The organism is Streptococcus hongkongensis (assembly GCF_053206145.1).
This window is the reverse complement of the sequence record NZ_JBRUGD010000002.1, coordinates 1-57,671: the sequence shown is the minus strand read 5'-3', so window position 1 is coordinate 57,671 and position 57,671 is coordinate 1. Positions and strand designations below refer to the sequence as shown.

The 57,671-nt window shown below is 36.0% G+C and carries 53 protein-coding genes, 1 tRNA gene, 2 pseudogenes and 1 riboswitch (1 of these 57 running past the window's edge); of the genes and pseudogenes, 51 read left to right on the top strand and 5 right to left on the bottom strand.

The genetic code is table 11. The features are described 5' to 3' along the window. A protein-coding gene (locus ACVRZD_RS01480; protein WP_037627450.1) for a GNAT family N-acetyltransferase crosses the window boundary here: on the bottom strand, window positions 1-245 show its 5' portion. The gene continues 196 nt to the left of window position 1, outside the view; only the first 245 of its 441 coding nucleotides appear in the window; it begins with the start codon at window positions 243-245; its stop codon lies off the left edge, out of view. Window positions 246-476: 231 nt separating this feature from the next. Next, complete coding sequence (yghU, locus tag ACVRZD_RS01475; protein ID WP_037627452.1) at window positions 477-1,256, bottom strand: glutathione-dependent disulfide-bond oxidoreductase; 780 nt, start codon at window positions 1,254-1,256, stop codon at window positions 477-479. Between the two features lie 255 nt (window positions 1,257-1,511). Between yghU and add the strand changes: the two are divergent. The 14 genes and pseudogenes from add to ACVRZD_RS01405 all read left to right on the top strand — a co-directional run bounded on the left by add (window position 1,512) and on the right by ACVRZD_RS01405 (window position 13,876). After that, window positions 1,512-2,469, top strand: a pseudogene (add, locus tag ACVRZD_RS01470) (adenosine deaminase). Window positions 2,470-2,536: 67 nt separating this feature from the next. Further along, window positions 2,537-2,992: a flavodoxin gene (locus tag ACVRZD_RS01465; RefSeq protein WP_037627454.1), complete on the top strand. Its 456-nt coding sequence runs from the start codon at window positions 2,537-2,539 to the stop codon at window positions 2,990-2,992. A gap of 111 nt (window positions 2,993-3,103) precedes the next feature. Beyond that, window positions 3,104-3,385 (top strand): chorismate mutase, encoded by a 282-nt coding sequence (locus ACVRZD_RS01460; RefSeq protein ID WP_037627457.1) that lies wholly within the window; start codon window positions 3,104-3,106, stop codon window positions 3,383-3,385. Further along, a complete protein-coding gene (locus tag ACVRZD_RS01455; RefSeq protein WP_447450192.1) occupies window positions 3,378-4,598 on the top strand; it encodes a chloride channel protein in 1,221 nt (406 codons plus the stop codon). Before ACVRZD_RS01460 ends, ACVRZD_RS01455 begins: the two co-directional genes overlap by 8 nt. A 148-nt stretch (window positions 4,599-4,746) precedes the next feature. Then, on the top strand, window positions 4,747-5,094 hold the full coding sequence (gene rplS, locus ACVRZD_RS01450) for a 50S ribosomal protein L19 (protein ID WP_037627459.1): 348 nt from the start codon (window positions 4,747-4,749) through the stop codon (window positions 5,092-5,094). A gap of 484 nt (window positions 5,095-5,578) precedes the next feature. Then, window positions 5,579-6,259: a beta/alpha barrel domain-containing protein gene (locus tag ACVRZD_RS01445; RefSeq protein WP_037627461.1), complete on the top strand. Its 681-nt coding sequence runs from the start codon at window positions 5,579-5,581 to the stop codon at window positions 6,257-6,259. A gap of 61 nt (window positions 6,260-6,320) precedes the next feature. Then, window positions 6,321-6,392: transfer RNA gene (locus ACVRZD_RS01440), tRNA-Arg, on the top strand. A gap of 70 nt (window positions 6,393-6,462) precedes the next feature. Then, complete coding sequence (locus ACVRZD_RS01435; RefSeq protein ID WP_447450191.1) at window positions 6,463-7,677, top strand: FtsW/RodA/SpoVE family cell cycle protein; 1,215 nt, start codon at window positions 6,463-6,465, stop codon at window positions 7,675-7,677. A gap of 87 nt (window positions 7,678-7,764) precedes the next feature. Beyond that, window positions 7,765-8,325, top strand: a complete 561-nt coding sequence (locus tag ACVRZD_RS01430; RefSeq protein WP_037627463.1) for an HAD-IA family hydrolase — start codon at window positions 7,765-7,767, stop codon at window positions 8,323-8,325. Continuing rightward, window positions 8,326-10,278 (top strand): DNA topoisomerase (ATP-hydrolyzing) subunit B, encoded by a 1,953-nt coding sequence (gyrB, locus tag ACVRZD_RS01425; protein ID WP_037627467.1) that lies wholly within the window; start codon window positions 8,326-8,328, stop codon window positions 10,276-10,278. Between the two features lie 140 nt (window positions 10,279-10,418). Further along, window positions 10,419-12,143: a septation ring formation regulator EzrA gene (ezrA, locus tag ACVRZD_RS01420; protein WP_037627469.1), complete on the top strand. Its 1,725-nt coding sequence runs from the start codon at window positions 10,419-10,421 to the stop codon at window positions 12,141-12,143. A gap of 109 nt (window positions 12,144-12,252) precedes the next feature. Next, window positions 12,253-12,900, top strand: coding sequence for a phosphoserine phosphatase SerB (serB, locus tag ACVRZD_RS01415; protein WP_037627472.1), 648 nt, complete (start codon window positions 12,253-12,255; stop codon window positions 12,898-12,900). Next, window positions 12,900-13,331 carry a VOC family protein gene (locus tag ACVRZD_RS01410; protein WP_037627474.1) on the top strand — a complete coding sequence of 144 codons (432 nt, stop codon included), beginning with the start codon at window positions 12,900-12,902 and terminating at the stop codon, window positions 13,329-13,331. The genes serB and ACVRZD_RS01410 overlap by 1 nt, the downstream gene beginning before the upstream one ends. Beyond that, window positions 13,331-13,876: a DUF1697 domain-containing protein gene (locus ACVRZD_RS01405; protein ID WP_037627476.1), complete on the top strand. Its 546-nt coding sequence runs from the start codon at window positions 13,331-13,333 to the stop codon at window positions 13,874-13,876. Before ACVRZD_RS01410 ends, ACVRZD_RS01405 begins: the two co-directional genes overlap by 1 nt. A gap of 173 nt (window positions 13,877-14,049) precedes the next feature. On the opposite strand, the gene ACVRZD_RS01400 is transcribed toward ACVRZD_RS01405, so the two are convergent. Next, on the bottom strand, window positions 14,050-14,493 hold the full coding sequence (locus ACVRZD_RS01400; protein ID WP_037627478.1) for a YueI family protein: 444 nt from the start codon (window positions 14,491-14,493) through the stop codon (window positions 14,050-14,052). A gap of 222 nt (window positions 14,494-14,715) precedes the next feature. Here ACVRZD_RS01400 and eno point away from each other — a divergent pair, with 222 nt between their 5' ends. From eno to ACVRZD_RS01385, 3 genes and pseudogenes are all read left to right on the top strand, one after another. Further along, on the top strand, window positions 14,716-16,023 hold the full coding sequence (gene eno, locus ACVRZD_RS01395) for a surface-displayed alpha-enolase (protein WP_037627481.1): 1,308 nt from the start codon (window positions 14,716-14,718) through the stop codon (window positions 16,021-16,023). Window positions 16,024-16,253: 230 nt separating this feature from the next. Beyond that, window positions 16,254-16,718, top strand: a pseudogene (tnpA, locus tag ACVRZD_RS01390) (IS200/IS605 family transposase). A 558-nt stretch (window positions 16,719-17,276) separates the two neighbouring features. Then, window positions 17,277-18,683, top strand: coding sequence for a short-chain fatty acid transporter (locus tag ACVRZD_RS01385; RefSeq protein ID WP_037627002.1), 1,407 nt, complete (start codon window positions 17,277-17,279; stop codon window positions 18,681-18,683). 42 nt (window positions 18,684-18,725) lie between these two features. Here ACVRZD_RS01385 and ACVRZD_RS01380 read toward each other — a convergent pair whose 3' ends face one another. After that, entirely contained in the window at window positions 18,726-19,637 is a 912-nt protein-coding gene (locus ACVRZD_RS01380) for a LysR family transcriptional regulator (protein WP_037626999.1), read from the bottom strand. 119 nt (window positions 19,638-19,756) lie between these two features. Here ACVRZD_RS01380 and ACVRZD_RS01375 point away from each other — a divergent pair, with 119 nt between their 5' ends. Further along, window positions 19,757-20,947, top strand: a complete 1,191-nt coding sequence (locus ACVRZD_RS01375) for an acetyl-CoA C-acetyltransferase (protein WP_037626997.1) — start codon at window positions 19,757-19,759, stop codon at window positions 20,945-20,947. 111 nt (window positions 20,948-21,058) lie between these two features. Here the strand turns inward: ACVRZD_RS01375 and ACVRZD_RS01370 are convergent, their stop codons facing one another. After that, the gene (locus ACVRZD_RS01370) at window positions 21,059-21,733 is read right to left on the bottom strand and encodes a helix-turn-helix transcriptional regulator (RefSeq protein WP_037626995.1); all 675 of its coding nucleotides are present in this window, start codon (window positions 21,731-21,733) and stop codon (window positions 21,059-21,061) included. Between the two features lie 165 nt (window positions 21,734-21,898). On the opposite strand from ACVRZD_RS01370, the gene ACVRZD_RS01365 reads away from it, so the two are divergent. The 33 genes from ACVRZD_RS01365 to ACVRZD_RS01205 all read left to right on the top strand — a co-directional run bounded on the left by ACVRZD_RS01365 (window position 21,899) and on the right by ACVRZD_RS01205 (window position 57,531). Beyond that, window positions 21,899-22,258, top strand: coding sequence for a RidA family protein (locus tag ACVRZD_RS01365; RefSeq protein ID WP_037626992.1), 360 nt, complete (start codon window positions 21,899-21,901; stop codon window positions 22,256-22,258). A 35-nt stretch (window positions 22,259-22,293) separates the two neighbouring features. Next, on the top strand, window positions 22,294-23,316 hold the full coding sequence (locus ACVRZD_RS01360) for a PTS sugar transporter subunit IIC (RefSeq protein WP_037626990.1): 1,023 nt from the start codon (window positions 22,294-22,296) through the stop codon (window positions 23,314-23,316). Between the two features lie 574 nt (window positions 23,317-23,890). Further along, window positions 23,891-24,214 carry a hypothetical protein gene (locus ACVRZD_RS01355; RefSeq protein WP_037626989.1) on the top strand — a complete coding sequence of 108 codons (324 nt, stop codon included), beginning with the start codon at window positions 23,891-23,893 and terminating at the stop codon, window positions 24,212-24,214. Further along, on the top strand, window positions 24,204-26,177 hold the full coding sequence (locus ACVRZD_RS01350) for a V-type ATP synthase subunit I (RefSeq protein WP_037626987.1): 1,974 nt from the start codon (window positions 24,204-24,206) through the stop codon (window positions 26,175-26,177). Before ACVRZD_RS01355 ends, ACVRZD_RS01350 begins: the two co-directional genes overlap by 11 nt. Window positions 26,178-26,182: 5 nt before the next feature. After that, entirely contained in the window at window positions 26,183-26,662 is a 480-nt protein-coding gene (locus ACVRZD_RS01345; RefSeq protein WP_037626983.1) for a V-type ATP synthase subunit K, read from the top strand. A gap of 59 nt (window positions 26,663-26,721) precedes the next feature. Next, window positions 26,722-27,306 (top strand): V-type ATP synthase subunit E family protein, encoded by a 585-nt coding sequence (locus tag ACVRZD_RS01340; protein ID WP_037626982.1) that lies wholly within the window; start codon window positions 26,722-26,724, stop codon window positions 27,304-27,306. A gap of 8 nt (window positions 27,307-27,314) precedes the next feature. Continuing rightward, window positions 27,315-28,325 (top strand): V-type ATPase subunit, encoded by a 1,011-nt coding sequence (locus ACVRZD_RS01335; RefSeq protein ID WP_037626981.1) that lies wholly within the window; start codon window positions 27,315-27,317, stop codon window positions 28,323-28,325. Further along, window positions 28,315-28,635, top strand: coding sequence for a V-type ATP synthase subunit F (locus tag ACVRZD_RS01330; protein WP_037626979.1), 321 nt, complete (start codon window positions 28,315-28,317; stop codon window positions 28,633-28,635). Before ACVRZD_RS01335 ends, ACVRZD_RS01330 begins: the two co-directional genes overlap by 11 nt. 110 nt (window positions 28,636-28,745) lie before the next feature. Further along, complete coding sequence (locus tag ACVRZD_RS01325; RefSeq protein ID WP_037626976.1) at window positions 28,746-30,521, top strand: V-type ATP synthase subunit A; 1,776 nt, start codon at window positions 28,746-28,748, stop codon at window positions 30,519-30,521. Window position 30,522: 1 nt separating this feature from the next. After that, window positions 30,523-31,902 carry a V-type ATP synthase subunit B gene (locus tag ACVRZD_RS01320; protein ID WP_447450190.1) on the top strand — a complete coding sequence of 460 codons (1,380 nt, stop codon included), beginning with the start codon at window positions 30,523-30,525 and terminating at the stop codon, window positions 31,900-31,902. A 38-nt stretch (window positions 31,903-31,940) separates the two neighbouring features. Next, on the top strand, window positions 31,941-32,558 hold the full coding sequence (locus ACVRZD_RS01315) for a V-type ATP synthase subunit D (protein ID WP_037626975.1): 618 nt from the start codon (window positions 31,941-31,943) through the stop codon (window positions 32,556-32,558). Between the two features lie 319 nt (window positions 32,559-32,877). Further along, on the top strand, window positions 32,878-33,618 hold the full coding sequence (gene nfsA, locus ACVRZD_RS01310; protein ID WP_037626973.1) for an oxygen-insensitive NADPH nitroreductase: 741 nt from the start codon (window positions 32,878-32,880) through the stop codon (window positions 33,616-33,618). A gap of 251 nt (window positions 33,619-33,869) precedes the next feature. After that, window positions 33,870-33,984: riboswitch (PreQ1 riboswitch) on the top strand. After that, the gene (locus ACVRZD_RS01305; RefSeq protein ID WP_447450189.1) at window positions 33,982-34,488 is read left to right on the top strand and encodes a QueT transporter family protein; all 507 of its coding nucleotides are present in this window, start codon (window positions 33,982-33,984) and stop codon (window positions 34,486-34,488) included. Its footprint overlaps the riboswitch before it by 3 nt. Before the next feature lie 131 nt (window positions 34,489-34,619). Further along, window positions 34,620-36,584, top strand: coding sequence for an NAD-dependent DNA ligase LigA (ligA, locus tag ACVRZD_RS01300; protein ID WP_037626972.1), 1,965 nt, complete (start codon window positions 34,620-34,622; stop codon window positions 36,582-36,584). Between the two features lie 11 nt (window positions 36,585-36,595). Then, on the top strand, window positions 36,596-37,618 hold the full coding sequence (locus tag ACVRZD_RS01295; RefSeq protein WP_037626971.1) for a diacylglycerol kinase family lipid kinase: 1,023 nt from the start codon (window positions 36,596-36,598) through the stop codon (window positions 37,616-37,618). A 7-nt stretch (window positions 37,619-37,625) separates the two neighbouring features. Next, a complete protein-coding gene (gene pulA / locus ACVRZD_RS01290) occupies window positions 37,626-39,935 on the top strand; it encodes a type I pullulanase (protein WP_198777487.1) in 2,310 nt (769 codons plus the stop codon). Between the two features lie 62 nt (window positions 39,936-39,997). Continuing rightward, entirely contained in the window at window positions 39,998-41,881 is a 1,884-nt protein-coding gene (glgB, locus tag ACVRZD_RS01285; protein ID WP_447450188.1) for a 1,4-alpha-glucan branching protein GlgB, read from the top strand. A 71-nt stretch (window positions 41,882-41,952) separates the two neighbouring features. After that, window positions 41,953-43,092 carry a glucose-1-phosphate adenylyltransferase gene (locus ACVRZD_RS01280; RefSeq protein ID WP_037626966.1) on the top strand — a complete coding sequence of 380 codons (1,140 nt, stop codon included), beginning with the start codon at window positions 41,953-41,955 and terminating at the stop codon, window positions 43,090-43,092. Then, on the top strand, window positions 43,082-44,215 hold the full coding sequence (gene glgD / locus ACVRZD_RS01275; protein WP_037626964.1) for a glucose-1-phosphate adenylyltransferase subunit GlgD: 1,134 nt from the start codon (window positions 43,082-43,084) through the stop codon (window positions 44,213-44,215). The genes ACVRZD_RS01280 and glgD overlap by 11 nt, the downstream gene beginning before the upstream one ends. After that, a complete protein-coding gene (gene glgA / locus ACVRZD_RS01270; protein WP_037626963.1) occupies window positions 44,212-45,642 on the top strand; it encodes a glycogen synthase GlgA in 1,431 nt (476 codons plus the stop codon). The genes glgD and glgA overlap by 4 nt, the downstream gene beginning before the upstream one ends. 19 nt (window positions 45,643-45,661) lie before the next feature. After that, complete coding sequence (locus ACVRZD_RS01265; protein WP_037626961.1) at window positions 45,662-48,058, top strand: glycogen/starch/alpha-glucan phosphorylase; 2,397 nt, start codon at window positions 45,662-45,664, stop codon at window positions 48,056-48,058. A gap of 259 nt (window positions 48,059-48,317) precedes the next feature. After that, entirely contained in the window at window positions 48,318-48,515 is a 198-nt protein-coding gene (locus ACVRZD_RS01260; RefSeq protein WP_037626958.1) for a F0F1 ATP synthase subunit C, read from the top strand. Window positions 48,516-48,605: 90 nt separating this feature from the next. Beyond that, the gene (gene atpB / locus ACVRZD_RS01255) at window positions 48,606-49,319 is read left to right on the top strand and encodes a F0F1 ATP synthase subunit A (RefSeq protein WP_037626956.1); all 714 of its coding nucleotides are present in this window, start codon (window positions 48,606-48,608) and stop codon (window positions 49,317-49,319) included. A gap of 15 nt (window positions 49,320-49,334) precedes the next feature. Further along, window positions 49,335-49,829 (top strand): F0F1 ATP synthase subunit B, encoded by a 495-nt coding sequence (atpF, locus tag ACVRZD_RS01250; protein WP_037626953.1) that lies wholly within the window; start codon window positions 49,335-49,337, stop codon window positions 49,827-49,829. Next, complete coding sequence (locus ACVRZD_RS01245; protein WP_037626951.1) at window positions 49,829-50,365, top strand: F0F1 ATP synthase subunit delta; 537 nt, start codon at window positions 49,829-49,831, stop codon at window positions 50,363-50,365. Before atpF ends, ACVRZD_RS01245 begins: the two co-directional genes overlap by 1 nt. A gap of 15 nt (window positions 50,366-50,380) precedes the next feature. Beyond that, on the top strand, window positions 50,381-51,886 hold the full coding sequence (gene atpA, locus ACVRZD_RS01240; RefSeq protein WP_447450187.1) for a F0F1 ATP synthase subunit alpha: 1,506 nt from the start codon (window positions 50,381-50,383) through the stop codon (window positions 51,884-51,886). Between the two features lie 19 nt (window positions 51,887-51,905). Further along, on the top strand, window positions 51,906-52,781 hold the full coding sequence (locus ACVRZD_RS01235; RefSeq protein WP_447450186.1) for a F0F1 ATP synthase subunit gamma: 876 nt from the start codon (window positions 51,906-51,908) through the stop codon (window positions 52,779-52,781). 117 nt (window positions 52,782-52,898) lie between these two features. After that, window positions 52,899-54,305 carry a F0F1 ATP synthase subunit beta gene (gene atpD / locus ACVRZD_RS01230; RefSeq protein WP_037626946.1) on the top strand — a complete coding sequence of 469 codons (1,407 nt, stop codon included), beginning with the start codon at window positions 52,899-52,901 and terminating at the stop codon, window positions 54,303-54,305. A 12-nt stretch (window positions 54,306-54,317) separates the two neighbouring features. Next, window positions 54,318-54,734 (top strand): F0F1 ATP synthase subunit epsilon, encoded by a 417-nt coding sequence (locus ACVRZD_RS01225; RefSeq protein WP_037626944.1) that lies wholly within the window; start codon window positions 54,318-54,320, stop codon window positions 54,732-54,734. A gap of 128 nt (window positions 54,735-54,862) precedes the next feature. Continuing rightward, a complete protein-coding gene (locus ACVRZD_RS01220; protein WP_037626942.1) occupies window positions 54,863-55,099 on the top strand; it encodes a DUF1146 family protein in 237 nt (78 codons plus the stop codon). Between the two features lie 64 nt (window positions 55,100-55,163). Beyond that, on the top strand, window positions 55,164-56,435 hold the full coding sequence (gene murA, locus ACVRZD_RS01215) for a UDP-N-acetylglucosamine 1-carboxyvinyltransferase (protein ID WP_447450185.1): 1,272 nt from the start codon (window positions 55,164-55,166) through the stop codon (window positions 56,433-56,435). Between the two features lie 3 nt (window positions 56,436-56,438). Beyond that, the gene (locus ACVRZD_RS01210) at window positions 56,439-56,627 is read left to right on the top strand and encodes a DNA-directed RNA polymerase subunit beta (protein WP_037626941.1); all 189 of its coding nucleotides are present in this window, start codon (window positions 56,439-56,441) and stop codon (window positions 56,625-56,627) included. Window positions 56,628-56,646: 19 nt separating this feature from the next. Then, window positions 56,647-57,531, top strand: coding sequence for a DNA/RNA non-specific endonuclease (locus tag ACVRZD_RS01205; protein WP_037626939.1), 885 nt, complete (start codon window positions 56,647-56,649; stop codon window positions 57,529-57,531). The last annotated feature ends 140 nt before the right edge of the window (window positions 57,532-57,671 follow it).

The following is a 57,671-nucleotide window of genomic DNA, read 5'->3' as shown; positions in this document are numbered from 1 at the left end:
CTGGCAGATTCAGTTGTTAGTACTCGGCCCAGCTTCATCATTTCTTCAGTGGGAATGATGCGGCAGTAGGCTAATAATTGACCTGAACTGTCTTGTTTGAAAACATGGACAGAATGTTGATCAAGATCATCAATTTCGGGATATGCACAGGCTTGTTCCACAACAAAAACGGCAACCCGCTCTTTTAGAATGACAAATAACTCATCTCTAGTAAGTTGGTCAAATGCTTTAATACACCAATTCATAATATCACCTTACCTCTTAAAAAGTCTTTTTAATAGTATACCACAAGTAATGGGAATGCAATATAAAGGTAAATTTTTTACAAAAAAAAGAAGCAGAGGACTTTTGTCTAAGCTTCTTTTCTTTTGTAGACTGCTGTATATGTATGACGCAGTGGTTGAGTGGGCTCTAACACGTTGAAAATCACCTTTTATAACCCTGCTCAACTTTGCGGAGGTGGGACGACAAAACGGTTAGTTAATATCTTTTAGTGAGACTTCCAGAGCGCGTTTAACTGCAGGGCGTTGTGCAATTTTTTCTGCCCATTGATTAAGGTTTTTGTAAGTCTGACCGTCTAAAAACTCAGCTGCATTATCATATAGTTTATCTTGTACTAATTGACCATACCATGACCAAATAGCAATATCTGCGATACTGTAGTCTTGACCAGCAATGTAAGGTCTTTTAGCTAATTCTTGGTCCAATAAATCTAATTGGCGTTTTGTTTCCATGGTATAACGGTCGATAGGGTATTCTAACTTTTCCGGTGCATAATGGAAGAAGTGACCAAACCCACCACCGACGAATGGTGCAGCACCAGTTTGCCAGAAGAGCCAATTTAATTCTTGGGTTCTCGTAGCGTGATTTTTGCTGATAAATGCTCCGTGTTTTTCAGCTAAATAAAGAAGAATATTAGCTGATTCAAAGACATTTAGTTCTTCGGCTTCAGTCAGGTCTAATAAAGCGGGGATTTTTGAATTGGGATTAATCTTAGTAAAGTCACTACCGAATTGTTCTTGATTAGCTAAACTAATTTTGAAAGCATCATAACTGACACCTGATTTACCAATTTCCTTTAGTTCCTCAAACAGGATAATAGGTTTTATGCCATTAGGTGTTCCTAGGGTATATAATTGGTAAGGATTTTCACCTTTTGGTAAAACTTGTTCAAAACGGCTGCCAGCAGTTTCTTGGTTTGACCCTTGGATTTTATATGTATTTGTCCAAACTTTTGGTAATTGATAAGTTGTCATAGGCTTATCCTTTCTGTTATTACTAATTAGGATTATCATAACAAATTATCACGTTAACTACAAAAATTTAGCATCTTTGGGATACAATAGTAGCAATTATTCGTTTTTGTTGGATAAAATTAGGATGGAATTAGCTGTTTTTTATCAAGTTTTGTCCTATTTACTAACGATTTATTTAAAAATTATAAAAAAGTCTTGATTTTACAAAATCATTTGTTATGATATTAAAAAGCTAAAACGGAGTTACATTGCCACTTGGATGGGTCCATTCCGTTTGAAACAATCAAGGTATTAGCTAGGATGGCCAATATCTCTCTTCCCAAAGCTGATGAAGAGCTACGAAAACTTGTTACTGCTCCAAAATCAATAACATCATTGATGGACTATTTAGAAACATTTGATGTTGTTCGACCACTTTTGCAAATTTAGCATTAGCTACCTATGATTTGGCAAAAGCTGCTGCTAACGAAGGTGTTATTTATATGGAAATTCGTTTTGCACCAGAGCTGTCTATGGATGAAGGGTTGACACTTGATCAAATTATGGAAGCTGTGTTAGATGGTGCCCAAAAGCAGAGTCCGATTTTGGCATTTTAGTTAAACTAATCGTTTGTGGGATTCGCCAATCATCTTTGTTACTTTCAAAAACAGTTTTTAATCATGTTATTCGATGGGCTGAAAAAGGGGTGGTGGGATTTGATTTTGCCGGAAACGAGCTTGATTTCCCACCGGAATACTTAGCTGCCATTATTCGTGAAACGACTAAATTAGGCTTACCTTTCACCCTACATGCGGGTGAGTGTGGCTGTGCAAATTATATCGCACAAGCTTTGGAACTTGATGTCAAGCGACTAGGTCATGTAACAGCAGTTACTGATAATCCAGAACTCTTAAAGCAAATGAAAGCAAAAAAGGTCACTGCAGAGCTCTGTTTAACAAGTAACCTTCAAATCAAAGCAGCTAAGACCATCGCAGACTTTCCTTACTTATTAATGGAAGCTACAGGTGTGATGCTAAGTATCAATACAGATAATCGAACGGTTTCTGATACGACGTTAACAAAAGAATATAACCTTTATCATCAGTATTTTGGAACTAGTGTTGCAGATTTTTACCGTCATAATCAAAATGCAATTGAAGCATCCTTTGCTAGTGACCAAGAGAAAAAAGTAGTACTTAAAAAATTAAAAGAATTATATAGTCCATATCTATAATCTACTAGTGATTTTCTCCGCAAAATATGATAAAATTAATGCAGTTTAGTTATTTTTGGAGGAAAATATGGCCATAGTAAAAATCGTTTATGCCAGTATGACGGGAAATACAGAAGAGATTGCCGATATCGTTGCTAATAAGTTAACAGAACTCGGTCATGATGTTGACGTAGACGAATGCACAGCAGTAGATGCTTCAGATTTTGAAGATGCAGAGATTGCGATTGTTGCAACTTATACCTATGGTGATGGTGATTTACCTGATGAGATTGTAGATTTTTACGAAGATTTACAAGATCTTGATTTATCAGATCGCATATATGGTGTTGTTGGTTCTGGAGATACATTTTATGATTACTTCTGTAAGTCAGTAGATGAATTTGAAGAACAATTTGCCTTAACAGGTGCCATCAAAGGTGCAGCATCAGTCAAAGTTGATTTAGCTGCAGAAGATGAAGATATTGCTAATTTAGAAGCTTTTGCTGAGGAGATCTCCAATGCGGCAGAAAATTTATTGGCTTAATGAATTAAAGGTTAGATGTCTGATTGCTTTAGAGACGAGTTGTGTTTTTAAGTTTTCAACGTCAACCTTTTTTTCGTTGCTACTATTTAGAGTTATAAAATAAGGGTTAAGATGGAATTAGAGTTAATTAGAAAAGAAATTGATCAAATAGATAGTGATTTGGTGCAACTAATTGAAAAAAGAGTAAGCTTGGTTGATCATGTTATGGCTTATAAGCGTCAGCATCAGATTCCAGTTTTAGACGAAGAGCGTCAGCAATTCATACTGGAAGATATTAGAAAACAGGTTTCTAATCTTGCTTATGTTGATGCTGTCCTAGAAAGTTTTGAGGGAATTATGGCAGCCTCTAGACATTATCAAACGCAATATTTAACAGGTGATTTCAATGATTAAAACCATCAATCAGCATCAAAACAAATCGATTCAGACAATTCTTATCTTATCAGTCCTTGCCCTAATCATTGGTTTGCTAGTTGGGCTATTGGATTTTGTTTTTGGATCAGTTTTATTACAGATTTCGGAGTTTCGTAGCCGTCATCTCATACTGCTTTTACCATTTTTAGCTCTTGCAGGATTAGTGATGACTACTCTTTACCAAAAATTTAGTGGCAGAGCTAGTAAAGGAATGGGACTGGTCTTTCACGTTGGTCAAGGAAAAGAAAAGGACTTGCCACTTGTTTTAGTACCATTAGTAATCATTTCAACATGGTTGACCCATCTATTTGGAGGAAGTGCTGGTCGTGAAGGAGTAGCTGTTCAAATAGGTGCCACAGTTTCCCATTATTGCCATTCATGGGTGAAGGTTGAGAATAGCTCGCGCATTTTTCTTGTCTTGGGGATGGCATCAGGGTTTGCTGGACTCTTTCAAACACCAATTGCAGCTGTCTTTTTTGCTTTAGAAGTTTTAGTGTTGAATAATTTAAGTTATCTGGCCCTATTTCCTGCCCTGATTGCGGCTTTTACTGCTTCAGGAACCTCTCATGTCTTAGGTCTGGAAAAATTCACTGCCCCAATTGGAGTAGTGCAAAGCATTTCTCCAATCATTTTTCTAAAATTAATCATTTTAGGTACTGTTTTTGGACTAGTGGGAAATAGCTTTGCTATTTTACTATCTCGTTTGAAAGCTTACTTGGTAACAAAAATACCAAATCCTTATGTCAGAATTGCAAGTATCGGCTTATGTTTAACCCTGTTGTTACTTATCTTACACTTAGGGCGCTACACCGGTTTAGGAACAAACTTAATTGCCAATGCTTTTTCTGGACAGGCTATTTATACTTATGACTGGTTGTTAAAGTTGTTATTAACAGTTTTAACGATTTCTGCTGGCTTCCAAGGTGGAGAGGTTACGCCATTATTTGCTATTGGTGCCTCACTAGGTTTCGTCCTTGCTCCCTTGTTTGGCTTACCAGTTGCTTTAGTTGCCGCGCTAGGTTATATAGCTGTTTTTGCAAGTGCTACCAATACCATGTTGGCACCTATCTTCATTGGTTTAGAGGTTTTTGGCGGCGGTAATTTTTTAGCTTACTTTTTAGTAGTAGCGACAGCTTATATTCTTAATAGAAAAAATAGCATCTATGGCGGTCAGGAACTGATGGAATGGTAAGGAGAAAAACTAGAGTTAATCTTATCATAAATTAACTTTACAGTAGTTGTGAAATATGGTAGAATGAATTTTGTGTGTAATGGACACACGTAAATAAGCTAATCCGCTGAGACAAGTACTTATGATTGGTAAGATAGGAGAATATAAAATGAATCCATTAATCCAAAGTTTGACTGAAGGTCAACTTCGTACTGACATCCCTGCATTCCGCGCTGGTGACACTGTTCGCGTTCACGCGAAAGTTGTCGAAGGAACTCGCGAACGTATCCAGATCTTTGAAGGTGTAGTTATTGCACGTAAAGGTCAAGGGATCTCAGAAATGTACACAGTTCGTAAAATCTCAGGCGGTATCGGTGTAGAACGTACTTTCCCAATCCACACACCACGTGTTGATAAAATTGAAGTTGTTCGTTACGGTAAAGTCCGTCGTGCTAAACTTTACTACTTACGTGCATTACAAGGTAAAGCAGCACGTATCAAAGAAATCCGTCGTTAATCTAAGATACCTAGGGCGTCTAGAAATCGACAGAAAAATAGGAAACTGCCAAAGTGACCAAGTCATACGGCAGTTTTTCTTTTTTCCTAGATTTCAGCCCGAGTTCAATTCAGGATACAGAGCCCGTCTAAAATTTTCGAAAAAAATGCAAATAATGCTGAAGAAGTCGGTAGACTTCAAAGACATTGCGAGATTTTTGAGGAAATTTAGGGCGAGTTCAACTAAACCTCACTTGATTACAGGTGAGGTTTTTCTTTTTTGCCAAGACGGTTGTTGCCCGAATCTAAAAATAAAAAATGGTGGGCTAGATATGTAACTTTTTTTGACCAAGATTATAGTCCTCAACTAACTTAAAAGATAGCGTTAAATCACTACCAATTAAGTTGTGATAATGAAAAATTGTCATCTATTAAACTTTTTGTAGATTAGTTAGTTACAACCTATGATAAAATGAATGAACAACTCTAATTATTTGAGGAAGAATATGAAAATTTCAAAAGAAAATGCTCCTATCGTCATGTCTGATTTAAGACAAGAAATTATCAGAATGCCAGATGTTATCAATCAGTGCTCAGGTATCTATATTTATGGGCGGCGTATCAGGTCTGTATTATTTAGTACAGATGTGTCAATCATTGCTAATCACAATGCAGATGCTATTTTAGCTGTCTATCCATTTACCCCTAATCCAGCAATTCTAAAAAGTATTATGTTAGTTTCCTCAGTTCCAGTATTGGCTGGTGTTGGCGGTGGCCTCACAACGGGATATCGTTCAGCAAATATGAGTTTATTTTCAGAATCGGAAGGAGCCTATGCGGTCGTTGTTAATGCCCCTACAAAAGTTGATACGATTAACACGATTGAACAAATTATTGATATACCAATTATTTATACAGTCGTTTCTGAATGCACAGATATCAAAAGTCGTATTGAAGCTGGTGTTGATATCTTAAATATAAGTGGAGGGATTGACACTCCAAATATTGTTCGCAAAATAAGAAAAGAGTTTCCGGATTTTCCTATTATGGCAACAGGTGGTCCAACCGAAGAGTCCATTCTTGAGGTTATTGAAGCAGGAGCAAATGCTGTGACAATCACACCGCCAACTAATGGACAACTCTTTCGAAAGAAGATGGAAAACTATCGTCAAAGTCAAAAAGAGTAACTGCTAGCTCTTGCAATTCAAGAATTTCTAAGCTAAAATAGATAAGGTACTTATACCTTACGGCTCCTTAGTTCAATGGATATAACAACTCCCTCCTAAGGAGTAGTTGCTGGTTCGATTCCAGCAGGGGCCATTAGAAGAGACCATTTTTTGGTCTTTTTCATTTAGTTAAAGAGAAAGCATGATGAGAAAGTGGGTGTGTGATGTTTAAAAGACAAACTAGATTAGACAGTAAGATTGATTATGGCATTGTTTGGCCAGTATTTTGTCTGATTGTTATAGGTCTTTTCTCAGTATATGTTGCTACGTTTAATGATTACCCACAGAATGTGTCAAAAGTCATGATGCAACAAGCACTATGGGTTGGATTTGGGGCCATATTTGCATTCATTCTGATGTTTTTTAGCAGAAGCTTATTATGGAAATTAACCCCCTTCTTATATATCTTAGGTATAGGACTGATGATTCTACCCTTGATTTTTTATAGCCCTCAGCTAGTCGCGGCAACAGGTGCTAAGAACTGGGTAACTATTGGTTCCGTGACCTTGTTCCAGCCCTCAGAATTTATGAAAATTTCCTTTATTTTAGCTTTGGCGAGGTTAACAGTTTGGTTTAAAGGGAAAAAAGAAAGCCATCAACTTTCAGACGATTGGAAATTAATATTAGCTTACATCTTACTTTCAATTCCAGTATTAATGTTATTAGCCTTGCAAAAAGATTTTGGAACAGCTTTGGTATTCATTGCAATTTTAGCAGGTGTTATATTAGTATCAGGAATTAGTTGGTGGTTCATCCTACCTCTAATTGCCTTCTTTTTAATTGCTGCATTAGCATTTTTTATCATTTTTTTCTTGCCGCAAGGCAAAGAATTTTTATTTAAGTTGGGGATGGATACCTACCAAATTAATCGGATTTCAGCTTGGTTAACCCCTTTTGATTTTTCTGAAACAATCGCATATCAACAAACACAAAGCATGGTTTCCATAGGTAGTGGTGGATTTTTTGGGAAAGGATTTAATCGTGTTGATTTACCAGTTCCAGTAAGAGAAAGTGACATGATTTTTACGGTTATTGCTGAGAATTTTGGTTTTATTGGGGCGGCCCTATTGCTAGTATTGTATTTATTATTAATTTATAGAATGTTGCGATTAACACTGGCTTCGAATAATCTATTCTATACTTATATCTCAACAGGTTTTATTATGATGATCTTATTCCATATTTTTGAAAATATTGGGGCAGCCATAGGTATTTTACCCTTGACAGGGATTCCGTTACCTTTTATATCCCAAGGGGGATCATCGTTGATATCTAATTTAATTGGAGTCGGTTTGATTTTATCGATGAATTTTCAATATGAACTAGATCGAGAAAAGCAGAGTCAAGCAGAGCTTCGTCGTTCATATAAATATGATTAATAAAGATGGTTTGTTGTAGTGACAGACCATCTTTATTTTTGCGTTATATACTATAAAAATACAGTAAAATATGTTACAATAAAGGGTATGAATTATAAGGATTATATTTGGGACTTAGGTGGAACTCTCCTTGATAATTATGAGACTTCGACTCTTGCATTCCTTAAGACTTTAGAGGAGTTTAATCTTTCCGCCAGTCATGATGCTGTTTTTTCAAAACTTAAAGAATCTACAGCGATAGCCATTACTACATTTGCTCCCTATGAACCACATTTTCTGCATTTTTATAAATTAAATGAAGCGCAGGCTTTGGCTAATCCAATTTGGAAAAGCGGTGCAAAGGAAATATTAAGGAAGATTGTAGCTGATGGGGGCCGGAATTTTTTAGTTTCACATCGTGATAGACAAGTTATTTATCTGCTATCACATGCTAATCTATTAGAGTATTTTACTGAGGTCGTCACTTCAGAAGAAGGGTTTAAGAGAAAGCCAGATCCAGAGAGTATCCTTTATTTAATTAACAAGTATGATATTACAAACGCCTTAGTTATCGGTGACAGGGAAATCGATAAACAGGCAGGACAAGGAGCAGGCCTTGAAAGCTTATTAGTCCAAGAAAATCAGTCCCTTTTGGAGATAGTAAATTAAATGGTTGAAGAAATAAAACAGTCAAACGGAAATGCTCAAGAATATGATGCCAGTCAAATTCAGGTTTTAGAAGGTCTCGAAGCCGTTCGTATGCGCCCAGGTATGTATATTGGATCGACTTCTAAAGAAGGACTCCATCATTTGGTGTGGGAAATTGTTGATAATTCTATAGATGAAGCATTGGCTGGTTTTGCGAGTCATATTGAAGTGTTTATTGAAGAAGACGATTCTATCACTGTCGTTGATGATGGGCGTGGAATTCCCGTCGATATTCAAGCTAAAACAGGTCGCCCTGCAGTTGAAACAGTCTTTACAGTTCTCCATGCTGGAGGTAAGTTTGGCGGTGGCGGCTATAAAGTTTCAGGTGGACTACATGGCGTAGGTTCATCTGTTGTTAATGCCTTGTCAACGCAATTAGATGTTCGCGTCTATAAAAATGGAAGTATTCATTATCAAGAGTTTAAACGTGGAGTCGTTTATGATGACTTGAAAATTATTGGTGAAACTGATTTAACAGGGACAACTGTGCATTTTACGCCAGATCCTGAAATCTTTACGGAAACAACTGAATTTGACTTTGACAAGTTAGCTAAACGTATTCAAGAGTTAGCATTTTTAAATCGAGGATTACGCATCTCTATTTCAGATAAACGTTCTGGAATAGAGCAAAAGAAAGATTATCTTTATGAAGGTGGTATTTCAAGTTATGTTGAATTCTTGAATGAGAAAAAAGATGTTATTATTGACCATCCTATTTTTACTGATGGTGAGATGGATGGCATTGCTGTTGAAGTCGCAATGCAGTACACAACAGGCTACCATGAAAACGTGATGAGTTTTGCTAATAATATTCATACTCACGAAGGTGGTACACATGAGCAAGGTTTCAGAACGGCTTTAACACGTGTTATTAATGATTATGCTAAGAAGAATAAAATCCTTAAAGAAAATGAGGATAATTTAACTGGTGAAGATGTTCGTGAAGGTTTAACGGCTGTTATCTCTGTAAAACACCCGAATCCTCAGTTTGAAGGTCAAACAAAAACAAAATTAGGTAATTCGGAAGTTGTCAAAATCACCAACCGTTTATTTAGTGATGCTTTTCAACGTTTTCTCCTTGAAAATCCTCAGGTTGCTCGTAAAATTGTAGAAAAAGGAATCTTGGCTTCAAAAGCTAGAATTGCTGCAAAACGTGCACGTGAAGTAACCCGTAAGAAGTCTGGTCTTGAAATTTCTAATTTACCTGGTAAACTAGCGGATTGTTCATCAAATAATGCCAGTCAAAATGAACTCTTTATCGTCGAAGGAGACTCTGCTGGTGGATCAGCTAAATCAGGCCGTGATCGTGAATTCCAGGCAATCTTACCGATTCGTGGTAAAATTTTGAATGTTGAAAAAGCAACTATGGATAAAATCCTTGCCAATGAGGAAATAAGAAGTTTGTTTACGGCAATGGGAACTGGTTTTGGTGCCGATTTTGACGTTTCAAAAGCTAGATACCATAAGTTAGTTATTATGACGGATGCTGATGTTGATGGTGCCCACATTCGTACATTATTATTAACATTAATTTATCGCTTTATGAGACCTGTTTTAGAGGCTGGATTTGTTTACATTGCGCAACCGCCGATTTATGGTGTTAAAGTTGGGAGTGAAATAAAAGAGTACATTCAACCAGGTGCTAATCAAGAAGAATTGCTAAAAGTAGCGCTTGATAAATATAGCGTTGGTCGTTCAAAACCTTCTGTTCAACGTTATAAAGGCCTTGGTGAAATGGATGACCATCAGTTATGGGAGACAACAATGGACCCAGAACGTCGTTTGATGGCACGTGTTACAGTTGATGATGCAGCAGAGGCCGATAAAGTATTTGATATGCTGATGGGTGATCGAGTTGAACCAAGACGTGAGTTTATTGAGGAAAATGCCGTCTATAGTACGCTTGATATTTAAGCAAATTTCCTTTGAAAAGCGTTTTAAAGTATGTTATAATCGTAACGTTATAATGTATTTTAATATAAAATTTAATAAATGGCGTTTGAAGATAGTTAAATAAGTTATGTTCAATCGCAAAACATAATAAGGAGAAAAGGATGTCGAGCGGAATTATCTTGCTGATTGTAGCAATCGTCTTATTGGTGATTATTGCTTATCTTATCGGCGTAATTATTCGTAAAAGAAATGATTCGTTAATCAAAAATCTAGAAGAAAGAAAATTAAAACTTTTTGGTTTACCTGTTAACGATGAAGTTGAGGAGGTTAAATCACTCCATTTAATTGGACAAAGTCAAACATCTTTTAGAGAATGGAATCAAAAATGGGTTGATTTAACGATGAACTCATTTGCTGATATTGAAAATCATCTTTTTGAAGCAGAAAAATTGAATGATACCTTTAATTTTATTCGTGCTAAACATGAAATTACAAATGTTGACAGTCAATTAGATTTAGTTGAAGAAGATATTACATCAATTCGTGAAGCACTTGGAATTTTAAAAGAACAAGAAGAGAAAAATAGCGCACGTGTTACTCATGCCCTTGACTTATATGAGCAATTACAAGCATCTATTGCAAATAACGAAGGCAAGTATGGTAGTACAGAATCTGAAATTGATAAACAAATGAAGAATATTGAAACTGAATTTTCTCAATTTGTTACACTCAATTCATCAGGTGACCCGGTGGAAGCCTCTGAAGTTTTAGACAAAGCCGAAGAGCACACTATTGCATTAGGTCAAATTACTGAGCAAATTCCTGAAATTGTTGGAAAACTTGAAGAAGATTTCCCTGAGCAAATGGATGACTTAGAATCTGGTTACCGTCGCTTGTTGGAAGAAAATTATCATTTTCCAGAATCTAATATTGAAGTTCGTTTTCAAGAAGTTCGTGAAGCAATCCGTAGTAATGCTAGTGAATTAGTAACTTTGGATCTGGATCGTGCTAGAGAAGATAATGAGCACATACAGGAACGTATTGATGTTTTATATCAATTGTTTGAACGTGAAATTGCAGCTCATAAAAATGCCCATAAAGATAGTAAAATCTTACCAAAGTATTTGACACATGTTAAAGAAAATAATGATAAACTGAAAAATGAATTATCACGTCTTTCTTACAAATACATTTTAAATGAGAATCAAGCACTTCCTGTAAAAGGTTTTGATAAGGATATCACTAAGATAGAAGAATCTGTTTTAGAAAATGCCCAATCATTTGGCTCACAAGAAATTCCGTTTTCAGAATTAGAAGTGAGATTTGATAAAGCTCTCAAAACACTTGCAGTTGTTGAGTCTGGTCAAATGGATGTTTTTGAAGAAATTAAGGGAATTGAAAAAACAGAAGAGACTGCGCGTCGTGATATTGATATCTATGTTGCGCAATTGCATATGATTAAACGCTTCATGGAAAAACGTCATTTACCAGGTATTCCACAAGATTATTTGACAGCATTTTTTACAACTAGTACACAACTTGAAGCCTTAATGGATGAGTTAAGTAAAGGTAAGATTAATATTGATGCTGTTGGCCGTCTAAATGACATTGCAAAATCATCAATTGCTAACCTTGAAGAGTATACTTATCAAGTAGTTCAAAATGCGACATTAACAGAGCAACTGTTACAGTATTCAAATCGTTACCGTAGTTTCGAAGCAGGTGTTCAAAATTCTTTTGAAATTGCAATGCACCTTTTTGAAATTGACTATGATTACCAAGGGTCATTTGATGAGATATCATATGCACTAGAAACTGTTGAACCTGGTGTAACAAGTCGCTTTGTCACATCGTATGAGAAAACAAGAGAATATATTCGTTTTTAAAAAACTTGAGTTTGAACTCAAGTTTTTTGCATATTCTTGCAGGACTACTCTATTTCTAGTAGAATATGATAAATGATTAGCACTTAAAGTGGGAAGGTAGAAATCAGAAATGGAAAAAGTTGAAGGCTTATTTGTAATGGATGTTGACTCAACACTTGTCAAAGAAGAAGTGATTGACTTATTGGCTGAAGAAGCAGGATATGGGGAAGAAGTAGCGCAATTAACTGACTTGGCGATGAATGGACAGTTGAATTTTGAAGAAGCACTAAGAAAAAGAGTTTCCTTATTGGAAAATCTTCCTGTGACTATTTTTGACAAGGTATCTAAAAAGATTCATTTTAATAAGGGAGCCAAAGAGCTAATAGATGCGTTACATGCAAGGCATTTTAAGGTTGGCTTGGTTTCAGGAGGATTCCATGAAACAGTTGATATCCTAGCTGAAGAATTAGGAATTGATTATGTGAAGGCAAATCATTTAGGAAAAGAAAATGGGAAATTAACAGGTCTACTCGAAGGTGATATCGTAACAAAAGAGGTCAAGTTACAACAGCTAAGAAAATGGGCTTCTGAAAATAATTTGGAAATAGCACAAACAATTGCGATGGGAGATGGCGCAAATGATATTCCTATGATTGAAGCTGCAGGTATTGGAATTGCATTTTGTGCAAAAGAAATTGTAAAAACTGCTACACCATATCATATTAATAAAGGTGATTTAATGGAAGCCATCACATTTTTAGAGGAAAGAGAGAAATAATGAACCGAATTAATTTAATTTGTTTAGGCGTTCGAGATATGGCAAAAAGCGTTACATTTTACCGTGATGGTCTTGGGTTTGAAACGAAAGAAATAGAAGATAATCCGACTGTGATTTTTTTTAATAACGCTGGTACTAAACTGGAACTTTATCCTATTGACTTGCTATCTGATGATTTCGGTGGTATACTACCAACCTTAGAACCCAATCAATTTAATGGAATGACACTTGCTTACAATACCAAAAGCAAAGAAGAGGTTGCATCAACTATATCTTTGGCACGACAATCGGGTGCTCGAATTCTAAAAGAGCCACAAGATGTTTTCTGGGGAGGTTATCACGCCTATTTTGCCGATCCAGATAATTATGTTTGGGAAGTGTGTTGGAATCCAGAGATGCCTTTTGATGAGAGTGACATGGTGATAGTATAATGGACTATATCTTATTATTAAGAGGTATAAATGTAGGTGGCAACCATTCTGTGAAAATGGCTGAGCTGACAGTGGATTTAACAAATTTAGGACTAGATCAAGTTACAAGCTATATTAATAGTGGTAATCTCTTTTTTACTAGTAAAAAATCTAAAGAAAAGATTCAAGAACTGTTAGAATCCTATTTTTCCCAAAGCTACGCATTTCCCATTCCATTTATCGTGTTACAACACCAATCATATTTAGATGAATTTAGTCACTTGCCAGAGTGGTGGTATCAGGATCACTTCAGGAAAAATGCCTTATTTTTCTTACCAAGTGTAACAGATAATGATATTAAACAGTTTATGGCTGAATTGGATAGGGTGCAGGATGAGTGTATTCATGTGGGCAAGTTTGCAATTTATTGGAGTATTGCAAAAGAAGAGGCTTATTCTCAATCATTTTACCATGCAAAATTTATAAAAACCAAATTGTATAAGCTTGTCAGCATCCGCAATTACAAGACTAGTTACTACTTAGCCTATCAAAAAAAGGCAAAATAAGAGTGGGACAAAAATCAGTAATTTCGTAGAAATTTAATTTTATCGTCCCACCTCCACAAAGTTGAGTAGAGCTGAAACAGTTGATTTTCAACGTATTAGAGCCCACTCAACCACTACGCTACATACATAAATCTTTATAAAAGATAGAGTCTGAGAACATTTGTCCCAGACATTTATTTACCAAAAATAGTGTCCCAAAAGGACGTTTTTTTCTCAGGTATAGTCTTTTTATCCTCTGGAATAGCATCTGAAATTGATGTTTGGTCTAAATTAATAGCATGATCTGTATGGAGAACAAGTGCGAAGGGAGAAGTAGCGCCTGTCTCATCTATGATTGTTGAAGGGATACCCTTTTTGCTTGCTAATTTCATAAAGAACATTTGATATTCTGAATCTAAATCAGCTGAGAGCTTAAGTGATAATGGGGAATAGTCAGCGACATATGAAGGCAAGAGACGTTCAAATTCACTTTTGGCAATTTCTTCTTCAATTCCCACTAATGGAATAGTTAACAAGACACGTTCAGCATAAGTTCCTAAGTAGTATCTTTGTTGATCAGGATCAAGTCTAGTTTCACCCAATGCACCTTTTAATATCTTCTGATCTAATGACTCCATAAAAGCCTCCTTCACTCATTTAAGTTCATTATACTTATTTTCAAAAGAAAAAGCTATTAAAATCCGTATTTTCAGGGCTTTCTTAGGATTTGAAATACTACAATCATTTTTTCATGAAATCGAATTCAAGTTTTCAAAAGTACGCTTTTTAAGTTGATAATAGGCTAAGTTTGTGGTATTATTAACATGTAAAAAATTAAAACTCATAAGGAGAGTATTATAATGTCAATTATTACTGATGTTTACGCTCGCGAAGTCTTAGACTCACGCGGTAACCCAACACTTGAAGTAGAAGTTTATACAGAATCAGGTGCTTTCGGACGTGGTATGGTTCCTTCAGGAGCTTCAACTGGTGAGCATGAAGCAGTTGAACTACGTGATGGCGACAAATCTCGTTATAACGGATTAGGAACTGAAAAAGCAGTTGACAATGTAAACAACATTATCGCTGAAGCAATCATCGGTTTTGATGTACGTGATCAACAAGCTATTGACCGTGCGATGATCGCTCTTGACGGAACTCCTAACAAAGGTAAACTTGGTGCAAACGCAATTCTTGGTGTTTCTATTGCCGTAGCTCGTGCTGCAGCTGACTACCTTGAAGTACCACTTTACAACTATCTTGGCGGATTCAACGCTAAAGTACTTCCAACTCCAATGATGAACATCATCAATGGTGGATCTCACTCAGATGCTCCAATTGCTTTCCAAGAATTCATGATCATGCCTGTAGGTGCTACTACATTTAAAGAAGCTCTACGTTGGGGTGCTGAAGTCTTCCATGCGCTTAAGAAAATTCTTAAAGAACGTGGACTTGTTACAGCTGTTGGTGACGAAGGTGGATTTGCACCTAAATTTGAAGGTACTGAAGATGGTGTAGAAACAATCCTTAAAGCTATCGAAGCTGCTGGATATGAAGCTGGCGAAAATGGAATCATGATTGGTTTTGACTGTGCGTCATCTGAATTCTACGATAAAGAACGTAAAGTATACGACTATTCTAAATTTGAAGGAGAAGGCGGAGCTGTTCGTACTTCTGCAGAACAGGTTGATTACCTTGAAGAACTTGTAAACAAATACCCAATCATCACTATCGAAGATGGTATGGATGAAAACGATTGGGATGGATGGAAAGTTCTTACTGAACGTTTAGGCGGACGTGTTCAATTAGTTGGTGACGACTTCTTCGTTACAAATACTGATTACTTAGCACGTGGTATCAAAGAAGATGCTGCTAACTCAATCCTTATCAAAGTTAACCAAATTGGTACATTAACTGAAACTTTTGAAGCTATTGAAATGGCTAAAGAAGCTGGTTATACTGCAGTTGTATCACACCGTTCAGGTGAAACTGAAGATTCAACAATTGCTGATATCGCAGTTGCAACTAATGCAGGACAAATCAAAACTGGTTCATTGTCACGTACAGACCGTATTGCTAAATATAACCAATTACTTCGTATCGAAGATCAACTTGGTGAAGTTGCTCAATACAAAGGAATCAAATCATTCTACAACTTAAAAAAATAATCTCATTATTTGATTAATGTTTAGAAACATTGATTTTAAAGCATTCTAGGGAGTCATCCTAGGATGCTTTTTTTCTTTATGTGACTTTCAGTCCGTTTCGCTCCGCAGGTGCGAAACAAAAAAACCACCCGCTATGCGGGTGCGCGTCGAAAGTTATACTACCAAAAAACTCCAAACGCGCTACAATATAGGTGTTCAAGCCAATTGTAAAGCGAGAGGAGTAAAAAAATATGGCGCAAAAGGCACATAGTTTGTCACACACAAAGTGGCTGTGTTCTATCACATTGTGTTCACCCCTAAGTATAGACGAAAAATAATCTATAATCAATATAGAGGTAGTTTAGGAGAAATTTTTCAAAGATTATGTCGCTATAAAGGTGTAGAAATAATAGAAGGACATCTGATGCCAGATCATGTACACATGTTAGTAAGCATTCCACCAAGGTTAAGCGTTTCAAGTTTTATGGGATATTTAAAAGGTAAGAGTGCACTTATGATGTTCGACAAGCACTCCAATCTGAAATATTAATTTGGGAATCGACACTTTTGGGCAGAAGGTTATTATGTTAGTAGGTTGGATTAAATGAAGCTACAATAAAAAAAATTATATTCAAGAACAAGAAAAACATGATATAGCACTAGATAAATTGAGTGTGAAAGAATATGAGGATCCCTTTAGGGATAATAGCAAGTAATACAAATGCCTCTTTAAGAGGCTGGTGACGAGTCAAAAGCAATAAGGCTTGAACAAAGTGAAAGCCAGCGTCTTTAGGCGCTGGCTAGTTATTTGGGCTTATAGCCCTAGACCAAACCACCCGTTTGACGGGTGGTTATGATTTTCAACTACCCAGTTGATTGGGAAATAATCACTTGCTATGTTTTGATGTCTTGTTCCATTTTTTTAGGGATATAAGACTACCTACAGTTTAGATTCTTGTGAGACTAGAACTTTTAAATTTGACTCCTTATTGAATGCTTAAGCAATGCTAATAACAAAGCCGTATATTGCTTTTTGAAGGGATTCGGTTGTAATAATGGTGTTTATTGCCGTCTCGTGAAGTGTTCGTTAAAGAAGATAGTAACTAGCATAACTTTTCATTATAGGTAGGATAAGATATTGGAATTTGCATTTTAATGAAAACGGTTTTATGATTAGGTTATCTACTGAAATAGGTAAACCTTGACCAAACATTTCTTGAACGCCTTACACAATTTCTTTTAGCTATTTCAGAATTATTGAAAGGAATCATTTCATGAATAATCAAATAAGAAAAAAATCTTTCATGGATCGGTATATTGACGGCTTCACTAAATGGATGCCGGAATCTTTATTTATTTGCTTCATCTTAACGTTTCTAGTTGTAGCGATGGCTTTGACAATGACAAAATCACCTTTGATCGGTGATGAAAAAATGGGTGGCATCATTTATGGCTGGGTTAACGGATTTTGGGGCTTGCTGTCATTTGCGATGCAAATGACGATTCTTCTTGCGACTGGTAATGCAGTAGCAAGTTCACCACCTGCTCAAATGATATTTAAAGCATTAGCTAAGATTCCTAAAACAAGGGCACAGATTATTATTTTTTCTGTTTTAATTGGATCATTGTTTGGCTTTCTTCATTGGGGGCTTGGAATGATGGTAGCCATTGTTTTTGGTAAAGAGTTATTGGTTCAGGCACGTTTAAAAGGCATTAAAGTGCATACGCCGCTGTTTGTTGCTACCTTATTTTTTACTTTCTTACCTGCGACATCTGGAATGTCTGGTGCAGCTGTGCTCTATGCAGCTACTCCTAATTATTTAAAAAATAGTGTTGCTGAGTCATACAAGGAACTAGTTCCAGTTAATGTGCCATTGACGGACTCAGTCTTAAATTTACCATTTATAAGCTTGTTAGTGATCTGTATGTTGATTCCTATCTGCTTTGCTTTGTATGCCCATCCTAAAGAGAATAACAAAATTGCTGAATTGGATGATGAGATTTTCAATAACAGTTTAAAGAGTGGCGAGCATCTGAATATTGCTAGGAATACCCCTGCTGAAAAGATGAATAGTTCACGACTTGTCATGTATCTGACTGGTGGTACTATTTTCACTTATAGTATCTTCCATTTTTCAAAAGTTGGATTATCAGGATTAGATTTAAATAGTTTTAATTTTCTGTTTCTAGGATTAGGTTTGTTGCTCTGTGGTCAACAAGGCCCAGACTACTATGGCAATTTATTTAAATCGGGTGTCATGTCATCATGGGGCTTGATCCTGCAATTTCCATTTTATGCTGGTATATTTGGCATTATTCAAAATACTGGACTTGGTCTTGAAATTTCACACTTTTTTGTGAGTATCTCTAATGCTACGACTTGGCCAGTTTTTGCCTTCTTATATTCTGCCTTATTAAATGTAGCAGTCCCTTCAGGTGGCTCTAAATTTGTCATTGAGGCACCTTATATCATCCCTGCAACCTTAGAAGTTGGTAATAGTCTTGGAAAGATTTTACAAGCTTATCAGTTAGGTGATGCCACTACAAATTTGATTGTTCCATTCTGGGCTTTATCTTATTTGTCGCACTTTAAATTGAAATTTAATCAAATTGTGGCCTACACACTGCCAAGTGTTTGTCTAGTCTTTCTAGTTGTGATTACCTATCTTTTAGTATTTTAAAGAGAGTGTCTGTCCCACTCTCTTTTTGTGTATTAAAGGCTATTATATTGAATAGTGAGAGAAGTAATCCAAAATAGCATTTTTTATGTATGATTTTAAGTGGCTGGCCTTATTTTTCTTCAGAGATGTTAATACGATTTCCCACTGAGCGTCTTCTTGCAAAGACACTTCCGTTATGCCCTTCATATTTGCAAATTGAGCAATTGGCCTAGGAAGAATGGTTAAGTAGTTAGAATGGCGTGTTGCATTTAAGAGAAAGTCCCATGATGATGAAAAGAATTTAATTTTTGGGGAAACACCAACCTGTTCAAATAAATTTTTTAGTTGATGATGAACCATGAAATTACGATCAAACATCACAAAATTTTCGTTATGCAATTGTCTTAATGAGACAGGCGTCTCATCGCCAAATTTAGTCTTGTAAGTTGAATGACTCATGTAAAGACATAAGCGATCTCTTAAAAGAATTGACATATCTGCAATTGAAGGATCAAGTGCTGTTGGCGTGAGTAAAATGGCAAAATCAACTTCATTTAGAATTAATTTTTTTTGCAATTCGTATGCTCCGGCTTCAATTATGGTAAACTTAATATCGGGGTTATCTTCTATTAATTTGGGAATTAAATCTGAAAAAACTAAGCCGGATATTAATTGAGGAATACCAATGGTGATTTGACCTTTATATTTTTTTGAAGTGGTTCTTAGATCAGCCATTAATTGCTCATGAGATGAAATAACTAACTTAGCATTTTCATAAAAACGTTCTCCAACTGATGTTAATCCAACTAGTCTTCCTTTTTTTCGTTGAAAGAGAGTAATATCTTCCTCAAATTCAATTGTTTTTATATAATTACTAAGTGCAGGTTGTGAGATATGACATCGCATTGCTGCCTTAGTCAAGTTAAAATTGCAATTGACAATTTCAATAAAATAAGACAAATTGGAAATATTCATAAGTGCCTCGTATTCTATAAATTTTTGTGATATCTATTATAACAAAATTATAGTCGAATATTTTAAAAATAATAATATAATAGTTATGTAAGCGTTTTAAGAATAAAAAAGGAGTATATATGTCAAAAGAAGTAGTCGTAGTATCAGCCTATAGAACACCAATCGGAAATTTTGGAGGAGCCTTCAAAACGGTTTCTGCAGTTGATTTAGGGGTAACAGTCGTTAAAAAGATTTTAGATAGCACACACATTTCACCGGAGCTTGTTGAAGAAGTGATATTTGGAAATGTCCTCCATGCCGGACTAGGTCAAAATGTCGCAAGACAGATTGCTCTTCATTCAGGTCTTCCGGTTACAACTCCAGCATTTACATTAGATATGGTTTGCGGTTCGGGTTTAAAATCAGTTGAATTAGGTGCCCTCAAAATTTTATCAGGCGATGCAGATGTTATTTTGGTCGGTGGGACAGAGAATATGAGCCAGGCGCCATATGTTATTCAAAATCAAAGATGGGGTTCACGGATGGGAGAATCCAAAGTTGTGGATACCATGATTTCAGATGGTTTGAGTGATGCCTTTAACAACTACCATATGGGAATTACGGCAGAAAATGTTGCCAAGCAGTATCATTTAAGTAGACAAGAGCAGGATCAGTTTGCTTTTAGTAGTCAGCAGAAAGCAAAAGCGGCTATTGAAGCTGGTCGTTTTGAAGATGAGATTGTACCTGTCATTGTTCCACAACGTCGTGGAGAAGACCTTGTAGTGGATAAAGATGAGTATCCAAAACCAGATACGACTTTAGAAAAATTAGCAAAATTACGACCTGCTTTTCTAAAAGAAGATGGCACAGTTACTGCTGGAAATGCTTCAGGTATTAATGATGGCGCAGCTGCTTTACTTTTAATGAGTCGTGAAAAAGCTGAGCAACTTCAATTACCTATTCTAGCAACAATTGTAAGTACGGCAAGTGCCGGTGTTGAACCAAGTCTAATGGGTTGTGGTCCAATTCCAGCAAGTCGCAAAGCTTTAACAAAAGCTAATTTAGGGATTGATCAGATTGATTTAATCGAAGCTAATGAAGCTTTTGCGTCGCAATCATTGGCTGTCGCAAAAGAGTTGAACTTTGATTCAACTAAAATTAATGTTAATGGCGGAGCAATTGCCCTAGGACATCCGATTGGTGCATCTGGTGCGCGGATTTTAGTCAGCTTAATTTCTGAAATGAATAAACGAGATGCTCAATACGGCTTAGCTACCTTATGTATTGGAGGTGGCCAAGGACAGGCTGTCATTGTAAAAAACACAAAATAGGCTCACCTTTATGTTTCGCTAATTATCGTGGATTTAAAAAAGACTTCTAGATTTGACTTAGAATACAGAGCATTCTTTAGTCCGGCTAGGAGTCTTTTTGTCTATTATATACTAATCTATTTCAACTTTTTTTAAATAGCGGTAGACACTAGGTTCTGATATTTTCAGAATTTCAGCAACCTTGGAAACGGCACCTTTTAGTTGAAATACGCCTTTTTCAGATAATTTAGTAACAATTTCTACCTTGACGTCTTGGCTGAGTTGAATATTTTGATTGATTAATGAGGGATCAATAATTTCACTGATGATATCTTGAATATTATTTGATAGGACTTCGACTGGTTCTTCTTGAGTAATAATAGTTGCCTTTGGCGCTAAATCAGGAATAATTTGTCCTAGGTCTAAATTGGCTAATGATAAAACATTAGTAGCAATACTCTTGTAAGCAGAGATATCTAGGTTAATGCAGAGCATGCCTTCCAATTGACCTTGCTCATTTTTAATGAAATAAGTTGACCCACGGACTTCTTTATTTTCTGGACTTACGATTGCTTTATAGTTGGTAACATAGTCTTTTTCTAAGAAAACTTTTTTATTGATTAGATCTAAAGCAAAAGTAGTGAGAGGTGAACTTTTAGTTCGACCACTAATATGATTATTGACTATTTCACCAATGTAGATATCATCTTCATCAATGACATGAAGAATAATTTCATAGTTTTTACCTAAAACACCACTTAAAAATGCAATAACGGTTTTCCAATGATTTAATTGTTCACTTTTCATAATGAATTTCCTTTACTGTTCTATTATTACTATAGTAATACATTTCCAAATAAAAGACAATTAATAATTATCCTAATAATAAAAAATTATTAAAATAATAAAATTTTATTGACTATGAATCCGATTTCATGTAAAATTTAACTATATCAAAAAGGAGGTTCACGTATGAATGGGTATCCCAATGCATTTGGGCCATATTCTATTTACAGAATCGAGGGTAATGTGCTCTACCTTTCAGGTCAATTGCCAGTTAATCCAGAAACGGGTTGTCTATCTAATGACTTTAAAGAACAGTGTCAGCAAGCTTTCGATAACGTTAACAGTATTCTAAAAGAACATCATCTTAATTTGAATGCTATTTTTAAACTGACCATTTATCTAAGCGATATATCATATTTTGATCAATTGAATCAGATAATGATTAGTTTATTTGACAAGCCCTATCCTGCTCGAACAGTTTTTCAAGTAGGCGCATTACCACAAGAAGCTTTTATTGAAATAGAAGCTATGGCAAAATTATCGTAACAAAATTTATTATAAAGAATGGCGGAAAATTTTTTATGGACATTATTATTGGTACAGGTCTCCTCTTACTCGTGTTAGCCTTGTTTACACTTTTTAACTACAAGGCACCACATGGTACAAAAGCAATGGGAGCTTTGGCAGCAGCAGCTTGTGCATCTTTTTTGGTCGAAGCCTTCCAAGATTCATTTTTTGGTCAGGTATTAGGTTTTAAATTCCTCAGTGAAGTTGGAGCATCAAATGGATCAATGGGCGGTGTCGCAGCAGCAATTTTAGTAGCAATTGCAGTTGGTGTAACACCAGGTTATGCTGTATTAATTGGTTTATCAGTTACAAGTTTTGGTATTTTACCAGGTTTTGTAGCGGGTTACTTAATGTCATTTGTTGTTAAATGGATGGAAAAGAAAATCCCTGGTGGATTGGATTTAATCAGTATTATCATCTTTGCAGCTCCGATGACGAGATTGATTGCTAAAGTCATTTCTCCAGTAGTGGACAAAACCCTCCTAACTATTGGTGAAATTTTAACCTCAACTGCTCAAAGTTCTCCAATTATTATGGGAATCATTCTTGGTGGAACAATTGTTGTTGTGGCGACTGCGCCTCTATCATCTATGGCTTTAACTGCCATGTTAGGGTTAACAGGTATTCCAATGGCAATTGGTGCCTTGTCAGTATTTGGGTCTTCATTTATGAATGGTGTCTTATTCCATAAACTTAAACTTGGTGAAAGAAAAGATAATATCGCCTTTGCAATTGAACCCTTAACACAAGCCGATGTGACGTCAGCTAATCCTATACCAATCTATGTTACAAACTTCGTTGGTGGCGCAGCATGTGGTGTATTAATTGCTTTGATGAAGCTAGTAAATGACACTCCAGGAACAGCAACACCGATTGCTGGATTCGCAGTAATGTTTGCCTATAATCCAATGGTAAAAGTTTTAATTACAGCAGTAGGTTGTATTATTTTAAGTTTAATTGCAGGTTATCTTGGTGGTACGGTTTTTAAAAATTATAAAGTAATTACTAAGCAAGAATTACAAGCAATGGATAATTAAATTGATAATCACATTAGGTACTCTCCGAGAAATTTGACAACTCAGACAATTGTCTGAGTTGTTTCAAATAGAAAGCATAGATCTTATTAGTGAACGACTTACTTTTTTCCAAAAAAAGGTGTATTGTAGTTATATAAGCTTAAAAGTGTGTTAAAAATATCTCGTTTCGTATTAGTCTAAGGCTGTTCTAATCAGTTAGTTACTGGTTAGTAATAAGGTGTTTCACTATTATTGCATAGTAGTTTCATAATGACTACAAACACTTTTTAGGAATTGTAGCTGAAAACTACAAATTACTCTGGAAATGATTAATTATTACTGTAAGGAAAGCATGATTGGAGGTTTTGCTTATCTTTACAGACTCCCCCGGATGAGTTTGAACCAAACTTTTGAGATTGCAAGTGATCCAAACTTTATGGGAAGTTGAGTGGTTTAATTTAACCACCGGTTGGACCATTAATTTTGGATTTTTCTTATACACTTTCTGGGATATACCTTTAGTGTTTTCTTACTGATTGTTTGAGTAATAATTGGTAAGATTATTATAAAAATTTAACAGAAAAGGAGAAGTCTAGTGTCGAATTCTATTTTATCAACAATGACAAACATTGAATTGGAAGCTAAAGCAATCAGCGATAGCTATTCCAAGAAGAAAAAAGAATATACCTTACAAAAAACAGAAGAAATGAAGCAACTGAAGGCAACTTATGATTTGGAAATAGGAACTCGTTTAAATGAAAATGAAACCGCTTTATTGGAGGAATTAAGAGCTTTAGAAGCTAAAGTAAGTGCAACTGAAGAGAAGAATCAGGCTAAAGTCCAAACAATTTTAGAAGATAACAAAGAAAGTATTATCAATCAAATTGTACACAAGGTGGTAGAAAAATATGGCTATTAGTCAAATGAAAAAACTTTCCTTTATTTTAAGGAAAGATAAACTAAATGCCTTATTAAAAAAATTACAGGATTTGCAACTTGTTGAAATAAGAGATATCAAGCAGTTGGAAACTTGGAAGGAGGCCTTGTTCGAAAAACAAGACAATCTAGCTCAAATTAGTCACTTTGACAATCAAGAAGAGTTGCAATTGCTAATGACTAGGCAAGCTGATTTGGAAAAAGCTATCAAAAATCTCAGCTTATACTTACCTAAGGTAGGTAAGTTGGCCAGTCTGAAAAAGGAGACACCATCAGTTACATATGATCAATTAGTTGACTTAGAAGATAGTGGTCATATTGATCGTTTATTGTTTGCAGTTAATCACAAATTAGACCGTCTTGCTGAAATCAGTAAAGCAATTGAAGAATTGGACATTTCAAATAAGACGCTTGAAAAATGGCAGAATCTGCAAATAGTACCCAATCAGTTGCATGATTTCAATTATTTAAATGGACAAATTGGAACAGTTCCAAGTACTGCTGATGACAAACTTTATCGTCAATTAAAAGCTAATCCAGATATTCAAATTGAAGAAATATTCCACGATGAGACAGAATATGGATTAGTGCTTTTTTGGAATAAAGAGCTAGATATGACTCTTGAAGACTACCAATTTATTTTGTTTGACTATGATGGTGAAGACTTACCTTCAGTTGTTTTATCCAAAAATAAGAAGCAATTGGAAATCCTCAAAAAAGATCAGTCTATACTATTAAATGAGTTGCAGTCTTCTAAAGAGGATGTTTTAACCTTACAAATGGCAACTGATTTGGTATTAGATACTTATTCTCTGCAAGCTGTTAAACAAGGCATGGCTAGGACAGAGCATTTGGTTGCAATTGAAGGATGGACTGAAGAAAGAAATATTAATCGGTTAATTGAAACTCTCAAATCAAGCTTTGGAACTGATGTTATTATCGAGGATAACGACGTTACTGAAGAGGACTGGGAATCAGTTCCTATTAAATTAAGGAACCATCCATTGATCGAACCATTTGAATTGATCACTGAAATGTATGCTTTACCTAAGTATAATGAAAAAGACCCAACACCATTGTTAGCCCCTTTTTACTTTGCCTTCTTTGGTATGATGGTTGCTGATTTGGGATATGGCTTACTCCTATTTTTAGTGACTTGGTGGGCAAGTAGAAACTTCAACGTGAAAGCTAACCAAAAACGCTTTTTGAAATTCTTTAACATTTTAGGAGTAGCAGTTTCCTTATGGGGAATTGTTTATGGCTCGTTTTTTGGCTTCACCATGCCTTTAGTCATCTTATCAACCCAATCAGATGTTATGACTATATTGATATTATCCGTCGTATTTGGATTTATCACTGTCATAGTCGGCTTATTGTTGGGTGGTCTGCAGCAGGTGCGAATGAAAGATTATGGTGAAGCTTACCAGTCTGGATTTGCATGGTGCTTTATCTTAATTGGCTTATTATTGATTGCCATTGGTCTATCATTACCAAATTTTGCCGTATTAGTACTGATTGGTAAATGGTTAGCTATTATCAATGCTATCGGTATTGTTCTTGTTGCCATTGTTAAATCAAAGAGTCTTTCAGGGCTGGGCTCTGGTTTATACAATTTATATAATATTAGTTCTTATATTGGAGATTTGGTTAGTTTCACGCGCCTCATGGCTTTGGGACTTTCAGGAGCGAGCATTGGCTCTGCCTTTAACTTAATTGTAGGTATTTTTCCACCTATCGGAAGATTTACAGTTGGAATAGCCTTGTTCATCCTTCTTCATGCCATTAACATTTTCCTTTCCTTATTATCAGGATATGTTCATGGCGCTAGATTAATGTTTGTTGAATTTTTTGGAAAATTTTATCAAGGTGGTGGAAAAGCTTTTGCACCCCTAAAATCAACAGAAAAATACATAAAAATAAAAAGAAAAACTCAATTGGAGGAATAATAAAAATGGGAAACTTAGCATCATATTTTGGAACACATGGTGGGGCATTTTTTGCCGCTTTAGGAATCGCTATCGCAGTTGGATTTAGTGGAATGGGATCAGCTTATGGGGTTGGTAAGGCTGGTCAAGCTGCAGCTGCGCTCCTTAAAGAAGAACCAGAAAAATTTGCGTCAGCTTTGATTTTACAATTATTACCTGGTACACAAGGGCTTTATGGTTTTGTTATTGGTATTCTGATTTGGTTACAATTAAGTCCAGAATTATCTTTAGAAAAAGGCGTCGCTTACTTCTTTGTTGCTCTGCCAATAGCTATTGTTGGTTACTTTTCAGCAAAACACCAAGGAAATGTATCTGTTTCAGCAATGCAAATTTTAGCAAAACGGCCAGAAGATTTTATGAAAGGGGCTATTTTAGCTGCTATGGTTGAAACCTATGCTATTTTAGCATTTGTTGTTTCATTCATTTTAACCCTTCGTGTTGGTTAACATATCAGAAGATAAGACACTAGCCCTTGAGGTAACATATGGTAAAAGGAGGATTATCTGTGAGTGACATTGAACAATTGAGAGCAGGTATTCTTGAACAAGCCCATCAAGAAGGGCGAGCAAAATTGGATCAAGAATTACAAATTCTTGATCGTCAATACGATCAAGAAAAAATAAGTATTATTGCTGAAAAAAAAGAAAGTGCTAAACTGCAGTTAAAAGAATTACAACGGCAATATCAAGTTAACATGCAACAATTAAAAAATAAAGAACGCCAGTCTAGTCTCGCAATGAAGCAAGAAGTGCTTAAGGAATTGTTTAAAGCAGCATTGGAAAAAATGGTCAATTGGGAGTTAGACGAAGAGCTAGTCTTTATCAAACTAATTCTTGATAAATACACAAGTAATAAGGGTCAGGTTCAATTTGGACAAAAGACTGCAGTAAAATTGTCAGAGCAAAGCTACCAGCAATTACGAGATACTTATCCTAATTTTCAGTTTTCAAGTGAGACAATAATGAACCAAGCTGGATTTGTTATTTCTATTGGACAAGTGGATTACACCTATCTCTACAGTGATTTGGTGGACTCTCTTTTCACAAGTGAATGTGCGGCGATTTCACAACAACTGTTTAGTGAGGATTAGGAGGCGCTATGGATAAAGGTCAATTTTCACAAGTCAATACAAGTATAAGTATTAAAGAAAAAGACATGATTTCAGCAGAGCAATTCCAAAAAATTCTCATTAATCCAAGTAAAGAAGCACTGGCAAATCTCTTACAAGAGAAGGGATATGATTTGAAAGCAGCAGATCTCGATGATCTTAATAAAGTTGAAGAAGAATTAATGTCAAAACTTGTTAAGTGTTATCAATGGGCCTATCAAGATTCTCCTTCTTGTGACGTAGTAGATTTTGTGAGTCTGCCTTATCTCTACCATAATGTGAAGGTGTTGCTTAAAGCTAAAGCTAGTCATAAAGAGTTGAGCCATCTGCTAATCCCAATTGGAAAGTACCCACTTTCTTATCTTGAACATTTGGTGAGAAGTCTATCATCTGATTATTTTTTACCTGATTTTGTTGATGAAGTGGTTTCTATTTGGCAAGATTACCTAAATTACCAGGATTATCGTGTTTTAGAAGTTGGGTGTGATTTAGCATATTTTAAGCATTTAGTAAAACTTGCGGAGCAGTTAAATGACGATAAAATTCGCCAAGCTGTCGATTTGATTATTGAATTTTACAATTTTATTAGTGTAAAAAGAGCCAAATTATTACAAAAGAATCAAGGTTTTATCAAGCAAATCTTATTTGATCAAGGAAGGCTTACTTTAGGTGATTATGAGCGTTTAGCAGATGGCATCGCGATTGATAGTTGGTTTAACCAGTTGAATCCAGATGCTTTTTCCTTGTCAATAAGAGAGTCTCAAGACAAACTAGCAAGTGGCAAAATGTCTTTGGTTGATACTGAAAAATTTCTCGATCAACTCTTATTCCAACTAGTTGCTAGTGGTCAATTTGAGACATCAGGTCCCTATCCATTACTAGGATTTTTACTTGGAAAAGAATTTGAAATCAAAAATTTGAGGTTATTAATTTCTGCAATAGCAAATGACTTACCTATGGATTTAGTTAAGGAAAGAATGAGGCCAATCTATGGACAATAAAACCTACAAAATTGCTGTCATTGGCAACCGTGATGCCATTCTTCCATTTCATATGATAGGGTTTAAAACCTATCCTGTTATTAGTGAAGAGGATGCTATTAACATCTTGAGGAAATTGGCAATGGCTGATTTTGGCATTATTTATATTACTGAGGATATTGCAGCTAAAATTCCAGAAACCATTGCCCACTATAATAATCAGTTAAAACCAGCTGTCATTTTGATTCCGACGCACAAAGGAAAAGCAACACTTGGTCGTCGTTTATTGGAGGACAGAGTAGAGCGTGCAGTTGGTCAAAATATATTATAGGAACGCTTAGACAGACTTCTATGTTTGTTGATAATCATAGATGGAGACTAACACTGAAGCTTGTCACTAAAAGGGAAAGAAATAATAAGTTAATTAAGAAGGAGACAAACTTGAGTCAAGGAAAAGTAATTAAAGTTTCAGGGCCTTTAGTTGTGGCTTCTGGAATGGAAGAAGCTAATATTCAAGATATTTGCCGAGTTGGTAACTTAGGTCTGATTGGTGAAATTATTGAAATGAGAAAAGATTTAGCTTCCATCCAAGTCTACGAGGAAACTTCGGGGATTGGTCCAGGTGAGCCGGTTACGACTACAGGTAGCCCGTTATCAGTTGAGCTTGGACCAGGCTTGCTGTCAGAAATGTTTGATGGTATCCAACGCCCACTTGATCGGTTTAAAACCGTCACAAAAAGTGATTTTCTAATCCGTGGGGCAGAGGTACCAAGTTTAGATAGAGATGTTAAGTGGGATTTTGTCGCTAATCAAGAAATAGGTACTCTGGTTAGTGCTGGTGATATTTTAGGAACTGTTCAAGAAACCAAGGTTATTGAGCATCGTATTATGGTACCGAACAAAGTTTCAGGAAAATTAGTTGCGATTTCTTCGGGACAATTCACAGTCGATGATTGTATTTATCAAATTGAACAAGAAGATGGCAACATTTATAAAGGTGGTTTAATGCAAAAATGGCCAGTACGTCGTGGTCGTCCAGTTGCGAAAAAATTAATTCCTGTTGAACCACTAATAACTGGTCAACGTGTTATTGATACCTTCTTTCCAGTAGCAAAAGGTGGCGCTGCAGCAGTACCTGGTCCATTTGGTGCAGGTAAAACAGTTGTTCAACACCAAATTGCAAAATTTGCTAATGTGGATATTGTTATTTATGTTGGTTGTGGTGAACGCGGAAATGAAATGACAGACGTACTGAATGAGTTCCCGGAACTAATTGATCCAACTACCGGTCAATCAATTATGGAAAGAACTGTGCTAATTGCTAATACGTCTAATATGCCTGTTGCTGCGCGTGAAGCTTCAATTTATACTGGAATTACAATTGCAGAATACTTCCGTGATATGGGCTACTCTGTGGCCATTATGGCTGATTCGACATCTAGATGGGCTGAAGCACTTAGAGAAATGTCAGGTCGTTTGGAAGAAATGCCGGGTGACGAAGGGTATCCAGCTTATCTTGGAAGTCGGATTGCAGAATATTATGAACGCGCTGGACGCTTCAAAGTTCTTGGTTCTGATGGGCGAGAAGGCTCAATCACTGCAATCGGTGCGGTTTCACCTCCAGGTGGTGATATCTCAGAACCGGTTACTCAAAATACTTTGCGTATTGTTAAGGTATTCTGGGGGCTTGATGCGCCGTTAGCTCAGCGCCGCCATTTCCCGGCAATTAATTGGTTGAATTCTTATTCACTTTATAAAGACGAATTAGGTAAATTTATTAGTCAACAAGAAAAAACAAACTGGTCAGAAAAAGTTAATCAAGCAATGCTTATTTTACAAGAAGAAGCTAGTTTAGAAGAAATAGTTCGGTTAGTAGGCCTTGATTCCTTATCTGAACAAGATAAACTGACAATGGCAGTTGCCCGTCAAATTCGTGAAGACTTTTTACAGCAAAATGCCTTCGATTCTGTGGATACTTTTACATCCTTTAAAAAGCAAGATGCCATGTTAACAAATATCTTAACATTTAATGAAGAAGCTAAGAAAGCTTTGAGTTTGGGGGCGTATTTTTCAGAAATTATGACAGGTACAGTCACTGTTCGAGATAGACTTGCACGAAGTAAATATATTGCAGAAGACCAATTGGATAAGATTACTGCCATTGCACAAGAAATGACATTAGATATTCACAAGGTCTTAGAGAAAGGAGGACTATAACATGACAGCAATAAAAGAATACCGGACAGTTAGTGAAGTTGTAGGTCCTCTGATGATTGTCGACCAGGTTTCAGGAGTGCAATATAATGAACTTGTTGAAATTAAACTGCATGATGGTGAAAAACGACAAGGTCAAGTATTGGAAGTCCATGAAGATAAGGCAATGGTGCAGTTGTTTGAAGGATCAAGTGGTATTAATTTAGCCAAAGCAAAAGTTAGATTTACTGGACATCCTTTAGAAGTAGCTGTTTCTGAAGATATGATTGGACGGATTTTTGATGGCATGGGCAAACCAATTGATGGTGGGCCGGACTTAATTCCGGAAAAATACCTTGATATTGACGGACAGGCAATCAACCCTGTAGCGCGTGACTATCCCGATGAATTTATTCAAACGGGTATCTCTGCCATTGATCACCTTAATACCTTAGTTCGTGGGCAAAAGCTACCTGTTTTCTCAGGATCAGGTCTTCCCCATAATGAATTGGCTGCGCAGATTGCAAGACAAGCAACTGTTCTGAATACGGATGATAATTTTGCTGTTGTCTTTGCAGCCATGGGCATCACATTTGAAGAGGCTGAATTTTTTATGAATGACCTCCGTGAAACAGGGGCCATTGATCGCTCTGTCCTCTTTATGAATTTAGCTAATGACCCGGCTATTGAACGGATTGCAACACCTCGCATTGCATTAACAACAGCTGAATATCTTGCTTATGAAAAAGATATGCACGTTTTAGTTATCATGACGGATATGACCAACTATTGTGAAGCATTACGTGAAATTTCTGCAGCAAGACGTGAAGTACCAGGTCGTCGTGGTTATCCTGGTTACTTATATACGAACCTTTCTACCCTTTACGAACGTGCTGGACGATTGGTTGGTAAAAAAGGCTCAGTGACGCAAATTCCAATTTTAACCATGCCTGAAGATGATATCACACATCCAATTCCTGATTTGACAGGTTATATTACAGAAGGTCAAATAATCTTATCGCATGAGCTCTACAATAGTGGTTTTCGTCCCCCAATCAATATTTTACCGTCGCTATCACGTCTGAAAGACAAAGGGTCAGGTGAAGGTAAAACCCGAGCAGACCATTCCGCAACAATGAACCAATTATTTGCAGCTTATGCACAAGGAAAACAAGCTAAAGAATTGGTTGTTGTACTTGGGGAATCAGCATTGTCTGAAACAGATAAATTATATGTTGCCTTTACAGATCGTTTTGAAAAAGAGTATATCAATCAAGGATTTTATAAAAATAGAAGTATTGAAGAAAGTTTGAATTTAAGTTGGAAGTTGTTAGCCATTCTACCTCGAACTGAATTAAAACGAATCAAAGATGATATGCTAGATCAATACCTTGGACATGAATAGGTTATGACTAGCTCCATTGACAGAAAGGTTTATCACATATGGTAAGATTAAATGTTAAACCCACACGCATGGAACTTAACAATTTAAAAAAACGGTTAAAAACTGCTAAAAGAGGTCATAAATTATTAAAGGATAAACGCGATGAACTGATGCGTCGCTTTATCGCATTAATAAGAGAAAATGATGAATTGCGACAAGATGTTGAAGCTTGTCTAGTGTCAAATATGCAAGAATTTGTTTTGGCCAAGTCTATTGAAAGTGATGCCATGGTTGAAGAGTTATTTTCATTACCAGTTCGTGATGTCTCGCTCTATATTGAAGAAGAAAATGTTATGAGTGTTCACGTTCCGAAATTTCACATTCAAGAGAATGACAATGATGACAAAAGTGAGTTTTCCTATAGTTTTCTAAGGTCCAACAGTGAAATGGATAATACCATTCAAAATATGGAAGCTATCATGGATAACTTACTTCGATTAGCAGAAGTTGAAAAAGTTTGTCAGCTTATGGCTGATGAAATTGAAAAAACCAGAAGACGTGTAAATGGTTTAGAGTATGCTATAATCCCCCAATTAGAAGAAACAATACACTATATTGAATTAAAATTAGAAGAAGCTGAACGCTCGAATTTAGTGCGAATCATGAAAGTCAAATAATCTCCTGAAATGATGTGAAACTAATCAATCGGTATTTAGTAAATCAACACCCTCCTTATGAAATGGAGCATGTCCTTAGGAACTGTGAATTGAAAGTTAATGCGTCACATTAGCTGATCATTCTAGCTTTGGGGCATGCTCTCTTTTATTGGGAAAACTGTTAAGAAAGTGATATGCTACATATAGTTTAATTATTAGAATACTTTTTTAGATATTATTTAATTGTAAAGGAGTCCTAGATGCCTGTTCTTTTTTGTTTGTTAGCTGGTCTAATAGTAGTGTCATTAATAAAAAGAAAAAATAAGTAGTAAGGAATATCATGAACCAAACAATAGAAACTATTTTAAATCATGTATCTGTGAGAAATTTTACAAATCAAAAACTTAGTCAAGAAGAAGTTGATTTATTAATTTCTTCGGCACAAGCAGCTTCTTCAGCAAGTTTTCTGCAGGCCTATTCGATTATAAGTATAGACGATCCGAAATTATTAAAAGAGCTAGTAAAAGTAGGGCGTTTACAACCATTTATTTTAGAAGCCGGACATTTTTTTATTTTTTGTGGAGATTTCAAACGACACCATGATTTTGCAAAAGAGAAGGCGATTGCGATCGAAGAGACTGTCAGCGGCATAGATTCAGTATTAGTTGGTGCAATTGATGCCAGTCTTGCTGCACAAAATATGACTATTGCAGCGGAGTCAATGGGGATGGGAGTTTGTTATATTGGTGGTATAAGAGACGGTATTGAGGCTATTTCAGATTTATTACCTTTACCTGATTATGTTTTTCCGGTATTTGGTTTAGCGGTGGGGTATCCATCAACTAGAAATGATAAGAAACCTCGTTTTCCAGCAGAAGCCATTCACCATAAAAATCAATATCCTAAAGATACCCTTGCTAATACGCTAGCATATGAAAAAATCAGTCAAGATTATTACCTTAAACGTACTAATGGACAACTCAAACAAAGTTGGTCTGACATAGCCTTTAAAACCTTAATTCATTTACCTCGCTTATTTATGAAAGACTACTTAAATAAAAGAGGACTAGGCAAACATTAAAGAGCATCGGAAGATGCTCTCATTTTTTATTTGATGGCTCACGCTGAAGGAGTAAGTTGGATTGAATTTTCCGAAAATTTCCAGGATGGCTGAGAATGAAGAAATCGATTAAGTAGGAAAAAGCCAAACTATCTTTATTCACTAAATATGACAGTGGAATTGGGAAAAGTAATGTCTTAGACGAGAGCTAAAAAGTGTGATTGTATGACAATGTCACTTATTTTTTGAATGCATATATTTCTTTGGTTAAATATGCTATAATAATGGAGTTGCAAAGCAACCCTTGGTGCTTAAGTTCCTTTCACCAAGCATATTATACGCGCACTGAAGTATCAACTTTATGTGACGCCAAAGGAGAAAATAATGAAAAATTTGACTGTTCGAGACTATGTTCATATTGCTTTAGTAGCAGCATTATATGTGGTTTTAACAATTACCCCCTCATTAAATGCGATATCGTATGGGATGTATCAATTCAGAGTTTCAGAGATGATGAACTTTTTAGCCTTTTATAACAAAAAGTATATTATTGCTGTAACAATTGGCTGTATGATTGCTAACTTTTATAGTTTTGGCTTGATTGATGTCTTTGTGGGTGGTGGTTCAACCCTTATTTTTGTAACATTGGGTGTCTATCTATTCAGCAAATATAGATCTGAATATATCTTTAATGGACTTTTAAACAAGGCATTTGTATTCTTTTCAATCTTTTTTGCTTTATCTATGATTACCGTTGCTATTGAACTAAGTTTCTTCGGTTCACCATTTTTATTGACTTGGTTTACAACGGCATTGGGAGAGTTTATTTCCTTAATTATTGGATCAATTATTATTGATAAATTGTCAAAACGTATGAATCTAACCAACTAAATTGACTGACTAAAAAATATTATCACTTAAAATGTAAAAGTAATCTTCACTGTATTGAAGATTACTTTTGTATTTCCTTGAAGTCAAGTGTAGACTGTAGCAAAATAAGTGAATTGTGATAAAATAAGGATATGGAAAAACGAATTAAAGAGTTAACAGATTTACTAAATCACTATCGTCAAGAATACTATACAAATGATAGTCCAAGTATTAGTGACCAAGACTATGACAAGCTTTATCACGAATTAGTCCAACTAGAGACTGACTATCCTGAATTGGTTATGAAAGATAGCCCCACACAAGCTGTTGGTGGGGTAATTTTGACAGGTTTTGAAAAACTTCAACACCCTTACCCTCTCTACAGTTTACAAGATGCTTTTTCACAAGAAGAGTTATTTTCTTTTGATCGACGCATAAAAGCGGAATTTCCAAAGGCAGAGTATGTTGCAGAATTAAAAATTGATGGCTTGTCAATTTCATTAACATATGAAGCTGGAAAATTGGTCACAGGTGCAACACGAGGTGACGGGAGTATTGGTGAAAATATTACAGAAAACATCAAACGTCTTAAAGATATCCCTCATCAGTTAGATCGCGAAATAGATATTACTGTGCGTGGTGAAGCTTATATGTCACGTCGTTCGTTTCAACAAATTAATCTTGAACGACAAGAAAATGGTGAAACAGAATTTGCCAATCCAAGGAATGCCGCAGCAGGAACCTTACGTCAACTAGATACATCCATTGTTGCCAAGAGAGATCTTGCTAGCTTTCTTTATCAAGAAGCAAGTCCTACGGATGTCTTAAGTCAAGAGTTAGTATTAGAAAAGCTAGATCATTTAGGTTTTTCCGTTAACTCTCGCCGCTTAATTAGTCAGTCAATGGAGGATATATGGAACTTTATTCAAGAAATTGAAGCTGAAAGAGACCAATTATCTTATGATATTGATGGCATCGTTATTAAAGTTAACAGCTTAGCCATGCAAGAAGAACTAGGCTTTACAATAAAAGCGCCAAGATGGGCTGTGGCTTATAAATTTCCAGCAGAAGAAAAGGAAGCTGAGATTTTATCTGTCGATTGGACTGTGGGTCGCACAGGTGTTGTTACACCAACAGCAAACCTAACACCGGTTCAATTAGCCGGAACCACTGTTAGTCGAGCAACCTTACATAATGTCGATTACATTGAACAAAAAGACATCCGTATTGGTGATACAGTTATTGTTTACAAGGCTGGTGATATTATTCCAGCTGTTCTACATGTCGTAACTGATAAACGTCAAACAGATTCAGTTTCAATGCCGATACCAAGTTGGTGTCCGTCTTGTCAAAGCGAATTGATTCATTTTGAAGATGAAGTTGCTTTGCGATGTATTAACCCACTCTGCCCTAATTTGATTCAACGAAGCTTAGAACATTTTGCTAGCCGCAATGCAATGAACATTGCTGGATTGGGACCTGCAATTGTCGAAAAGCTTTATGCAGCCAACCTTATTCATGATGTGGCAGATATTTATAAGCTAAACTTAGAGGACCTCTTGGCTTTAGAAGGCATCAAGGAAAAGTCAGCCGAAAAATTATTGACAGCTATAGCTAATTCTAAAGGAAATTCAGCAGATAAATTGCTATTTGGTTTAGGAATTCGCCATATTGGTGCAAAGGCTAGCCGTTTGTTATTAGAAGAATTTGGTGATTTAGAATCGCTGGTGCAGGCAAATCAAGAGCAAATTAGTCAGATTGATGGTCTAGGAGGTGTTATAGCTAACTCCTTAGCACGGTATTTTGAAAAAGAAGAAGCCAAAATCCTTCTGTCAGAATTAAAGAGCGCTGGCTTAAATTTTGACTATTTAGGGAAGAAAACAGACAAAAATGCTAAGCTATTTGGAATGACGGTTGTTCTTACAGGAAAATTAGAGCAATTAACACGTAATGAAGCAAAAGCAAAATTAGAGAGTCTAGGGGCAAAAGTCACCTCTAGTGTTTCTAAAAAAACAGACCTCTTAATTGCTGGAAGTGATGCAGGGTCGAAATTAGACAAGGCCAGAAGTCTAGGCGTAGCCATTGAAGATGAAAACTGGTTAGTAAATTTGTCATAATGGGGTGAGAAATGAAAAGAAGAAAAAAAGCTAGATTAATTTATAATCCAACATCTGGCCAAGAAATAATGAAAAAAAATGTAGCTGATGTCTTGGACATTCTTGAGGGATTTGGTTATGAGACCTCAGCATTCCAGACAACTGCAGACCACCATTCTGCTCAAAATGAAGCCAAAAGAGCTGGAGAAGCGGGTTTCGATTTAATTATAGCTGCTGGTGGTGATGGCACTATTAATGAGGTCGTTAGTGGTATTGCACCATTAAAAAAACGACCAATGATGGCCATTATACCGACAGGTACAACTAACGATTTTGCACGTGCTTTAAAGATTCCTCGGGCAAATCCCATTCAGGCTGCTAAAATAATTGGAAAAAATCAAACTATTAAAATGGATATTGGTCAGGCAAGAGAAAATAATTACTTTATCAATATTGCTGCAGCAGGAAGCTTGACTGAATTAACATACAGTGTTCCTAGTCAATTGAAAACCATGTTTGGTTACCTAGCTTATTTAGCTAAAGGTGTTGAATTATTACCACGTGTTAGCAATGTTCCTGTAAGAATCAGCTATGATGATGGTGTATTTGAAGGGAAGGTTTCAATGATTTTTGCGGCCATTACCAATTCTGTAGGTGGTTTTGAAATGATTGCACCAGATGCCAAATTAGATGATGGGCAATTTACTTTGATTCTCGTCAAAACAGCTAACCTTTTTGAGATCGTACACCTCTTACGTCTTATTATTGATGGTGGGAAACATGTGACTGATCGCCGCATTGAATACATTAAAACTAGTAAGGTTGATATCCAGCCATTGTCTGAAAACCGCATGATGATAAACTTGGATGGCGAATATGGTGGCGATGCTCCCTTAACTTTAGTTAACTTAAAAAACCATATTACATTTTTTGCAGATACTGATTTAATTTCAAATGATGCTTATAGCATAGTTGATAATGAAGCTGAAATGGAAGAAATTGCTCAAAAATTTGCGCATGAAGTTGAAGATATGGAAGGGAAATTGGGGGAATAATTGATTGATGAGAAACACTGTCATTATTCATTATCACAGTCAATCGGGACGCTATTTCGACTTGAGTTTATGGCAGTGGCAAGATGGGAAACTGGGACAGGATGCTTATTTTTCAAGATATGATAGTTTTGGGGCAGTTGCCGTTCTGGATTATCAAGCTCCCTATTTCTTAAGTCATGCCTATGTTATCGTAAAGGATCAATTTTGGAAGCATAAAACTATTGATTATCGAATTGAAAGAGAGTATGGCCTAGATAAAAGTGAAGTTTGGATTGTTGATGGGGATTCTACTCTTTATTATTCCAGACAAGCAGCTGTCTCTAGTCATCACTATCGCATCCGCAACGCTCATTCTTACGATATGGCTATTAATAGTAGTCGTTTTGATAAAAAGTGGGGGTTTTCTGGTTGGCTTGGCTATCGTTACCTAGAAAATCAAACCAGTTTTCGATTGTGGGCTCCAACAGCTGAACGGGTTGATCTAGTTCTTTATGATTCGACTGACGAAAATGCTAGTGTCCATAGGGTTTACCATATGGCGCGTGGAAAATGTGTTAATCCAGACAATCATTTTCTCAATAGACATGGCGTTTGGGAAGTAACCTTATATGGTGATCATAATTATCAGTCTTATGTTTACCGTGTTCACTATAGGAAACGAACATTTGTAGAATCACGAGATCCCTATTCAATTGCAACGACCGCCAATGGTCGCAGGTCTATAGTCATTAATCCAGAGCATTTGGTACCTGAAGGTTTTTCAGTTAAACAAAATCAGGAGGCAACTTGGCGTCTAGACAATCCCAACCAAGCCGTTATTTATGAGATGCATGTTCGAGATTTTTCAACCTCTGAAACCTCTGGGGTGACTCCTCAAAATAGAGGGAAATTTAGAGGTCTTTTTGAAAGAGGAACTAAGAATATCCATGGTGATGCGACTTGTTTTGATTATGTCACCAATTTGGGAATCACACATATCCAGTTGCAGCCGATTTTTGATCATCATCAGAGTCTAAATGACGATGGAAATTATGCCTATAATTGGGGCTATGATCCTGAAAACTTTAATGTTCCAGAAGCTAGTTTTGCAAGTAATCCTCATGAGCCAGCCAGCCGTATTTTAGAATTAAAAGAAGCTATTCAAGCCTATCATGATGCTGGAATTAATGTTGTTATCGATGTCGTTTTTAATCATACCTATTCTTCTCGAGATTCAGCGTTTCAATTAACTGTTCCAGATTATTATTACCGAATGAATCCAAACGGGACCTTTCAAAATGGTTCGGGATGTGGTAACGAGACAGCAAGTGAAAAAGAAATGTATCGAAAATATATGATTGACTCTATTTTATATTGGATTCATGAATATAATGTAGATGGTTTTCGCTTTGACTTAATGGGATTACATGATGTCGAAACGATGAACCAAATTCGACAGGTTGTTGACAAGATTGACCCACGAATTATTCTTTATGGTGAGGGATGGGATATGGGAACAGGTTTGGCCAGTCATGAAAAAGCAAAAAAGGAAAATGCTCACCTAATGCCTGGCATTGGTTTTTTCAATGATACACAACGCAATGCCGTTAAAGGAGCAGAAGTTTATGGGGCATTTGTTGAAGGCTTTGTCTCTGGAGCAGCAACGGAAGACATTCTTGCCAAAGCCTTTTTAGGAAGTGACGAATTGAATTCTTATTTAAGTCCAAACCAGGTCATTAATTATGTTGAAGCACATGATAATTATAATCTTAATGATTTATTTTTGGAATTAAATGCGAATGATAGCAGTATCATCCATACTAAGAGAGTCCAATTAGCAACTGCAATGAATTTAGTAATGCAGGGTGTGAGTTTTATGCAATTAGGACAAGAGTTTTTACGAACAAAATTAGTTGCAACAGGTCCTAAAAATGAATTAACCCAAGAAGACAAACATCGCGCAATGAATTCTTATAATGCCTCTGATGACGTCAATCAGGTGAATTGGAATTTAATTACTTTTGAAAAAGATACTATAAATTTTGTGAAAAAATTGATTTTATTGAAAACAAAATCAGACTTATTTTCATTTTCATCGTATGATGAAATAAGGCGTCATGTATATATTGAGAGCGCCACCAAAGGTAGTGGATTTATCAGCTTTACGATAAAAAATTCAAAAAAATATCAATTTATTTTCAGTATTTACGGTAAACGTTTGCAAGAGATGAAATATAGTGATATAATCATATCTAATGATAAGCGCTTTCAGAATAATGATTTAATTATTAATAATTTGACAGCCATGATCCTTGATATCACAGAAAAACCTGACTAATTCAGGTTTTTTGCTATCAAATTCATTCTTATCATCTGATTAAAGCGAGAAAGGGTGATGTAATGACAAATGACTTAGATCTATATACTTTTGGTACTGGGGAAAACTTTCATATTCAAGATTACTTTGGTGTACATGAAACAAGTCATAATGGTGAAAAAGCATATGTCTTTAGAGTTTGGGCACCAAATGCTAAAGAAGTAAGCTTAATTGGCGATTTTACCAACTGGTTTGAAAATCCTATTCCAATGGAGGTCAATTCAGCTGGTGTGTGGGAGGTTGTAACTAATTTACCCAAAGAAAATCATATTTATAAGTATCTAGTCAAGAGACAAGGTGGACAAGTTGTTGAAAAAATTGATCCAGTAGCCATTACTTTTGAAAATCGTCCTGGAACTGGTGCTAAAGTAAAGACACTTCCTGATAAGAAATGGCGAGATGGATTGTGGATGGGTCGGCGAAAACGGTTTGGATTTAAAAAGCGACCCGTTTCGATCTATGAAATGCATGCAAATTCATGGAAACATAAGCAAGATGGTCAACCTTATCAGGTTAAAGACTTAAAGGAAGAGCTGATTCCTTACTTAAAGAAAATGAATTATACGCATGTGGAATTCATGCCATTGATGGCTCATCCTTTGGACATGAGTTGGGGCTATCAATTAATGGGTTATTTTGCATTTGAATCAACTTTTGGTAATCCAGAAGATTTTCAAGAGTTTGTTGAAGAATGTCATCTCAATAATATTGGCGTATTAGTAGACTGGGTGCCTGGTCACTATACAAAAAATGATGATGCATTAGCTTATTTTGATGGGACACCTACCTATGAATACCAAGATATTCATAGAGCTAATAATTATGGTTGGGGTGCATTAAACTTTGATTTAGGTAAAAATCAAGTTCAATCCTTCTTAATTTCAAGTGCAATGTTTTGGATAGAGACTTATCATTTAGATGGAATACGAGTGGATGCCGTGAGCAATATGCTCTATCTTGATTACGATCAAGGGCCATGGCAACCCAATAGTAAAGGTGGTAATCATAATTTAGAAGCAATTGCATTTTTGCAAAAGCTTAATCAGGTCATTAAAGGAATCTATCCCGATGTTATGATGATTGCAGAAGAAGCAACATCTGATATTCCAATAACTAAGCCTATTTCAGAAGGCGGTCTTGGCTTTGATTATAAGTGGAATATGGGTTGGATGAATGATGTCCTTAGATTTTATGAAGAAGATCCTTATTATCGTAAATATCACTTTAATTTACTAACCTTTAGTTTTATGTATTGTTTCAATGAGCATTTTATTTTACCATTTTCTCATGATGAAGTGGTACACGGTAAAAAAAGTTTGATGCATAAAATGTGGGGGGATCGTTATCATCAATTTTCAGGTTTAAGAAATCTTCTGACTTATCAAATCTGTCATCCAGGGAAAAAATTACTTTTTATGGGATCAGAATTTGGTCAATTTTTGGAGTGGAAATTCGATGATCAGTTAGTTTGGGATAACTTAAATGATGACTTTAACCGAAAGATGTTACATTTCACAGCGACCTTAAATCAATTTTACAAAGACAATAATAGTCTGTGGCAGAACGATGAAACCTATGACGGGATAGACATTATTGATGCAGATAATGTGGATCAATCTGTTCTTTCATTTTGTCGTAAGAATGATAAGGGAGATTTATTAGTTTGTGTCTTTAATATGACACCTGTTGAGCGCCCCAATTTTACTATTGGTGTGCCTCTGGTAGGTCAATATGAAGAAATATTTAATTCAGAAATGCTTGAATTTGGAGGAGTCTGGAAAGAACATAATCCAATCAAGACAACTGAAAAAGAACAATGGAAATCTTATCAAGAGACTCTGACTTTTACACTACCAGCTTTAGGTGCAAGTATTTGGAAAGTCAAACGACGGATTAAGAGAAGATGATACCAGAGTTGAAATAATGTTTTGCTAATCAATTGTTATTGGTTTTTTTGAAAACCAAAGGGGGAAATTACATGAAAAATGAAATGTTAGCACTTATACTAGCAGGTGGTCAAGGTACCCGTTTAGGAAAATTGACTCAAAATATTGCTAAACCTGCCGTGCAATTTGGTGGTCGTTATCGTATTATCGATTTTGCCCTATCAAACTGTGCCAATTCTGGAATTCATAATGTTGGGGTCATCACACAATATCAACCTCTGGCTTTGAATAGTCATATTGGGAATGGGTCTTCATGGGGCCTAGATGGTATTGATACTGGTGCTACAATTTTACAACCCTACTCAGCAACAGAAGGCAATAGATGGTTCCAAGGGACTAGTCATGCCATCTATCAAAATATTGATTATATTGATAGTATTGATCCTGAATACGTTCTAATTTTATCTGGTGATCATATTTATAAAATGGACTATGATGACATGCTCCAAACTCATAAAGATAATCTGGCAAGTTTAACAGTGGCAGTTATTGATGTTCCCCTGAAAGAAGCAAGTCGTTTTGGGATTATGAACACAGATACAAACAATCGCATTGTTGAATTTGAAGAAAAACCAGAGCATCCCAAATCAAGCAAGGCTTCAATGGGTATTTATATTTTTGACTGGAAACGGTTAAGAAATATGCTCGTCGATGCTGAGAAGAATAATATTGATATGTCAGATTTTGGTAAAAATGTCATACCCGCTTATTTAGAATCTGGTGAACGTGTTTATACCTATAATTTTGCGGGTTACTGGAAAGATGTCGGTACTATTGAATCATTGTGGGAAGCAAACATGGAATATGTTGCTGAGGACAATGAATTAGATAGTCGTGATCGCTCTTGGAAAATTTACTCAAAAAATCATATTGCACCTCCAAACTTTATTTCTGAAGAAGCAAAAGTAAGTGATTCTTTAGTCGTTGATGGGTGCTTTGTAACAGGTTCAGTTGAGCATTCTATCTTATCCGCTAATGTCCAAGTTAAAAAAGATGCTGAGATCAAAGATTCATTTATTATGAGTGGCGCAACCATCGGTGAAGGTGCTAAAATCTATAAGGCTATTATTGGTGAAGGTGCTGTTATTGGTAGTAATGTTGTTATTGATGGAAGTGATGAGATTCAAGTTGTAGGCTATAATGAAATTGTGGGGGTTTCAAATGAAGAGTGATAAATATTCAGCAATCTTAGGTAGTGCCATTGGTTTTCCTGAAATGGAAGGATTGACAGACAAACGTCCATTAGCCAACTTACCATTTGATGGGAAATACCGTTTGATCGATTTCCATCTGTCAAATTTAGCAAATGCAGGAATCAGAAGTATTTATGGTATTTTCCGAGGAGAAAATATTCGTTCTGTTTTTGACCACATTCGAAGTGGACGTGAATGGGGGCTAAATTCATTATTAAGCCATTACTTCTTAGGATTTTACAACACTAAAGAAAATGACCAAGAAGCAGACGGCGATTATTATGAGCAAATCCTAACATATTTAAAACGTTCTGGTTCAGATCAAACCATTTATATGTCCTGTGATATTTTATGTAATATTGAATTAGAGCAAGTTATTCACTTACACAATGCCAATCATCGTAAGATCACGGCTGTCTATAAAAAAACGCCAGTGTCATCAATTTCGCCAGAAAATGATATTTTAGAAATAGATGAAACTGATACTGTAATTGGAAGAAGTAGTGTTCATGAAAAAGAAGGCATTGAAAAAATGTCTGCAGGTATCTACATCATTGATACTAATTGGTTAATTGAAAAGATGGAAGCAGAAGCTCAAAAAGAACATCCTAAAAAATTACGTTTCTTATTGAGAGATTTAACTGTTGATGAGGGGGCATTAGCATTCGAATATACAGGTTATATGGCTAATATCCATTCAGTAAAATCTTATTATGATGCCAATATGGATATGTTGGAGCCCCACAAATTCTATTCATTACTTTATTCCAACCAAAGGATCTATACACGTGTAAAAAATGAAGAGGCAACATACTTTGCTAAGACATCAACTGTCAATAATTCACAGTTTGCATCTGGTTCCGTGATTAAAGGAACAGTAAATAATTCAATTATTTCTCGAAATTGTTACCTGGAAGAAGGAGCAGTTGTTAAAAATAGTATTATTTCACCAAAAGTTACAATTGGTAAAGATGCTCTAATAGAATACGCAATTATCGATAAATCAGTTTCTATTGCAGCCGGTGTTACTATCAAAGGCACACCAGATAAGCCACTTGTAGTCGCAAAAGGTAGTCAAGTTATTGAGGATCATATTAAATGAAAGTTTTATTTGTAGCAGCAGAAGGTGCACCTTTTGCTAAAACGGGTGGTTTAGGCGATGTTATTGGGGCATTGCCTAAGTCCTTAGTAAAAAATGGTCATGACGTTTCTGTTATCATGCCATATTATGATATGGTTGATGCAAAATTTTCAGATCGAATTGAAGAGGTCACTCAATTTTATACCAACGTCGGTTACCGCCACCAATTTGTAGGCATTAAAAGACTAATTGAAAATGACGTCACTTTTTACTTTGTTGACAACCAATATTATTTTTTTAGAGGTCATGTCTATGGTGATTGGGATGACGGTGAACGCTTTGCCTTTTTCCAATTAGCAGTTTTAGAAGCAATGGAAAAAATTGGCTTTATTCCAGATATTATTCATGTTAATGATTATCATACTGCAATGATTCCCTTCTTATTAAAAGAGAAATATCATTGGATTGATGCTTATAAGCAAATTAAAACAGTTTTTACCATCCATAATATTGAATTTCAAGGTCAATTTGGGCCAGAAATGCTCGGTGATTTATTTGGAGTAGGGAGTGACCGTTACGATGATGGGACGCTTCGCTGGAATAATTGCCTCAATTGGATGAAAGCAGCAGTTTTATATGCTGATCGTATAACAACTGTATCACCAACTTACGCTCAAGAAATCCAAACCCCTGCTTTTGGTAAAGGTTTAGATCACATCATGCGGATGGAATCTGGTAAGTTATCTGGTATTGTGAATGGAATTGATACTGACTTATTAAATCCTGAAAATGACCCTTACCTTAAAGAACCATTTTCTGTCTCAGATTTATCTGGGAAAGCCATTAACAAAGCAGCTTTGCAAAAGCGTGTCGGTTTACCGGTCAATGACAAAGTACCACTGATTGGGATTGTGTCACGGTTAACTGACCAGAAGGGATTTGATTTAGTCGTTGAAGAACTAGATAATTTATTACAACAAGAGTTGCAGATTGTTCTTCTTGGAACTGGTTACCATCAATATGAGGAAGCCTTTTTATGGTTTGCACAGCAATATCCAGAAAAATTATCAGCTAATATTACCTTCGATTTAGGATTAGCTCAAGAAATTTATGGTGCCTCAGATGTGTTCCTTATGCCTAGTGCTTTTGAACCTTGTGGCTTATCACAGATGATGGCCATGCGATATGGTACGATACCAGTTGTTCATGAAATTGGTGGTTTAAAGGATACGGTCAAACCCTTCAATGTTTATGACAAATCTGGTACTGGCTTTGGTTTCAATCATTTTACGGGTTATTGGATGACAAATACCTTGCTTTATGCCTTAGATGTGTATAAGAATCAACCAGAAGATTGGAAAACTATTCAGAAAAATGCGATGACCAGTGATTTTTCATGGAAAACAGCCAGTCTTGTTTATTTAAAACTATATAATAGTTTAATGTAATGATCTGTTGGAGAGAGAAATGCAAGTCACAAAAGAACAATTTATACGGGATTTTAAAAATACCTTACACGAGGAACAACTAACTAAAATACCCGCTGCTAGTGATTCAGAATTATTCTATGCCTTGGCAAAATTGGTCAAAAAATATTATACCAATACTTGGATTGATCGCAATCGTCAGTTGACAGATAATAAGCAAAAGGTTGCTTATTACTTTTCAATTGAATTTTTACCAGGTCGCATGTTAGAAACAAATCTATTAAATTTGGGGCTATTAGATTTAACCAAAGAAGCATTTAATGAGTTAGAGATAGACTTCCAAAAGGTAAAAAATGCTGAGCACGATATGGCTTTAGGAAATGGTGGGCTTGGCCGTTTAGCAGCTGCCTTTATGGATTCACTTGCAACGACAGGTTATCCAGGATTTGGTAATGGCTTACGCTACCAATACGGCTTATTCAAGCAACGCATCATTGATGGCTACCAGGTAGAATTACCAGATGCTTGGTTTGGCTCACGCGGGAATGTTTGGGAAGTCAGAAAAGATCATGGTATTGTTACAGTAAAATTATTTGGGAATGTTTACTTAAAAGCTGACGATGATGGTAAATTAAAACCTGTCTACGAGGGGGCACAAATCTTAAATGCCATTCCATACGATGTGCCACAAATTGGTTTTGAAAATGATGTCATTAATAATTTGCGTCTTTGGGATGTTGAAATTCCTGAGGAATACGAATTAGATTATCCAACTTTGGAGTCAAGACGGCGCATTCAGGATATTACAGCCATTTTATATCCTGACGATACGAGTTATGATGGAAAAGAGTTACGACTGATCCAAGAATATTTCATGACAAGTGCTGGATTGCAAACCATTATAAAATCTTATCTTAAGCAAGGGTTACCATTAGAAGAGATTCATAAAAAAGTATCTGTCCATATCAATGATACCCATCCAGCTGTTGCCCCAGCAGAATTTATGCGACTATTAATTGACGACTATGGACTGGAGTGGGCAGAGGCGTGGCAAGCAACGATTAAGACAATGAGTTACACAAATCATACGATTTTGTCAGAAGCACTTGAAAAATGGGATACTGATCTCTTTAAAAATGTCTTACCACGTGTTTACCAAATTATCTTAGAGATTGATAACCGTTTTGTTGCTGAAATGGCTAAAAAAGGTATCCGTCCTGATATTATTGAAAATACACGCATCGTTAAAGATAATCTGGTTCACATGGCCAACCTAGCCATTATTGGTGGGCATTCAGTTAATGGTGTTGCGAAACTCCACACGGAGTTATTGAAAAGAGATACTTTAAAGGATTTCTATACCTTGTATCCTGAGAAATTCAATAACAAAACCAATGGGATTGTTCAAAGAAGGTGGACACAAATTGCAGCTCCTGAATTATCAGCAGCAATTGACCGGACGATAGGCAAGGAATGGCGTAAAGACATTCACCAATTACGTAAATTGTCGGCATATCAAAATGATCAAGCCGTTCTGGACGATTTCTATCAAGTCAAACAAGTGGCTAAAGAAAGATTAGCGAAGTATGTCCTTGATAAAACAGGAGTAGTCTTATCGACAGATGCTATTTTTGATGTTCAAGTAAAACGTCTTCATGCCTATAAGCGTCAATTGTTAAACGTTTTAAACATCATGAAGATTTATTTAGACTTGAAAGAAAATCCTGATTTAGATATGGTTCCAAGAGTCTTTATTTTTGGGGCAAAAGCAGCGCCGGGTTATCATTTTGCCAAATCTGTCATTAAAGTTATCAATGAAATAGCCAATCTTGTCAACAATGATCAAAGTCTTCAAAACAAACTAAAAGTGGTTTTCCTTGAAAACTACAATGTTAGCATGGCTGAATTAATTATTCCAGCTGCTGACGTGTCAGAACAGATTTCACTAGCCTCTAAAGAAGCTTCTGGGACCTCAAATATGAAATTCATGATGACAGGTGCCCTCACTCTAGCTACTCTAGATGGTGCCAACATTGAAATCAAAGATGAAGTCGGAGATGAAAATATTATCATCTTTGGTATGGATAAGGATGCTGTTTATGACCATTATGCTAAACATGATTATTTCTCGCGTGGTTTATATGAGTCCAATGCAACAATCCGTCGTATCGTCGACAGCTTTGTCAATGGAACGATTCCGAATTGTCAGTATGAAGGAATAGAAATTTATGAAGCTTTAATCACGCACAATGATGAGTACTTCTTATTAGAAGATTTAAAATCATACATTGCTGCACAAGAACAAATTGATCACTTATATCGTGATAAAAAACGTTGGGCTCAAATGAGTCTAGCCAACATTGCAACATCTGATAAATTCACATCAGATGATACAATAACAGAGTATGCTAAAGAAATTTGGCAGTTAGAAAAATAATGTAGTTATCAAAAATCTGATAAAACCAGAGAACGGCGAAAGTCGTTTTTCTGTTAAAAGGCAATCTTTGATAAACGATTCTATTACTGGTATAATGAGGATAGCTATTAGTTGCTTTAATTGACGGAAAATGTCATTAATTAGAGCTTTGGTAAGTAATGGTTCAATAAAGCACACTCAACTACAAATTTGTGTTGACATTCTTTATATTAAGGAATAGAATAGCAAAGTAAAAAAAATTTTTAAGGAGAATTCTATTATGAATCCTATTTTCGCATTGGCATTTGCCTGTTTTGGTGTATCTCTAGGAGAAGGTTTCTTGATTGCAAATCTTTTCAAATCTGCTGCTCGTCAACCTGAAATCATTAATCAGTTACGTTCAATTATGATTTTGGGAATTGCATTTATCGAAGGTACTTTCTTCGTAACACTTGCAATGGCATTTATCTTAAAATAGGGCTGAAGTTTATGAAATAAAGATTTAAACAGCGTTGTAACTAAATAAACGTGTTTAATCTTTCGAAATGAATAAAAGGGGGGGAAGAAGTTGGAAGAAATTACTCCAACACTGACATTAGGTCCAGTGACCTTCAATTTGACCCTGCTTGCGATGTGTGTTATTTCTATAGCACTTATTTTTGCATTTGTATATTCAGCTAGCCGACATATGGCGATTAGACCCAAAGGTAAACAAACAATTTTAGAGTTTCTACTAGATTTTGTATCTGGAGTGACTGATGAACATGTCGAAAAGCCTTTTCGAAATCGTTATGCTCTTTTCTTTTTTACAGTTTTTCTATTCGTAATGGTAGCTAATAATTTAGGATTAGTTACTAAGTTGGAAACTACACATAAGATGAATTTATGGACGTCACCAACTGCAAATGTGGGTTTTGACTTAGCATTGTCACTTTTGATTTCCATTATTTGTCAGGTTGAAGGGATTCGTCAACGTGGATTTATTCCATATTTAAAACGTTTTGCATCACCTTCAATTATGACTCCGATGAATCTTTTGGAAGAAGTTACAAATGTTCTATCATTGGCACTTCGTCTTTATGGTAATATTTTTGCCGGTGAAGTCGTTATGGGCTTATTGATGAAAATGATAGCAACAAACGTCCTTTGGTTTCCAGTTGCAATGACACTGAATATTGTTTGGGTAGCATTCTCAGTCTTTATTTCATGTGTGCAAGCTTATGTTTTTACTAAGTTAATTTCTATGTACCTTGGTAAAAAAGTAAACGAAGAAGAAGAATAAGAAAGGAGAACCGTTATGGAATTAACAGTTGGTGAACTTATTGGAAATTTTATTTTAGTATCAGGTTCAATTCTTGTTTTGTATCTTTTACTAAAGAAATTTGCATGGGGTGCGATTACTGGTATTTTAGATGAAAGAGCAGCAAAAATATCAAATGATATTGATAGTGCAGAAAATGCTCGATTAGCAGCTGAGTCTTTGGCAAATCAACGTCAAACGGAATTAGCTGGTGCTAAAGTAGAAGCTAGTCAGATAATTACTGATGCAAAAGAAGTTGGACAAGCACAAGGTGACAAAATTGTTGCCGAAGCTTCTGAAGAAGCGAGTCGACTTAAAGAAAAAGCTGAATCTGATATAGCCCAAAGTAAATCAGAGGCTATAGCAAGTGTGAAAGCAGAAATGTCAGATTTATCAGTTCTTCTGGCAGAAAAAATTATGGGAACTAACCTTGATAAAGAAGCTCAAAGTAAGCTAATTGATGGTTATCTTAATGATTTAGGAGAAGCTTAATGACCAAAAAGGAAGAGGCTCTTGTAGAGCAATATGCAAAAAGCCTTGTTGAGGTCGCTAATGAGCATCAAGTTGTTGACCAAATAAAGCAAGATGTTCTTGCTTTATTAGAAACCTTTGATGTGACTAAACTTGATACTATTTTATCAAGTTTAACTGCTTCACAAGCTGAAAAACAAGAACTTATCAGATTATTAAAAGATCCTAGTTCAGTGTATTTAAATAATTTTCTTGAGTTGATTATTTTAAATGGACGTGAAGCCTTACTTCATGAGATTTTGAAAAAAACTATCACGGTCATTGCTCAAGAGACTAAAGAATTCGATGTTACAATAACTAGTACCGTTCCACTTTCTGAAGAACAAAAACAAAAAGTTATTGCAATTGTTGAAAGTAAGTTCGGTCTTAGAACCGATTGTTTAATTGAAAAGATAGATGAGTCATTAATTGGTGGCTTTATCTTAACTGTAAATAATAAGGTAATTGATACAAGCATTCGTCGTCAATTGCAAGAATTTAAAATGAATTTATTATAGAAAGTGGTGTGACTTTTGGCAATTAATGCACAAGAAATTAGCGCTTTAATTAAAAAGCAAATTGAAAACTTCCAGCCAAATTTCGATGTCACTGAAACTGGTGTCGTTACCTATATTGGTGATGGTATTGCACGGGCTCGTGGATTAGATAATGCCATGAGCGGTGAACTTCTAGAATTTTCAAATGGTGCCTTCGGTATGGCTCAAAACTTAGAGTCTAATGACGTAGGTATTATTATTCTGGGTGATTTTTCAAGCATCCGTGAAGGGGATGTTGTTAAACGTACTGGAAAAATCATGGAAGTACCAGTTGGTGAAGCCCTAATTGGTCGTGTTGTTAACCCACTTGGTCAGCCCGTTGATGGCCTAGGAGATATTGAAACGACTGGATTTAGACCAGTTGAAACACCCGCTCCTGGCGTCATGCAACGTAAATCAGTTTTTGAGCCACTACAAACTGGTTTAAAAGCTATTGATGCTTTGGTACCAATTGGTCGTGGTCAACGTGAACTTATCATCGGTGACCGTCAAACAGGTAAAACGTCGGTTGCAATTGATGCGATTTTGAATCAAAAAGGACAAGACATGATTTGTGTCTATGTTGCGATTGGTCAAAAAGAATCTACTGTTAGAACACAAGTTGAAACCCTCCGTAAATACGGAGCTCTCGATTATACTATTGTTGTGACAGCATCTGCATCACAACCATCTCCGTTACTCTTTATCGCACCTTATGCTGGTGTAGCAATGGCTGAGGAGTTCATGTACAATGGCAAGCATGTTTTAATTGTCTATGATGATTTATCAAAGCAAGCAGTAGCCTACCGTGAGCTTTCCCTTTTACTTCGTCGTCCTCCAGGTCGTGAAGCTTATCCAGGGGATGTATTCTATTTGCATAGCCGTTTATTGGAACGTTCTGCAAAAGTTTCAGATGAGCTAGGTGGTGGTTCGATTACTGCCTTACCATTTATTGAAACACAAGCAGGGGATATTTCAGCTTATATTGCAACGAACGTTATCTCAATTACAGATGGTCAAATTTTCTTACAAGAAAATCTCTTTAATTCAGGTATTCGACCAGCAATTGATGCTGGATCATCAGTATCTCGTGTTGGAGGATCTGCGCAAATTAAAGCAATGAAAAAAGTTGCTGGGACTTTGCGTTTAGATTTAGCATCTTATCGTGAATTAGAAGCCTTTACGCAATTTGGATCAGATTTAGATGCAGCAACTCAGGCAAAATTGAATCGTGGTCGTCGTACTGTTGAGATATTAAAACAACCACTTCATAAACCATTACCAGTTGAAAAGCAAGTTGTTATTTTATATGCATTAACCCATGGTTTCTTAGATGATGTGCCAGTTGATGATATCTTAGCTTTTGAAGAAGCATTGTATGATTACTTTGACACCCACTATGATCATTTATTTGAAACAATACGTCAAACTAAAGATCTTCCTGAAGAAACTGAATTAAATAATGCTATTCAAGCATTTAAAGATCAGTCCAACTTTAAATAAGAAATAGGAGGATTTTGGTATGGCAGGCTCTCTAAGTGAGATTAAAGATAAAATTAATTCAACAGAGAAAACAAGTAAAATAACTAGTGCCATGCGTATGGTCTCTTCTGCAAAACTTGTGAAATCCGAGCAAGCAGCTCGTAATTTTCAAATTTATGCGGCAAAGATTAGACAGATTACAACTGACTTTCTTAAATCAGAATTATCACCAGGGACAAATCATCCCATGTTGGCTTCTCGTCCTGTGAAGAAAACTGGCTATATTGTCATTACTTCAGATAAGGGACTTGTTGGTGGTTATAATTCAAAAATATTAAAATCAATTTTGGAAATGATTGAAGAGTACCATAAAGATGGAGACTATTCGATTATTTCAATTGGAAGTATTGGTTCGGATTTCTTTAGAGCTAGAGGCATGAATGTGTCTTTTGAACTCAGAGGACTCAATGATCAGCCTACTTATGAAGAAGTTGGAAAAATTATTGAAAAGTCAGTTGAAATGTATCAAAGTGAAATTTTTGATGAATTATATGTGTGTTATAATCATCACGTTAATAGTTTAACTAGTCAGGTCCGTGTTCAAAGAATGCTACCTATTTCTGATTTAGTTTCTGAAGAAGCTGCTGAAGAAGGGGTTGATGGTTTTGAATTGGAGCCTAGTCGTGATATGATTTTAAATCAATTATTACCACAATTTACAGAAAGTTTGATTTATGGTGCCATTGTTGATGCAAAAACTGCAGAACATGCTGCTGGGATGACAGCAATGCAGACTGCAACTGATAATGCTAAAAATGTTATTGACGATCTTACAATTCAATACAATAGAGCACGTCAGGCAGCAATTACGCAAGAAATTACAGAGATTGTTGCAGGGGCAAACGCTCTAGAATAATCAATTGATTGCATAACAATGACTAGTTGATTAGCTAATAGTTTATCTGATTGATTACATTTAAAAGGGATAGAATTTTTTAAGTTCTTGCCTTTCAACTTAAATAAGGAGAAATTAATGAGCTCAGGCAAAATTGCTCAGGTTATTGGACCTGTTGTTGACGTTTTGTTTGATAACGGTACAACATTACCTGAGATTAATAATGCATTGATAGTTTATAAAGATAGCGATAAAAAACAAAAAGTTGTTCTTGAAGTTGCCCTTGAACTTGGGAATGGAATGGTTAGAACAATCGCTATGGAATCAACTGATGGGCTTACACGTGGATTAGAAGTATTAGATACTGGTCGTGCAATTAGCGTACCAGTTGGTAAAGAAACGTTAGGACGTGTGTTTAATGTTCTTGGTGATACCATTGACTTGGAAGAGCCATTTGCATCAGATGCAAAACGTGAGCCTATCCACAAAAAAGCACCATCATTTGATGAACTATCAACATCTTCAGAAATTCTTGAAACAGGTATTAAAGTAATTGACCTTCTTGCACCTTATTTGAAAGGTGGTAAGGTTGGATTATTTGGTGGAGCCGGAGTTGGTAAAACCGTTCTTATTCAAGAATTAATTCATAATATTGCACAAGAACATGGTGGTATTTCAGTTTTTGCCGGTGTTGGAGAACGTACTCGTGAAGGGAACGATCTTTATGGTGAAATGAAAGAATCAGGTGTTATTGAGAAAACGGCAATGGTATTTGGTCAAATGAATGAGCCACCGGGAGCACGTATGCGTGTTGCCCTAACTGGTTTAACAATTGCTGAATACTTCCGTGATGTAGAAGGCCAAGACGTTCTATTGTTCATTGATAATATTTTCCGCTTCACGCAAGCAGGTTCTGAGGTATCAGCCTTATTAGGACGTATGCCTTCAGCGGTTGGTTATCAACCGACACTTGCTACTGAAATGGGGCAATTACAAGAACGTATTACATCTACTAAAAAGGGATCCGTTACTTCAATCCAAGCAATTTATGTTCCTGCCGATGACTATACTGACCCTGCGCCAGCTACAGCATTTGCCCATTTGGATTCAACAACTAACTTGGAACGTAAATTAACACAGATTGGTATTTACCCTGCAGTTGACCCACTAGCATCAAGCTCGCGTGCTCTTTCACCTGAAATTGTTGGTAAAGAGCATTATGAAGTGGCAACTGGTGTTCAACGTGTTCTTCAACGTTACCGTGAATTACAAGATATTATTGCCATCTTAGGGATGGACGAACTTTCTGATGAAGAGAAAACTCTAGTTGGACGTGCGCGTCGTATTCAGTTCTTCTTGTCACAAAACTTCAACGTTGCAGAACAGTTTACTGGTCAACCTGGTTCATATGTACCAGTTGGTGAAACTGTCCGTGGCTTTAAGGAAATTCTTGATGGTAAACATGATAATATCCCAGAAGATGCTTTCCGTTCAGTAGGACCAATTGAAGATGTTCTTGAAAAAGCAAAAAAAATGAACTATTAATGAGGTGATATCATGACAGAAATGGCTGTACAAGTGGTTACACCAGATGGAATTGTATATGACCATCGCGCTAAATTCATCTCTGTTAAAACACCAGATGGAGAAATGGGGATATTACCACATCATATCAATTTAATTGCGCCACTAGATATTCACGAAATGAAAATTAGTCGAACAGATGACGACAAACGCGTGGACTGGATCGCTATTAATGGTGGAATTATTGAGATAAAAAATAATGTCGTAACAATTGTTGCTGATTCGGCTGAACGTGCGCGTGATATTGATATCAGTCGTGCCGAACGTGCTAAAAAACGTGCCGAACGTGATATTGAGGAAGCTAAAACCTCAAATGATATTCATGAAGTTAAACGTGCAGAGGTTGCATTATTACGTGCATTAAACCGTATAAAAGTTGGTAATAAATAAAAATTGATCTACTAGATTTGTTTCAGTCGTTTCACTTTAGAAATGTGACGATTGTAATAGAGCTAGTCGGTCATTTTTTTATGTTTAAAGTTGTTCTCTTACGGTACTTGTTTTGATATAATAAGCTTATGGAATATATTAATAAATTATTAGCTTTGTTTTGTCACTTACTTTTTATTGGTATTAGCTATCAATTATTGATGTCGTTATTTGACTGGTCGAAATTAATAAAAAATAGAACTGAAAATTTAGGAAAAATTCAATTATTTGTCTTCTTTATTGCTATCATCATGGGCTATTTAGTAAGTCATTTCATATTAGAATTGATTCAAATGGGACAGAGTCTTTTTTTGGTGTTTGGTTAAAGATTCAAAATATAAAATATGTTATAATTCTAGTATTAGTGAATGGTGAAGAATGGAGAAGAAATTGGATAAAATCATTATCGAAGGTGGTCAAACCAGACTAAAAGGTGAAATTGTAATTGAAGGTGCAAAAAATGCAGTATTACCTTTGTTAGCAGCGACTGTTTTACCATCACAAGGAAAAACAATATTACGAAATGTTCCAATCTTATCAGATGTTTATACAATGAACAATGTGGTAAGAGGTTTGGATATTGATGTCGTGTTTAATGAATCATCAAATGAAGTTACTGTGGATGCTTCTGGAGATATTTTAGATGTTGCTCCATATGAGTACGTTAGTCAAATGCGAGCTTCAATAGTTGTCCTTGGGCCGATTTTAGCAAGAAAAGGTCATGCTCAAGTATCAATGCCAGGTGGCTGCACGATTGGAAGTCGCCCAATTGACTTGCATTTAAAAGGTCTAGAAGCTATGGGTGCAAAAATCACTCAGAAAAATGGTGATATTACAGCAACCGCAGAGCGCTTAAAAGGTGCAACTATTTATATGGATTTCCCATCTGTTGGGGCAACTCAAAACCTAATGATGGCAGCAACGCTAGCAGATGGTGTGACAACCATTGAAAATGCAGCAAGAGAGCCTGAAATTGTTGATTTAGCACAGCTATTAAACAAAATGGGAGCGAAAGTTCGTGGTGCTGGAACTGAAACACTGTTAATTACAGGTGTTGATAGTTTACATGGGGTCGAACATGACGTTGTACAAGATAGAATTGAGGCAGGTACTTTTATGGTAGCTGCAGCGATGACATCTGGTGATGTTCTAGTTAAGGATGCTGTTTGGGAACATAATCGTCCTTTGATTTCAAAATTAATGGAAATGGGTGTCTCTGTTACAGAAGAAGAATCGGGAATCAGGGTCACTGCAGATACAACTCAATTAAAACCTGTAACAGTTAAAACGCTACCTCATCCAGGATTTCCAACAGATATGCAAGCGCAATTCACGGCTTTAATGGCAACTGTAAAAGGTGAGTCTACAATGGTTGAAACAGTATTTGAAAATCGTTTCCAACATTTAGAAGAGATGCGTCGTATGGGCTTACAATCTGAAATACTTCGTGATACAGCGATGATTCATGGTGGGCATGAGTTACAAGGTGCACCTGTTATGTCGACTGATTTAAGAGCTAGCGCAGCCCTAATTCTAACTGGACTTGTTGCTAAGGGGAAAACGACTGTGACACAATTAAGTCATTTAGATCGTGGCTATTATCAATTTCATGAAAAATTAAAAATGCTTGGAGCAAGTATTCAACGGGTTAGTGAGGATTAATAAATGACAAAAGGATGGAGATATGTCTTAAAGCAAATTGTCCTAGTTATTGTTGTTACCTTATTAGCTTGCCTATTCTTAGCATTAGGATTAATGATTGGATATAGTTTTATGGGGGATGGTCAACACCCAACCTCAATATTATCAGTGGATAAATGGACAGAACTAATTAATAAATTTACTGGAAAGTAGGCTCTCGCCTACTTTTTATATGAGAGGAAAAAGAGTGAATAAATCTTCCAAAAAATGGAAAAGTAGCATAAGTGTAATCCTGTTGCTTCTTGTTTTAGCAGGATCGTATCTTAGTAAAACGAATCAACTTGCTGATAGTAATCCCATAAAGCAAGTTTATCAAAAAGTAACTGGTGAAACGAACGGGAAACCTTTTATCAAAGATGCCTATAGTAATCCAGATACGCCAAGTCAAGCTCAGGCATTGTCAGTCATGACGAATCATGTCAAAAATCAAATAGCTGGCAAGATTACTTGGAATGGTTCAGGAGCATTTATTATCAATGAGAATAAGACGGACTTAAATGCTAAAGTATCTAGTGCACCATATGCTAACAATCAAACTAAAATAGTCCAAGGACGTAAGGTTCCTACAGTAGCAAATGCTCTCCTTGCAAAGTCAACTAGACAATATCGTGATCGCAATCAGACGGGTAATGGGTATACCAACTGGAAACCGGCAGGTTGGCATCAATTACATGGCTTGTCTGGGCAATATGACCATGCGGTGGACAGAGGTCACCTGATTGGTTACGCCTTAGTGGGTGGGCTTAAAGGATTTGATGCCTCCACAAGTAATGAAAGCAACATTGCAACCCAGTTATCATGGGCTAATCAGGCTGCTGATGACAATTCAACGGGGCAAAATTATTATGAGACGCTAGTACGACGCGCACTCGATCAAAATAAACGGGTCCGCTACCGTGTGACATTAATCTATGAAGGCTCTAATATTTTAGCAAAGGGTAGTCATTTAGAAGCAAAGTCTGATGATGGTCAATTAGAATTTAATGTTTTTGTTCCAAATATTCAAAAAGGATTAAAAGTCAATTATCAAACAGGACAGGTCGAAATCGAGAGATAATCGGAGTGCAATGCACGACAAACGCATGAAGAAAGCTTTGTTTTCAGAAATCAAGATTCATAATGACAAAATCAGTCAAAGTAGTAAACTAGAAGTGAGGTGACTAGGATGATTGATTTTATTATTTCTATTGATGAACG

Bases quoted from the DNA above. Each gene is read 5' to 3' on its own strand.
- ACVRZD_RS01460 (WP_037627457.1), top strand. From the start codon at position 3,104: ATGGAATTAGAGTTAATTAGAAAAGAAATTGATCAAATAGATAGTGAT.
- ACVRZD_RS01295 (WP_037626971.1), top strand. From the start codon at position 36,596: ATGAAAAGAAGAAAAAAAGCTAGATTAATTTATAATCCAACATCTGGC.
- ACVRZD_RS01400 (WP_037627478.1), bottom strand. From the start codon at position 14,493: ATGGAGTCATTAGATCAGAAGATATTAAAAGGTGCATTGGGTGAAACT.
- ACVRZD_RS01205 (WP_037626939.1), top strand. From the start codon at position 56,647: ATGAGAGGAAAAAGAGTGAATAAATCTTCCAAAAAATGGAAAAGTAGC.
- pulA (WP_198777487.1), top strand. From the start codon at position 37,626: ATGAGAAACACTGTCATTATTCATTATCACAGTCAATCGGGACGCTAT.
- glgB (WP_447450188.1), top strand. From the start codon at position 39,998: ATGACAAATGACTTAGATCTATATACTTTTGGTACTGGGGAAAACTTT.
- yghU (WP_037627452.1), bottom strand. From the start codon at position 1,256: ATGACAACTTATCAATTACCAAAAGTTTGGACAAATACATATAAAATC.
- ACVRZD_RS01345 (WP_037626983.1), top strand. From the start codon at position 26,183: ATGGGAAACTTAGCATCATATTTTGGAACACATGGTGGGGCATTTTTT.
- ACVRZD_RS01280 (WP_037626966.1), top strand. From the start codon at position 41,953: ATGAAAAATGAAATGTTAGCACTTATACTAGCAGGTGGTCAAGGTACC.
- ACVRZD_RS01370 (WP_037626995.1), bottom strand. From the start codon at position 21,733: ATGAAAAGTGAACAATTAAATCATTGGAAAACCGTTATTGCATTTTTA.
- ACVRZD_RS01335 (WP_037626981.1), top strand. From the start codon at position 27,315: ATGGATAAAGGTCAATTTTCACAAGTCAATACAAGTATAAGTATTAAA.
- ACVRZD_RS01430 (WP_037627463.1), top strand. From the start codon at position 7,765: ATGAATTATAAGGATTATATTTGGGACTTAGGTGGAACTCTCCTTGAT.
- ACVRZD_RS01365 (WP_037626992.1), top strand. From the start codon at position 21,899: ATGAATGGGTATCCCAATGCATTTGGGCCATATTCTATTTACAGAATC.
- ligA (WP_037626972.1), top strand. From the start codon at position 34,620: ATGGAAAAACGAATTAAAGAGTTAACAGATTTACTAAATCACTATCGT.
- glgA (WP_037626963.1), top strand. From the start codon at position 44,212: ATGAAAGTTTTATTTGTAGCAGCAGAAGGTGCACCTTTTGCTAAAACG.
- glgD (WP_037626964.1), top strand. From the start codon at position 43,082: ATGAAGAGTGATAAATATTCAGCAATCTTAGGTAGTGCCATTGGTTTT.
- serB (WP_037627472.1), top strand. From the start codon at position 12,253: ATGGAAAAAGTTGAAGGCTTATTTGTAATGGATGTTGACTCAACACTT.
- atpD (WP_037626946.1), top strand. From the start codon at position 52,899: ATGAGCTCAGGCAAAATTGCTCAGGTTATTGGACCTGTTGTTGACGTT.
- ACVRZD_RS01350 (WP_037626987.1), top strand. From the start codon at position 24,204: ATGGCTATTAGTCAAATGAAAAAACTTTCCTTTATTTTAAGGAAAGAT.
- eno (WP_037627481.1), top strand. From the start codon at position 14,716: ATGTCAATTATTACTGATGTTTACGCTCGCGAAGTCTTAGACTCACGC.
- ACVRZD_RS01445 (WP_037627461.1), top strand. From the start codon at position 5,579: ATGAAAATTTCAAAAGAAAATGCTCCTATCGTCATGTCTGATTTAAGA.
- ACVRZD_RS01435 (WP_447450191.1), top strand. From the start codon at position 6,463: ATGTTTAAAAGACAAACTAGATTAGACAGTAAGATTGATTATGGCATT.
- ACVRZD_RS01235 (WP_447450186.1), top strand. From the start codon at position 51,906: ATGGCAGGCTCTCTAAGTGAGATTAAAGATAAAATTAATTCAACAGAG.
- ACVRZD_RS01315 (WP_037626975.1), top strand. From the start codon at position 31,941: ATGGTAAGATTAAATGTTAAACCCACACGCATGGAACTTAACAATTTA.
- ACVRZD_RS01375 (WP_037626997.1), top strand. From the start codon at position 19,757: ATGTCAAAAGAAGTAGTCGTAGTATCAGCCTATAGAACACCAATCGGA.
- ACVRZD_RS01245 (WP_037626951.1), top strand. From the start codon at position 49,829: ATGACCAAAAAGGAAGAGGCTCTTGTAGAGCAATATGCAAAAAGCCTT.
- ACVRZD_RS01385 (WP_037627002.1), top strand. From the start codon at position 17,277: ATGAATAATCAAATAAGAAAAAAATCTTTCATGGATCGGTATATTGAC.
- ACVRZD_RS01210 (WP_037626941.1), top strand. From the start codon at position 56,439: ATGACAAAAGGATGGAGATATGTCTTAAAGCAAATTGTCCTAGTTATT.
- ACVRZD_RS01380 (WP_037626999.1), bottom strand. From the start codon at position 19,637: ATGAATATTTCCAATTTGTCTTATTTTATTGAAATTGTCAATTGCAAT.
- ACVRZD_RS01330 (WP_037626979.1), top strand. From the start codon at position 28,315: ATGGACAATAAAACCTACAAAATTGCTGTCATTGGCAACCGTGATGCC.
- ACVRZD_RS01455 (WP_447450192.1), top strand. From the start codon at position 3,378: ATGATTAAAACCATCAATCAGCATCAAAACAAATCGATTCAGACAATT.
- gyrB (WP_037627467.1), top strand. From the start codon at position 8,326: ATGGTTGAAGAAATAAAACAGTCAAACGGAAATGCTCAAGAATATGAT.
- ACVRZD_RS01465 (WP_037627454.1), top strand. From the start codon at position 2,537: ATGGCCATAGTAAAAATCGTTTATGCCAGTATGACGGGAAATACAGAA.
- ACVRZD_RS01305 (WP_447450189.1), top strand. From the start codon at position 33,982: ATGAAAAATTTGACTGTTCGAGACTATGTTCATATTGCTTTAGTAGCA.
- ACVRZD_RS01360 (WP_037626990.1), top strand. From the start codon at position 22,294: ATGGACATTATTATTGGTACAGGTCTCCTCTTACTCGTGTTAGCCTTG.
- ACVRZD_RS01320 (WP_447450190.1), top strand. From the start codon at position 30,523: ATGACAGCAATAAAAGAATACCGGACAGTTAGTGAAGTTGTAGGTCCT.
- ezrA (WP_037627469.1), top strand. From the start codon at position 10,419: ATGTCGAGCGGAATTATCTTGCTGATTGTAGCAATCGTCTTATTGGTG.
- ACVRZD_RS01410 (WP_037627474.1), top strand. From the start codon at position 12,900: ATGAACCGAATTAATTTAATTTGTTTAGGCGTTCGAGATATGGCAAAA.
- rplS (WP_037627459.1), top strand. From the start codon at position 4,747: ATGAATCCATTAATCCAAAGTTTGACTGAAGGTCAACTTCGTACTGAC.
- atpF (WP_037626953.1), top strand. From the start codon at position 49,335: ATGGAATTAACAGTTGGTGAACTTATTGGAAATTTTATTTTAGTATCA.
- ACVRZD_RS01405 (WP_037627476.1), top strand. From the start codon at position 13,331: ATGGACTATATCTTATTATTAAGAGGTATAAATGTAGGTGGCAACCAT.
- ACVRZD_RS01265 (WP_037626961.1), top strand. From the start codon at position 45,662: ATGCAAGTCACAAAAGAACAATTTATACGGGATTTTAAAAATACCTTA.
- ACVRZD_RS01260 (WP_037626958.1), top strand. From the start codon at position 48,318: ATGAATCCTATTTTCGCATTGGCATTTGCCTGTTTTGGTGTATCTCTA.
- nfsA (WP_037626973.1), top strand. From the start codon at position 32,878: ATGAACCAAACAATAGAAACTATTTTAAATCATGTATCTGTGAGAAAT.
- ACVRZD_RS01225 (WP_037626944.1), top strand. From the start codon at position 54,318: ATGACAGAAATGGCTGTACAAGTGGTTACACCAGATGGAATTGTATAT.
- ACVRZD_RS01220 (WP_037626942.1), top strand. From the start codon at position 54,863: ATGGAATATATTAATAAATTATTAGCTTTGTTTTGTCACTTACTTTTT.